43 protein-coding genes and 3 pseudogenes (1 of these 46 running past the window's edge) are annotated in these 57,671 nt (G+C 44.6%); 16 read left to right on the forward strand and 30 right to left on the reverse strand.

The genetic code is table 11. The annotated features are described in order from the left end of the window. The first annotated feature begins 349 nt into the window (after positions 1-349). Positions 350-1,617 (forward strand): annotated as a pseudogene (locus tag QUB56_RS15180) (IS701 family transposase). Between the two features lie 409 nt (positions 1,618-2,026). Here QUB56_RS15180 and QUB56_RS15185 read toward each other — a convergent pair. Beyond that, positions 2,027-3,080 (reverse strand): IS630 family transposase gene (locus tag QUB56_RS15185; RefSeq protein WP_332956156.1). Its coding sequence is split into 2 segments (ribosomal slippage): positions 2,027-2,686 and positions 2,688-3,080, totalling 1,053 coding nucleotides; the frame shifts between segments, so codons are not numbered across the junction. Positions 3,081-3,662: 582 nt separating this feature from the next. After that, positions 3,663-4,780, reverse strand: a pseudogene (locus tag QUB56_RS15195) (IS630 family transposase). Positions 4,781-6,240: 1,460 nt separating this feature from the next. Between QUB56_RS15195 and QUB56_RS15200 the strand changes: the two are divergent. Beyond that, positions 6,241-7,077, forward strand: a complete 837-nt coding sequence (locus tag QUB56_RS15200; protein WP_332956159.1) for a metallophosphoesterase — start codon at positions 6,241-6,243, stop codon at positions 7,075-7,077. A 249-nt stretch (positions 7,078-7,326) separates the two neighbouring features. Here QUB56_RS15200 and rppA read toward each other — a convergent pair whose 3' ends face one another. From rppA to QUB56_RS15215, 3 genes are read right to left on the reverse strand one after another with little or no spacing between them, the layout of a single operon-like run. Then, positions 7,327-8,013: a two-component system response regulator RppA gene (gene rppA, locus QUB56_RS15205; protein WP_332956161.1), complete on the reverse strand. Its 687-nt coding sequence runs from the start codon at positions 8,011-8,013 to the stop codon at positions 7,327-7,329. 52 nt (positions 8,014-8,065) lie between these two features. After that, positions 8,066-8,716, reverse strand: coding sequence for a glutathione S-transferase family protein (locus tag QUB56_RS15210; RefSeq protein ID WP_332956162.1), 651 nt, complete (start codon positions 8,714-8,716; stop codon positions 8,066-8,068). Positions 8,717-8,761: 45 nt separating this feature from the next. Further along, the gene (locus tag QUB56_RS15215; RefSeq protein WP_332956164.1) at positions 8,762-8,935 is read right to left on the reverse strand and encodes a hypothetical protein; all 174 of its coding nucleotides are present in this window, start codon (positions 8,933-8,935) and stop codon (positions 8,762-8,764) included. 391 nt (positions 8,936-9,326) lie between these two features. Between QUB56_RS15215 and hisG the strand changes: the two genes are divergently transcribed. Further along, positions 9,327-9,971, forward strand: a complete 645-nt coding sequence (hisG, locus tag QUB56_RS15220) for an ATP phosphoribosyltransferase (protein WP_332956167.1) — start codon at positions 9,327-9,329, stop codon at positions 9,969-9,971. A 443-nt stretch (positions 9,972-10,414) separates the two neighbouring features. Here hisG and QUB56_RS15225 read toward each other — a convergent pair whose 3' ends face one another. The 4 genes from QUB56_RS15225 to QUB56_RS15240 form a co-directional block, all read right to left on the reverse strand. Beyond that, complete coding sequence (locus QUB56_RS15225; RefSeq protein WP_332956168.1) at positions 10,415-11,881, reverse strand: response regulator; 1,467 nt, start codon at positions 11,879-11,881, stop codon at positions 10,415-10,417. A gap of 220 nt (positions 11,882-12,101) precedes the next feature. Then, complete coding sequence (locus tag QUB56_RS15230; RefSeq protein ID WP_332956170.1) at positions 12,102-14,315, reverse strand: ATP-binding protein; 2,214 nt, start codon at positions 14,313-14,315, stop codon at positions 12,102-12,104. A gap of 2,238 nt (positions 14,316-16,553) precedes the next feature. Continuing rightward, positions 16,554-17,267: a DUF1997 domain-containing protein gene (locus QUB56_RS15235; RefSeq protein WP_332956172.1), complete on the reverse strand. Its 714-nt coding sequence runs from the start codon at positions 17,265-17,267 to the stop codon at positions 16,554-16,556. A 39-nt stretch (positions 17,268-17,306) separates the two neighbouring features. After that, the gene (locus tag QUB56_RS15240; RefSeq protein ID WP_332956174.1) at positions 17,307-18,581 is read right to left on the reverse strand and encodes a transposase; all 1,275 of its coding nucleotides are present in this window, start codon (positions 18,579-18,581) and stop codon (positions 17,307-17,309) included. Between the two features lie 256 nt (positions 18,582-18,837). On the opposite strand from QUB56_RS15240, the gene QUB56_RS15245 reads away from it, so the two are divergent. Next, entirely contained in the window at positions 18,838-19,497 is a 660-nt protein-coding gene (locus QUB56_RS15245) for an NAD(P)H-binding protein (RefSeq protein ID WP_332956227.1), read from the forward strand. Between the two features lie 158 nt (positions 19,498-19,655). Further along, entirely contained in the window at positions 19,656-20,942 is a 1,287-nt protein-coding gene (locus QUB56_RS15250) for a glycoside hydrolase family protein (protein ID WP_332956175.1), read from the forward strand. A 204-nt stretch (positions 20,943-21,146) separates the two neighbouring features. Here QUB56_RS15250 and QUB56_RS15255 read toward each other — a convergent pair whose 3' ends face one another. Together QUB56_RS15255 and QUB56_RS15260 are read right to left on the reverse strand one after the other, a co-directional pair. Further along, the gene (locus QUB56_RS15255; RefSeq protein ID WP_332956176.1) at positions 21,147-21,569 is read right to left on the reverse strand and encodes a hypothetical protein; all 423 of its coding nucleotides are present in this window, start codon (positions 21,567-21,569) and stop codon (positions 21,147-21,149) included. A 36-nt stretch (positions 21,570-21,605) separates the two neighbouring features. Further along, positions 21,606-22,799, reverse strand: coding sequence for an RNA-guided endonuclease TnpB family protein (locus QUB56_RS15260; protein ID WP_332956177.1), 1,194 nt, complete (start codon positions 22,797-22,799; stop codon positions 21,606-21,608). A gap of 344 nt (positions 22,800-23,143) precedes the next feature. Here QUB56_RS15260 and QUB56_RS15265 point away from each other — a divergent pair, with 344 nt between their 5' ends. Both QUB56_RS15265 and QUB56_RS15270 read left to right on the forward strand, forming a co-directional pair. Further along, the gene (locus QUB56_RS15265) at positions 23,144-24,337 is read left to right on the forward strand and encodes a hypothetical protein (protein WP_332956178.1); all 1,194 of its coding nucleotides are present in this window, start codon (positions 23,144-23,146) and stop codon (positions 24,335-24,337) included. Between the two features lie 177 nt (positions 24,338-24,514). Next, on the forward strand, positions 24,515-24,715 hold the full coding sequence (locus QUB56_RS15270) for a hypothetical protein (protein ID WP_332956179.1): 201 nt from the start codon (positions 24,515-24,517) through the stop codon (positions 24,713-24,715). A 332-nt stretch (positions 24,716-25,047) separates the two neighbouring features. Here QUB56_RS15270 and QUB56_RS15275 read toward each other — a convergent pair whose 3' ends face one another. Further along, the gene (locus tag QUB56_RS15275; RefSeq protein WP_332956180.1) at positions 25,048-25,296 is read right to left on the reverse strand and encodes a hypothetical protein; all 249 of its coding nucleotides are present in this window, start codon (positions 25,294-25,296) and stop codon (positions 25,048-25,050) included. 160 nt (positions 25,297-25,456) lie between these two features. Next, on the reverse strand, positions 25,457-25,801 hold the full coding sequence (locus tag QUB56_RS15280) for a Dethiobiotin synthetase (RefSeq protein WP_332956181.1): 345 nt from the start codon (positions 25,799-25,801) through the stop codon (positions 25,457-25,459). A gap of 252 nt (positions 25,802-26,053) precedes the next feature. On the opposite strand from QUB56_RS15280, the gene QUB56_RS15285 reads away from it, so the two are divergent. After that, a complete protein-coding gene (locus QUB56_RS15285; protein WP_332956182.1) occupies positions 26,054-27,562 on the forward strand; it encodes an SGNH/GDSL hydrolase family protein in 1,509 nt (502 codons plus the stop codon). A 252-nt stretch (positions 27,563-27,814) separates the two neighbouring features. Here QUB56_RS15285 and QUB56_RS15290 read toward each other — a convergent pair whose 3' ends face one another. The 8 genes and pseudogenes from QUB56_RS15290 to QUB56_RS15325 form a co-directional block, all read right to left on the reverse strand. Then, a complete protein-coding gene (locus tag QUB56_RS15290; RefSeq protein ID WP_332956183.1) occupies positions 27,815-28,609 on the reverse strand; it encodes an MlaE family lipid ABC transporter permease subunit in 795 nt (264 codons plus the stop codon). 232 nt (positions 28,610-28,841) lie between these two features. Continuing rightward, positions 28,842-29,075, reverse strand: coding sequence for a hypothetical protein (locus QUB56_RS15295; protein WP_332956184.1), 234 nt, complete (start codon positions 29,073-29,075; stop codon positions 28,842-28,844). 8 nt (positions 29,076-29,083) lie between these two features. Continuing rightward, entirely contained in the window at positions 29,084-29,512 is a 429-nt protein-coding gene (locus QUB56_RS15300) for a patatin-like phospholipase family protein (RefSeq protein ID WP_332956186.1), read from the reverse strand. Between the two features lie 132 nt (positions 29,513-29,644). Beyond that, entirely contained in the window at positions 29,645-29,854 is a 210-nt protein-coding gene (locus QUB56_RS15305; protein WP_332956228.1) for a patatin-like phospholipase family protein, read from the reverse strand. A 96-nt stretch (positions 29,855-29,950) separates the two neighbouring features. Then, positions 29,951-30,586: a methylthioribulose 1-phosphate dehydratase gene (gene mtnB, locus QUB56_RS15310; RefSeq protein ID WP_332956187.1), complete on the reverse strand. Its 636-nt coding sequence runs from the start codon at positions 30,584-30,586 to the stop codon at positions 29,951-29,953. A gap of 166 nt (positions 30,587-30,752) precedes the next feature. After that, a pseudogene (locus QUB56_RS15315) lies at positions 30,753-31,888 on the reverse strand (RNA-guided endonuclease InsQ/TnpB family protein). 141 nt (positions 31,889-32,029) lie between these two features. After that, a complete protein-coding gene (locus tag QUB56_RS15320; RefSeq protein WP_332956230.1) occupies positions 32,030-32,698 on the reverse strand; it encodes an HAD-IB family phosphatase in 669 nt (222 codons plus the stop codon). Positions 32,699-32,822: 124 nt separating this feature from the next. Then, a complete protein-coding gene (locus QUB56_RS15325; protein ID WP_445243354.1) occupies positions 32,823-33,668 on the reverse strand; it encodes a Crp/Fnr family transcriptional regulator in 846 nt (281 codons plus the stop codon). A 359-nt stretch (positions 33,669-34,027) separates the two neighbouring features. Between QUB56_RS15325 and QUB56_RS15330 the strand changes: the two genes are divergently transcribed. Together QUB56_RS15330 and QUB56_RS15335 are read left to right on the forward strand one after the other, a co-directional pair. Next, entirely contained in the window at positions 34,028-34,879 is an 852-nt protein-coding gene (locus QUB56_RS15330; RefSeq protein WP_332956188.1) for a DALR anticodon-binding domain-containing protein, read from the forward strand. Between the two features lie 677 nt (positions 34,880-35,556). After that, entirely contained in the window at positions 35,557-36,795 is a 1,239-nt protein-coding gene (locus QUB56_RS15335) for a clostripain-related cysteine peptidase (RefSeq protein WP_332956191.1), read from the forward strand. 720 nt (positions 36,796-37,515) lie between these two features. On the opposite strand, the gene QUB56_RS15340 is transcribed toward QUB56_RS15335, so the two are convergent. The 3 genes from QUB56_RS15340 to QUB56_RS15350 form a co-directional block, all read right to left on the reverse strand. Continuing rightward, on the reverse strand, positions 37,516-38,676 hold the full coding sequence (locus QUB56_RS15340) for an ATP-binding protein (protein WP_332956194.1): 1,161 nt from the start codon (positions 38,674-38,676) through the stop codon (positions 37,516-37,518). After that, entirely contained in the window at positions 38,673-39,044 is a 372-nt protein-coding gene (locus tag QUB56_RS15345; protein ID WP_332956195.1) for a response regulator, read from the reverse strand. Before QUB56_RS15345 ends, QUB56_RS15340 begins: the two co-directional genes overlap by 4 nt. Before the next feature lie 437 nt (positions 39,045-39,481). Further along, positions 39,482-40,945 carry an ATPase domain-containing protein gene (locus QUB56_RS15350; protein ID WP_332956197.1) on the reverse strand — a complete coding sequence of 488 codons (1,464 nt, stop codon included), beginning with the start codon at positions 40,943-40,945 and terminating at the stop codon, positions 39,482-39,484. A 97-nt stretch (positions 40,946-41,042) separates the two neighbouring features. Between QUB56_RS15350 and QUB56_RS15355 the strand changes: the two genes are divergently transcribed. The 4 genes from QUB56_RS15355 to QUB56_RS15370 all read left to right on the forward strand — a co-directional run bounded on the left by QUB56_RS15355 (position 41,043) and on the right by QUB56_RS15370 (position 46,029). After that, on the forward strand, positions 41,043-42,386 hold the full coding sequence (locus QUB56_RS15355) for an FAD-binding oxidoreductase (RefSeq protein ID WP_332956198.1): 1,344 nt from the start codon (positions 41,043-41,045) through the stop codon (positions 42,384-42,386). Positions 42,387-42,755: 369 nt separating this feature from the next. After that, positions 42,756-44,165 (forward strand): heterodisulfide reductase-related iron-sulfur binding cluster, encoded by a 1,410-nt coding sequence (locus QUB56_RS15360; RefSeq protein ID WP_332956199.1) that lies wholly within the window; start codon positions 42,756-42,758, stop codon positions 44,163-44,165. A 237-nt stretch (positions 44,166-44,402) separates the two neighbouring features. Next, positions 44,403-45,185, forward strand: a complete 783-nt coding sequence (locus QUB56_RS15365; protein WP_332956200.1) for a Uma2 family endonuclease — start codon at positions 44,403-44,405, stop codon at positions 45,183-45,185. 127 nt (positions 45,186-45,312) lie between these two features. Beyond that, positions 45,313-46,029 (forward strand): Uma2 family endonuclease, encoded by a 717-nt coding sequence (locus tag QUB56_RS15370; RefSeq protein WP_332956202.1) that lies wholly within the window; start codon positions 45,313-45,315, stop codon positions 46,027-46,029. Positions 46,030-46,218: 189 nt separating this feature from the next. On the opposite strand, the gene QUB56_RS15375 is transcribed toward QUB56_RS15370, so the two are convergent. Then, on the reverse strand, positions 46,219-48,450 hold the full coding sequence (locus QUB56_RS15375; RefSeq protein WP_332956204.1) for a WD40 domain-containing protein: 2,232 nt from the start codon (positions 48,448-48,450) through the stop codon (positions 46,219-46,221). Positions 48,451-48,469: 19 nt separating this feature from the next. After that, a complete protein-coding gene (locus QUB56_RS15380; protein WP_332956205.1) occupies positions 48,470-48,697 on the reverse strand; it encodes a hypothetical protein in 228 nt (75 codons plus the stop codon). Positions 48,698-49,152: 455 nt separating this feature from the next. On the opposite strand from QUB56_RS15380, the gene QUB56_RS15385 reads away from it, so the two are divergent. Further along, positions 49,153-49,668 (forward strand): phycobiliprotein lyase, encoded by a 516-nt coding sequence (locus QUB56_RS15385; RefSeq protein ID WP_332956206.1) that lies wholly within the window; start codon positions 49,153-49,155, stop codon positions 49,666-49,668. A 25-nt stretch (positions 49,669-49,693) separates the two neighbouring features. Here the strand turns inward: QUB56_RS15385 and QUB56_RS15390 are convergent, their stop codons facing one another. The 4 genes from QUB56_RS15390 to QUB56_RS15405 all read right to left on the reverse strand — a co-directional run bounded on the left by QUB56_RS15390 (position 49,694) and on the right by QUB56_RS15405 (position 55,536). After that, positions 49,694-50,380, reverse strand: coding sequence for a hypothetical protein (locus tag QUB56_RS15390; RefSeq protein ID WP_332956207.1), 687 nt, complete (start codon positions 50,378-50,380; stop codon positions 49,694-49,696). A gap of 155 nt (positions 50,381-50,535) precedes the next feature. After that, on the reverse strand, positions 50,536-53,064 hold the full coding sequence (locus tag QUB56_RS15395; RefSeq protein ID WP_332956208.1) for a DUF3769 domain-containing protein: 2,529 nt from the start codon (positions 53,062-53,064) through the stop codon (positions 50,536-50,538). Positions 53,065-53,355: 291 nt separating this feature from the next. Then, positions 53,356-53,472 (reverse strand): photosystem II reaction center protein I, encoded by a 117-nt coding sequence (locus QUB56_RS15400; protein ID WP_039887172.1) that lies wholly within the window; start codon positions 53,470-53,472, stop codon positions 53,356-53,358. Positions 53,473-53,550: 78 nt separating this feature from the next. Continuing rightward, on the reverse strand, positions 53,551-55,536 hold the full coding sequence (locus QUB56_RS15405) for a hypothetical protein (protein WP_332956209.1): 1,986 nt from the start codon (positions 55,534-55,536) through the stop codon (positions 53,551-53,553). 185 nt (positions 55,537-55,721) lie between these two features. Between QUB56_RS15405 and QUB56_RS15410 the strand changes: the two genes are divergently transcribed. After that, positions 55,722-57,671 carry the 5' portion of an alpha-mannosidase gene (locus QUB56_RS15410; protein WP_332956210.1) on the forward strand. The gene runs 1,617 nt beyond the window's last position, so only the first 1,950 of its 3,567 coding nucleotides appear in the window; it begins with the start codon at positions 55,722-55,724; its stop codon lies off the right edge, out of view.

A 57,671-nucleotide genomic window follows, 5' to 3' on the forward strand; every position in this document is an offset into this window, starting at 1 on the left:
GCTTTCATTTTTAATAATGTATGAAGTTTGGTACAAGTAAACGTGTTGTGAGGCAAGCATCGCGTGCTGTCAAAAAATCCTATTATGTGCGGTATCGCTTTCGCGTGGCTTTACTGAACCATTTAATTATAGTTCTTTTGAGCTGCTCTTCTCTGTTTAACCCTCACGAGTGAGTGTCAGTAACATGATACCTCATCTTTCTGAGAAAGGCTATATTTACTTCTTTTTAAAGTGTCAAATAATTTATTTTTTTCTTTAGTCTTTAGTGCTAACGGGACTTAAACAAAAAAAACGAGCTAAATAAGCTATAATGCTTGCATAGCAAGAATATAACGTTAAATAATGAGCGATGAAAGAGACCACCCCCGTCGCCATGCCCCCCTGCTTTGACCGATGGTGTCAAAGATTTGACAATATTTTTGGTCATATTGCCCAAAAACGGGAGTTTAGGAACTATTGAGGCGGATTATTGGGCGAAAGTGACCGAAAAAACCTTTCCCAGATGGCAGCAAACAGCGTCGGAGTGACTTACCACAAGTTACACCATTTTTTAAAGGAGGCACCGGGAGTCAGCAATGGAACTGAATCAACGCCGTCTAGAGGTAATGAATCAGTGCAGGCAAACCAAGATTAATCGAGGCTAAAGCCTGATCGTTGATGATTCAGGACACCGAAAAAGTGGTAATTTTACAGAAGTAGTGGGACGACAATATATTGGAGAAATTGGAAAAACAGAGAATGGGGTAGTTGCAGTTACTAGCCATCTATATGATGGCATCAAAAGTTTACCCTTAGATAGAAAATTATATCAAAAAGCCGACTCATTACCCAAAGGAAACGCTGACCCAGAATTTAAAAAGAAACCCGAAATAGCCAGAGACTTAATAGACCAAAGTTTAGCCAGAGGATATCAACCAGCGATAGTGCTAATTGATGCCGGGTAGGGAAATAATACAAGTTTTTTACAAGAAGTAGAGAAAAGAAAATTAAAATACATCGGAGGGATTGCCAAGAACCGTAAAGTAATAATTCAAAAAGTCGGCGATGAAAAAGAGGAAATTAGAGTAGATAATTTGGCTTCATCCTTGCCCTCTGATGCTTTCAGTAGAATTCAGCTATCCGTAGAAAAACCGAAAACAGTCTGGGTAGCAACAAGAGAAATTGAGTTGTCAAAGTTGACAGGCAAAAAAGTAATCGCGAGCGTCATGAATGCAGATACTTTCGAGCAAGCTAGTGATATTGATTATTTGATCGCTAATGTTGACTTATCTACAGCGACAGCGGAGTGGATAGTAAATACCTCTGCAAAAAGAAATTGGATTGAAGTTTTCTATCGGGAAGCAAAGGGATGGTTAGGGCTAAAAGAATATCAAGGAGCGAGATAAACGCAGCCTAAAAAGGCATTTGATTTTGGTGTTTTGTGCTTACAGTTTCATCCTCTGGCATACCTTAACCTGCGGATTAAGACGTAGGTGGGCAAATAAACCTTTAAACACCTTTACAGAAGCGCTGGAAGCGTTTAGGACAGCGATATCTTTTCGGTTTGTCAAATGGCTGAACGAAAATTGGGACGTATTCTCTGCTTACAAAGCTAGTTTAGGCTTTGTTTGGGCTTGAAATTTGTTTAAGTCCCGCTAATGCTGCTTGTTTATGAGCAATTATCACCTGATTCAATTCCTCATAAAGCATTTTTGTAACCTGAAATCTGCCTACTGTAACATTAGCATTCGGACAATTTTACTAATGGCTTATAATTTCCCATCCTATCTATACTTACTTATTTTATTCGATCTCATACTTTTTACCCCCCCTTTAAGCATCACTTTCTCTATCTATGACTGCTTTTTTTATGCAACTAACCCTATTGATCTATGTGTTTCTAGGTCGAATAAGACCACAATAAATTTTCCTGTTTCTTTCACTAAACTAATTTCATCTCTGACTAACTTACTTAAGTTTTATACATGGATAGGCAAGATTCTCTTAAGTAGGTCGGCGGGAAAATTCATAAGTATGTAACAAAATATTAAGTAGGGTGACTGGACTTGAATTTAATACGTTGTGTAGGGTAATTTCCTCTTTTTCCTCTAACTTCTACTCCATAAATTACGGCGTAGGCGAGTTCTAACTCATCATCAAACATTTGTCCGGCTAATTCATCTTCTTTAATGTGTTGCCACTCTAATTCAAGTGGGTTCATTTCGGAACAATATTTAGGCAAGAAAAAAATATATAAACCCTGACCTTCCCACTTTGACCACAACTGTTTAACCTCCTGACATCGGTGTATTAGACCGTTGTCTTGTACTATAATTCCAATCCGTTTCATTTGAGCCGCTTCTTCTGCTTCTTTCTCCATCATCTGAATATAAGCTTTTCGATCAACACCTCCAATTACCAAACCATATACAAAGCTACTTAAAGGTTCAAAAAGCCCCACAATACTTAATCTACAACCTCGCTTTTTAGTTTGTTGTATCCGTTTTTGCTCACCTTTTTTGTAATAGGTATAACTAGCTTTACTCCACGCACAAAATCCTGATTCATCTAAATATTTTAAGTCAATTTCTCCGGCTGCCGCTGCTAATTCCAGCATATATAGGTCTGATTCCTTTATTTCTCGTTCTTTCGAGTCTTGTTTTCCTTTATGACTGGGACTAGCTCTTTTCCAAATGATGCCCTTTTTTTAGTACCCGTCTTAGTCGGTCGGGACTTAATTTAATCGACCCCTCTTTTTCTAATTTATCAGCTAATTGAAAACTGTTATATGTACGTGGTTCTTTTTTTAAGCATTCTTCCAAAAACTCTATATCCTCTTCTTTCCATTTTGCTTTTACCCCTCGACCTGGTTTTTCCCAAAGGCTTTCTCTACCAAATTCTTCCCATTTATGTAAGACTGCTCTCACTGTTTGTGAAGCCCAGTTAAAGTGAGTAGCTATTTTATCAACATACCAGCCATGTGCATTTAACCTGATTACTTCTGCTCGATCTTTGACTTTTTGGGGTACCTTCGCACTTCTCAGATTAAATAGGGTTTTGTCTTGCTTTTGAGTCAGAAATACTCTTAATCGAGCGCCCATATATTAGTTACCCCACTATAGCTATACCTTTATTTATTTATCTTAACATAGTTGTGTTTTTTCTCGCCGACCTACTTAGTTACATATTTTACCATTGACCAACTACATCTTCTGTTAATTTATTATTTTTATTCCCGTTATTAATATCACTATGGCTAACTTGTTTAGTAATACTTTCGGCATATCTAGGGGTAAAGCTTTTCTTTTTTTCTACAAAATTTCAGGTTTCACTAAAAGGTTTTTGGCAATTTTCACACGGGAATCGGCGCCGATTTACTTTGAGAATTACTTCTTGGTCACGCTAAGGTAAATCTCTCACCATAATTCCTTGATTTTGATGAAGACGATGGCTGGCTTGACCACATCGTGGGCAAACTGCTGTTTTATTCTCCGATTTCACCGCGAAAATTAATGTTTCGCCTGTCTGTTTTTTATTTTATACTATGACCCCCCAGTAAATTTATATATTTGTCATTAACCTCTTTAGAGCTTATTCCTTTAAAACCTTTTTTTGAGCCTTTGACTAACATTTGAGCAGCGGTAAGTACGGAAGAGCCGCGAAACCTTCCTCCAACTAAGCTACTACGCAGCTAAACCGGATAAAATAGCATTGCCTTTATTTTTGATTTTTCTATCCCATTTAATAACCATTTCTCCTTCATTTAATAATCTATTTAACAATTCCGACAATTCTTCTACTGACTTAAACAGGCGATGTGCTATATATTCTTTCGCTGAATGCCCGACCAATTCAATCAAATTATAATCCGGGCTGTAAGCTGGCAAAAATTCTAAAATAATATAAGGTATTTCGGCTGATATTTTACTCAAAATGTCTTTCTTTTTATGAAAACTAGCATTATCTAGAATAATTACAATCTTAATTCCAGATTCGGCAAAATCTTCAGCTTGATTACCCAGTTCTCTCCATTCTTGAAGTAGCGAATTATTTAAGGCATTAATTTGCTCATAAAACGTATCAGAGTCTCCTTTTTTTATTACAAAATTTAACCTTTCTTTGTCATGATATCTCCACCCATTCATGAGATTTACTCTGCCTCTTATCCTTTGATCTGTGATCTTCTTTCGACGACCTTTTTTACCCCAAGTTTTTCTTCTTATCACTAGTAAACTAAATCCACTCTCACGCCCTTTACCATACCTGTAAAAGCTCTGGTGTTTGTTTAGTTATTCTTAAATACTCCGATAGCTTCTGTTTAAATGCTTCTCTTTCAATTGGATTTTGTTGATACTCTAAACTATATTTAGCCCAAATATAAACGTATTTTTTTTAGGTAGTATCCTGGATATTTGGAACTCAATTTAATTCCTGTGACTTTTTCTAAATATGTTGCTAATCGGGCTGCCGTCCATCTCCCAAATTCATATCCATATTCTTCCGGAGCTTTTTCGATTGTATTTATCAATATTTGTTCATACCCTGGAGTGACTTTGCGAAATTTTGCTGGGCTTCTTTTATCTAAAAAACTCTCCAAATTATCTGGGTCGCCATGAACTGACCAATAAGCTACTGTTGTGTAAGCAATCTCCATAAATTCACTAACTTCTCGATAAGTTTTTCCGTCATTTATTAGCAAGAAAATTAGAACCTTTTCCCTCACGTAATTATCGTCAGACTCTTTTATTAGTTTAATGAGTTTCTGTTTTTGATTTTGAGATAGATGGTTTTTGGCTGGCATACATTATAACTAACGATCGCTTATTTTATATTTATATTATACAATCTAGCTGCGTATCAGCTTAATCTCTCGATTTTCACGCTCTCCCCAGAGATAACTACAAATATCGTCTCCTTGAAGATGACACTCATCTCAAGCATACACAGCCAGCTTTGCCGGCTCTATAGCTGTTTGAAATACCTTTAATATTTGGCCAATTTTTTCATTATTTTTTTTGATGTCCTCTGTAGGTTTTTGCAGATTTCATCTATTTACTTTTTCTCAATTTAAGTGACTAGAGCGCCAAAATTTATAATAATTATTTCTAGACTAAATATAATCTCATAGGTTTCTATTAGATGTCTTTCCAATTCCGATATATTCCTTCTTGCTCGCGGATAAAGCCCGACCATTTTTTCGCTTTTTGTTGATCTGTTAAGTAGGTGTTTGACCCTTTATATCCTAATTTTAGGCCCGCTAATTCTCGCTGTTTATACTTTTTTCAGTTTGATAAATAAAACTTTTTGATACGGTTAATCTCTGTTTAATTCCTTGATAGTTCACCCCTAATAATCTTAATCTAACGGCTTCTCCTCTCTTCCCTTCTCTCACATCTCTATCGTTATCAACAAAATCTTGTAACTCAGCAAGCTTTCTTTGAGTTCCTGATTTTATTCAATTGACATCTCTTTATCTGGAAAACTAGGACTTTTATTTTCAGTCTATCATCCTTCCTTAAATTGTACAACTTATTTAGACGTGCTATAGTGCGATCGCCACTCTAGCGAACTGAGCGTTAGTTGGTAGTTATCAAACCATCGGAGCAAATCCTGTCGAAACTTTATTGAAGAGACGATAAAATTGAGTTGAGAACTCTAAAAATAAACAACTCTCAATACTTAATAAAGTAACCCAAAGAGACTCACACCCATGTCACAGGCTTATTTAGCAAGCTAAGCAGCATTTTAATGGTCTCTAAAGAAATAATCAAACAATGAGTGGGGTGGGTAAGCGAGCCCGCCCGCAATATGGAATTTAAATACACAACAGCTTATCTAATAAGTTGTTTTTAAGCTCTGAGCCAAATATTAACCTTATTTTTAATTCTGTTCTCGCTTTAACAATCAACTATCCTTCATTTAAAAGCTGATGTAATAAATACTCTGGCTCTTCAATTGATTTAAACATTGCCTTAGCAATATATTTTTTCATCGAAGGTCATGCACATTCAATTAAGTTATAGTCGCAGACTCTATTCGGCGAGTAATTTTCCAGAAAAATTGAGCAGGTGGATTTAATGGGTTTGAGGTAATTTTTTTTTACTTTTGGGTTCCACGACTTTAGCCATTAGTAATTAGTCAGCAATTAATAGTTATTAGTCAGATGACCGCATAAAAAGGGAAGAATATCTAATTTTGCAGTCTTGCCTGTTTATTTGCTAAGGTAGAGGTGGCGCTCTGTCATCAATAAACGTTAGATCTATGCACAGGTTATTAACTGGGAAACTGCGAGTAGAGTATTTAACTATACCGATCGCCAATCTTCCAGCAAATCTATCCGGTACTAAAATTGTACAGCTTACTGACTTTCACTATGACGGGGTGCGACTGTCGGAATGGTTGCTAGAAGAGGCGATTGCTGCGGCCAATGAAGCCGAACCAGACCTGATTTTTTTAACTGGCGACTTTATTACCTACGATCCCGCACCTATTTACGGTTTAGTGCAGCGATTGAAAAGCTTGCAAAGTCGGGCGGGAATTTACGCGGTTTTGGGCAATCACGACCACTATTTGCCAGGGGCAAAGAGAGAGGTTGCTAATGCTTTAAATAGCGTAGGGATTCGGGTTTTGTACAACGAAGCAATCTATCCTTTGGGGTCGCAATTGGCTTTAGTTGGGTTCGCAGATTTTTGGTCTGGCGATTTTGCGCCTAAACCTGTAATGGCATCAATAAATCCCGCTATTCCTCGGATTGTATTGTCTCACAATCCTGATACTGCTGAAAAGCTGCAAAATTGGCGGATTGATTTGCAGTTGTCTGGACACACTCACGGCGGTCAAATCGTTATTCCCGGTATCGGGCCTTTGTACGCTTGGGTCAGAAAAATTGGCTATTTCATTCCTAAACCAATCCGAAAGTTCATTCCTTTTGTGTCGGGTGGCAATCGAGTACTTACTCACTGGGAATGGGCTAGCGGTTTGCATTCGGTTGGGAGTAATTTGCTGTACGTGAATCGCGGTTTGGGAACTTATGAACCCGGGAGGCTATTTTGTCCGCCGGAGGTTACAGTAATTAGTTTGGTTTGTCAACATCCGTAAGGGCTGGTTTACGGCGTCAACTTTCCCGGAAACAGATAATATTTGTACAAAACTAGCCCGGGTTTTTCCGAAAGTAAATAAAGTTATATAGCCGTTCTCAAGCGTGGTGAGGTATGCCCGTGGGCCCTATGCCCACGGAGGCCTATGCGGACGGCCAGATAGTACCTCATCTTACTGAGAAAGGCTATATATGCCGAAGGTGAGGTCTGCATGGCTACCTAAAAGTGTTTTGGGCAATTCCTATTATTATTAGCTGGCTTGTCCAAAGCGATAGCCTCTGCCGTAGACAGTGTGAATTAGCACAGACTCGCCCGGGGCTTCTATTTTGCGCCGCAGCAGGCGAATTTGAGCTGCTAATACATTGCTGCTGGGTTTTTCTGCTTCACTCCACAAATATTGGTGGATTTGTTCGTGTGTTAGCAATTGACCGGGATGGCGCATTAAGTATTCTAATAACTGACATTCTTTTTCGGATAAGTCAATTGTGCGATCGCTCCGATAAGCTAATTGATTGTCGTAGTCTAGCTGTAAATCTGCCACTTGTAGCCGCCCGACAGCAACCTCAGCATCAAAAGTAGGAGGCCGCCGCAGCAATGCGCGGACTCTGGCTAGCAGTTCTCGCAGTTCAAAAGGTTTGACTAAATAGTCGTCTGCACCGGCGTCGAGTCCTTGTACTCGATCGTCTAGGGTATCTTTGGCGGTGAGAAATAGGACTGGCGTATTCCGTCCTTGCGATCGCAACTTCTGGCAAATTGCCAGTCCCGTTTGTCTCGGCAGCATCCAGTCCAAAATCAGCAAATCGTAATTGCCCTGCATTGCTAAATTACTGCCACTTGCTCCGTCAAATGCCACATCAACTGTATAACCTTCGCGGGTTAAAACTCGACTCAAAGGGTCAGTCAACTCAACTTCATCATCAACTAAAAGAATCCGCATCCTGATTTCAAATTTGAGATTTGAGATTTTAAGTTAAGTAAACTGATTTTTACTACATTTTCAAATGTGCAATACTTTCCGATTCGCTGCAAGCTGCTGCTACCCATTCCTGGATTGCAGGTAGTGCCAAAATTGCATCAGCATAAGCTTTTGTTTCTGAATCTAATTTGACTTCGTAGGTGACAAAACGCATGATAACGGGGGCAAACATAGCGTCAACAACTGTGAATTTTCCGAACAGCATATTGCCGCCTGTTCCGAATTTTTGGCGGCATTCGCGCCAAATGGCAAAGATGCGATCGATCTCTGCTTCTACAGCGGGAGTTATTCCTTCTCCCGGATAGCGGTTGCGGCAGTCCATCGGCATATTTTCGCGCAAATTTTGGAACCCCGCGTGCATTTCGGCACATATCGAACGGGCGATCGCCCGTTCTGCTACATCGGCCGGCCACAAATCATTAGCAAAGCGTTCTGCAACGTATTCGCAAATTGCTAAAGATTCCCACACTTTCAGCTCGCCGTCGATTAAAACTGGCACTTTTCCCGAGGGAGAATAGCGCCGAATTTCCTCATAGGTTGTCGGGCAGTATAAGGGGATTCTCACCTCGGCAAATTCTAGTCCAGCTTGTTTCATCGCCAGCCAAGGACGCAGGGACCAAGAGGAATAATTTTTGTTGCCGATTACCAGAGTCAATTTGGTCATATTTTAGCTGTCAGCTATTGGCAATCGCCGGTTAAATTTTAAGTTTTAGAGTTGAATACACAAAGGCGTGACACACCTCGGGCGATCCTCTTCGAGGGCTTCGCTAACGCGCGATCGCGCAGTTCTGTGCGCCAACCTCTGCAAGCATTTTACATTAACACCCTCCCAGCGTTCCGCCTTTTTCTGGAAACTTCGATCGCGGGGCTTGATGGAACACACTTGATTTCATATGGGATAAGAAGCCTCTGTCCCTGGCGATTCTGGCGTGGTTAGCAGTAGGTACGGCTACTGTATAGTTTATTTCCTCGACCTCTACACCACCCCCTGAGAGGATTTCATCTACTGTAAGTTTTTTTAGGGAATCCGGAGCTACACTGTGAAAATTTACGTCAACTTCTTGAGTATCAAACTCTTGATTGTTTTCTCTACTGACCGCCCCTTAAAAAAGTGACTAAATATAATATATACCCAAACAAACAATCGAGCAATACCAAAAATTTATTTTCCGCTATGAACTCTATGTGTTATTCTGAGTTTGGTAAAAGCTGTTTCTGCTTGTGCCGACCTCGCCCCCTTCCCAAACTGAGCAATTTACCCTCTAAAATTTGACATGATTACTGTGGCACTTCCCAAAGGCGGACTGTTAGGAGATAGCATTCGGCTGTTTAAATCGGTTGGATTAGACTTCAGTGCTTTTCTCGATTCCTCTAACCGACAACTTCAAATTTATGACCCTACCGGAACTGCTAAAGCTTTGCTAGTAAGGACGCACGACGTGCCGGTTTATGTGGAATACGGTCAAGCAGATTTGGGGATTGCTGGTTATGATGTTTTGCGGGAAAAAACTCCGAAAGTTGCCAATTTAATAGATTTAAAATTTGGCAAGTGTCGGCTGTCTGTGGCCGTGAAGGAATCTAGTTCTTATCGACGAACGGTGGATTTGCCTCCTCACGGTAGAGTTGCTTCTAAGTTCGTACACTGTGCAAGGGAATATTTTCACAATTTGAATTTGCCGGTGGAAATTGTGCCGCTTTACGGTTCTGTGGAGTTGGGGCCGATTACGGGTATGTCGGAGGCAATTGTGGATTTGGTTTCGACGGGCAAAACTTTGCGGGAAAATGGTTTGGTGGAAATTGATGTTTTGTTTGAAAGTTCGGCTTATTTAATCGGTCATCCTTTGAGTTACCGTTTGAATGCGGGGGGGGTTAATGAGTTGATCGGGAAGTTGAGAGAGCAAGTTTTGACGACTGTTTGATGGTCTAACATTAGAGTTTTATCATAAAACTAATTTAAAAAAGTCTTGCTACAACCCTCAATCTGATACCAATTATTAAAAGTACCCCTACAGATGCTCGCGTACTTTTCAGAATTGGTATTGATTCGTAGCCAGGACTTTAGCCGTTATTTGCGCTCAAAAAGAGGAGTGATATCAATTCCGGTTGCACAGGAATTATTGTTGACTGTTGACTGATGACTGTTGACTGTTGAAGGAGAGGTCGAAAAACTGAATGATAGTTGAGTATTGAATGTTGATGAGATTTTACAATTCCTCAGCTAGCGGAGTTGAAATGAAGTGCTCGCTACGAAGGGGATTACTTTAGCTTAGCTTTTATTTGCGCTCTCTTGAGAGGACTGGAGTCCTCACTACGAACCGATAGGATGGATCAAACTGAATTACTCACTACGAACAAGTTCTATTTAGCTCATTTCAGGGCGGCTACTTGTAGGTATCAAACCTAGTTTTTCCTGGCAGCGATTTATATAAAAACTGACGACTGTATCAGCAGGGTTTTGTTCGATTAGTTGCTGAAAATATCCCAAGGCGGCGACATATCTTTCGGATTGCCATCCTTGAATTCCTTTGTCAAATAAAACCTGGGTAAGCAGTTTTACCTTGGAGTCGGGACTGGAGGCGCTCCAGATTTCGTAGATTTCAATAGCTTGCTGCTTGCCGCGCGGGGTTACTCGATCGATCCAGCGATAGTAATAATTGTTGCTTGGCAAATCGCTGTCTGCTGCCGTCGCCCCAGAATTAGAAATAATAGTCTCCTGTGTTCCCACTTCCAAATCGCACTTTAATAATAGACTTTCTTTTGAGTTTGAGTTCGGACTTATGCCATTTAGAAATTCTCTCGCATGAACGAGCGCATTTTCGCTAACAATAATTTGGCAGCCGTATATTTTAGTTAAATTTTCTAACCTAGAAGCTGTATTGACTACATCGCCGATGACTGTAGAGTCCATGCGGCGATCGGAACCCAAAGTGCCGATCATGCCGATACCTGTGTTAATTCCAGTACCGATATTGAGTGGATTTTCTAAATTGTATTTTTGGCGGCTGGCATTAAATTTCTGCAAACTTTCTTGCATTGCTACTGCGGCTTCGATCGCATCCATAGCGTGAGAATTCGGCTTGTCAAATACTGACATGATTGCATCGCCTAGGTATTTGTCAATAAACCCGCCGTGGGACGTTATGCAATCGTTCATTTTAGTAAAAAAAGCGTTCAACCATTCAAAAGTCTCGCGAGCTTCTTGAGATTCTGCGATCGCAGTAAACCCGCGAATGTCGCAAAATAAAATAGTCAGCTCTTCTTCTGTGACATTGCCCAACTGAATAGATTCTATTCCTTGCGGCGCAATTCGTCCGAGAAGTTGCTCCGGCACAAATAGCTGAAATTTTTCTGAAAGATATTCGTTTGCCTCCCAAGCGGCGGCAATTTGGCGCTTGCTTTGCTCTTTCACTTGCTGGTTGAATTGGGAAGATACAGCTTGCGATCGCATTTGACTCAACTGCAAAATATTTTCAACTTTCGCCAGCAGCAAGCGACTGTTAAAAGGCTTTGTCAAATAATCATCTGCCATCATTTCTAACCCTCTGAGGCGAGAGGTATCGTCATCGAGGGCAGTCAAAAAAATTACCGGTACAGTTTGCAATGCCGTATCCTTCCGCAGGATCTCGCACACATCAAAACCGTTCATCTCCGGCATCATAATATCCAGTAAAATTAAATCAGGTCGAGATGCGCGGGCGAGGGAGAGCGCTTCAGCGCCAGATTGCGCCGATACTGTGGCGTATCCTTTCAGCTGCAATAACTCTTCAAGTAAAGTCAGATTAGCTGGCTCGTCATCAACCAACATGATGCAGGGCGACTTGTTTGACATGGAATATATATATTGAATTTAGCTCGGGACTTGCGCCTGGGGGACCTGGAAAACTGGTTAATTCCTATATTTCTCGTTACTAAACTCGATATTTTTCGTAGGAACCGGGTTTCTGAGGCAAGTGTGCGCAAGTCCTATAGATATTTATCTAGTATTGAGTTTAACCTTTCTTGTTATCAATTCTCATAAATGGCTGTGCTGGAACTGCAAATAATAATTGTTAGGTAAGAAAAGAACGGACAGTAGCGATCGTCAAATTCAAATCCAGCGGCTTGCTCAAATAAGCAGAAGCGCCCGCTTCCAAACATCGCTCGCAGTCACCGGGCATCGCCATCGCCGTCACCGCAATCATCGGTACCGAATCCCAGACAGGATCTGCTTTAATTCGGCGCATCAACTCAAAACCGTCAACATCCGGCAACTGAATGTCCATCAAAATCAAATCCGGCACCAACTCTGGGGCAGTAGAGGCGGCGAGAATACGATCGACCATAGCCGAACCATCCGCGAGTATCTCTACCCCGTACCCCTCCAATTCCATCACCTCAGAAATTAACATTTGGTTAAAAGGCTGGTCTTCGACAACCAAAACCCGCTTGCTGCCAATTGGTAAAGCAATGGCACAAGCAGGGATTAACTTGGAATCCAAGGCACAAGAAGCAAAGTTTCCCAACTGTTGACGCATCTCCGTCAAAGGCAGCCAAACGCGGAAAAGACTTCCCCGATCGCAAACCGATTGAAAAGAAACAGTTCCCCCGTGCAATTCTGCCAGACGCTTAGTCAAAGCCAAACCCAAACCTGTACCTTCGTGCCGCCTAGTCAGGGAAGAATCCACCTGTTGAAAAGGTCGAAATAGCAAGTGCCAGCGGTCTTGAGGAATGCCGATGCCGGAGTCTTTCACCTCAAAACAAAAATAAGGAGTGTTGGGATTTACAGGAGAACAATCCGGCCGGTAGTCGCCCTTTATTTCACTGCCGTAGACGAGACGCCCGCTGAGTTTTACTTGTCCCTGTTCTGGGGTAAATTTGATGGCATTGGAAAGTAAATTAATTACAATTTGTCGCACTCGCCGTTCGTCGAGCAAAACTTTAGTAATGCGGTAGTCTAGTTCTAAAGACAAAGCTATCCGCTTTTTGTCTGCCCGTGGCTGCATCATTTTCAGACAGTCTGTCGCCAGATCGTGAACGCGAACCGGCTGTAAATTGAGTTCTACTTTCCCCGCTTCAATTTTAGAAAGGTCTAGAATATCGTTGATTAGCTGCAACAAGTGCTGGCCGCTTTTTTCTATCAGTTCTACATAGTTGATTTGTCGATCGCTCAACTGTCCTGCCGTTTGCCGCAGCAGCAAGTCAGAAAAGCCGAGAATACTGTTGAGAGGCGTCCGCAATTCGTGGGACATCGAGGCTAAAAACTCGGATTTCAACTGAGAAGAATACTCTAATTCTTCGTTAACTTGGCGCAGGTTCTCTTGTGTCTGAGCCCGCTCGATCGCCGCCCCCAGAGTCCGGCAAGCAGCCTCCAGCACTTCTTTGTGGAGGGGGGCTTGCAGTTTTTTGACGTTGCGGGACTCCAGCGTCAGCACTCCGATGATCGTGCCGTTGGTAGCTGCGATCGGAAAAATCCCCAGTTGTCCGATTCCCGGATGCCGAAATTCCGGCACGGCATTGGGATTTTGGGGATAATCCTCGATAAACAAAGGTTTACCTGTTTTCACCACTTCCCACAGCAAACCCATGCCGTAGGGAATGCCTTTGTCGAGGAATTCTTGCATTCCTGCGGTTACGGGTTCCCCGTAAGTAGCCAGAAATTGACTAGAAATTTGGTTGCAAATTGCCCTCGCTTGCCGGTCGTTTCCTTTGCCGTTAATCACCTTGACATCTCCGAAAGCTGCATTCATTGCCTCTACCAGATAGGTGAGGGCAAACTGACCTATTTCTTGCAAACTGTCAGAGTTTTGCAGGCGTTCGGTTAAACCTAAAAGAAATCTCAGCCGCCTGACTTCTGCGTTCAAGCTAGCTTGGGAGTTTTGGTATACCGTAACGTCTCGAAAGGTAAACAGCCGTCCGCCACTCTTGGTAATCGTGGCGCACACTTCCAAACAAACCGCATTGGATTGCTCGAAATAAAATGATAAACTTTCATCCTCAGATGTTTCCAGTGCTTGCTGAAACTCTTGCCACTGCTGAACGGACAAGTAACCCCGATCGACAATTTCCGCAAACACCAAGTGGCACTTCGGCTTTGTTGCCAGCCATTCTGGGGACAGTCCCCAGGTTTGGGCCAATTTGTTGTTAAACAAAACTAAGCAGTCATACGAGTCGAACAGAGCGATCGCATTGTCCACTTGATTGAGAATCAGTTCTTGGTCTGGGCTCAACTGCTGCCAGTCTATCTCCATTTTCTTTGTGTCTGTAGCTCTTAGTTTTGTTGTCATAACTTTCTACGGATATGGCAAGAGTTCTTTGATAACTCTTTACTTACTGTTACATAATTTTACGTTCTTGGGCAGTGAGGGCGATCGATCGGCCTTGTGATCTGAGACACTTGCTGGTTTTGGAGGGCGATCGGAGCGGGTTTTAGAGTTACATCAGCTACCCTGCTTGATTATAAGGCAATAAGGGGGGAAAGCCTCATGTAGAGAAGGATAATCTTTTAATAAGAATGCTGTCGAAGTTAATGGCATCCGATTTGAAATAATTATGCCCGAAATAGTGTTCGTTCTGCCCATAGCAAAAGCTAAACTAGGTAATAATACATCTGTACACTTAGGTCTTCGGATTACCCACCATACGTCAAACCCCTATTGTTTTAGCTTTTAGAGACCCTTGATTCCATAAACTATAGCAGACGGTAAAAATATTAATGGCGGTCACCAGCCTGACCTCTATTTACCCCCAGAGAAATCAAATTTTCATCTAACTAAGCCGGGAAAGTCTGTGACGTTTTCTCAGCCCGCTCATTTTTCTTGACCGCGAAAATATCCCCCTCGAAGAAAGGACGACAGAAATTTAGTATTATCGCTACCTTTTACCAGCTCTATATTTTTTATATTTCAGCTAATTAACCTAGGAAATTATTCTATTCTGTTCAATTATGAAATCACTAATAAAAAAGTCAAATACTATCATAATTTGATGGATGAGGAATGGTTTAATGCCATGTGGACAGGGCAAGTATTTACCCCTTATGTAGATGTTTACCTAGTGGATGCACAAAGTTAAATTGAATTTGATTAAGTATTTGCACTTGATAATATCCGTGTTTCGACTGCATCATGCAAAAAGTGCGATCGACTACAATTACATCAGGTCAAAAGTGCGATAGACCTTACACATCACATAAAAAGCGCGATCGACCTTTCGGCTTGTATCACACATTTAAGTAAAAATACTTACATAAAACACTTAGACTCAGTTGAGCAAGATTAGAGACGAAATTGTATTTTGTGCCGCTGTCGAATCACCAATTTTCTAGTCGATCGCATAGGATTTATAATCCTAGCCAACAATCACTTTTGAAAATTGTGTGAAGTTAAAAGAGTCTCTTGTAAAAAATCTGTAAACTTAACTTCACTCTACCTACATATAAATACCCGCTTGAGCATAAAGAAAGCGATTTAATGTCAACCTCAAAAACTTCAAGAAATACACTCAGACTGTACTAAAATAATTTTGATAGCCTGTGCGTAATCGAAATTTATTCTAGCCGTTAATTCAGGTAAATAAAAAATTACAAAGCTTAACAATGCTGTCTATTTTGTTCAGCGAGCTTTTCACTAGATACATTTGTGGCATCGCTATCAATCTATTCATTAATTATCAGGCACATCAGGAGGACTTATGAACTACTGGAACCTTACGGTGAAAAACATTAGTTCAACAGACGTGATTGCCGACAACCATCAAAGCTAGCTAGCAATCAGTTTTGTATCAGTTGCTATCAAACAATTGACCCAATTCCCCCCTGGGAGCTGAAGTCGGAGTTTGTGGCAGCGACTAAAAAAGAAATGGTCTCTCAACATCACCTATCAGAGCGTTTAAAACTGCAATTATCCTACGGTTATCCGCCTGGTAGATAGCGGAATATACCTGAAAATTATTGGTCAAATCCTTCGTCTTATTGATCGAGTTTTGGGCAGGCTCGGAATGATTGCCAGCCTTTTAACTGGCAAAAACAGACTATAAAACAAGTCATGTTTAGCCGTTCCCCGATGTGGGAACTCTCAGCGCGAGGTATCAAAAAACGCCCGCTATTTGGATGGTAATTTGACGGTTTTGGCATTGCCTATCCCTACATCAGAAATCCTCAAGTAACTCCTAGAAAAGTTGAGAGAGGGCGGACACGCACCATTCACCTGCCCTACCCTAAATCGGTTTGTTGGTGCTTCACTTACTTGAAAAAGTGCTGTATTATTGTTAGGTTACGGTTAGTAAAAATTAGGGGTTTGCGAGTTTGCCTTGCTGGGGGCTTAGTAGACCTCTTGCATAAGTCATTGCTTGATACAAAAACCGCAGATGTAAGGCAGATAAACACAGATTAACGCAGATAATTGAGGGAATTGAAAGCGATTTTTGTAAGAGGTATAGTCCGGGGAAGGCGGAAAGAAAGCTGGTAAAATAGGGTAGGGTGCGCACTGCGCACCCTACAAATCTGAGTTGGGGTGCAAGTCTTGTTAATGTTTATTAGGATTTTTTGGAAAAGGAATGCCCAAACTTTCGTGAAAAACAAGCTGAGTTTTATAAGTCAAGCGCCGGTTAACTTGTTTGATAATTTTTTCCAAAAGCGCATTGCCGGTTTTTTCTATCAAAGGCTGAGACATCGATCGAATAAACTTGGGAAAGCAAACTCCCACAGCCAAATCTAGCTTCCACGTAGCACTGGTAATCGCAGGCGGCAGCTTAGCACGTTCCGCACTCGGCCAATCGGCGGCAAACTCCACAGAGCGGATCTCCACTAGCTTCATTGCCGATCGAAAATCTACTTCATACCCGGGCGAGGTATAATTCGGAACCGGAATAGTTTTAATCCAATAGCAGCCTTCAGCGTCAGGCGGCAGCAACTCTAAACCAATTCTCGCTTCAACGCGGTAGCCAAAAGCCCCAAAACGGCCGATTAATAAATCATAGCCGTTTTCGCCGATCGGCTCGGCCTTCATCGGCGAAGCGCAATGGCAAAACCAATTCTTGTGGTTGTTCAAATGCTTCGCCACCGTCTCCGCATCGGCGTACATCTCCATGCTGTCTTCAAAATGCGTGTGAAACCAAATCGGCTCAACTTCCTCTCCTGCATCCGCGCTTTGACTTTGGGGCTGTTGGAAACTCCCATCTGGGTAGTAATTTTCCTCAGAAGCTTCAACAGTTTGATATTCAGCGGGATCCTGCTTCATCGTCTGCTCTCCTGTTATAGCTAGTAAAAGTATAGTCATTTATCGCATGACATGGGAGGCATTAAGTCCCTCCCCTTTCGCTTGTACTTTGAGCGGATTGACCCGCCTCGGCTGAACTACGCAGCTCCCTATCCCATTACTAAACGCATTTGGGATTGCTTTTCTCAGAATATTGTAAGCACCGTTAACATCGGAATTGATTAATTGACCGACCGATGTTTTGTACAATCCTCTCTTGATTCGCTTGCCACTAAATATGACATCATTGCCAGTCTGTCCATAAACAGGGATTGGGTCTAAATTGAGAAAACTTGATTGAGAAGTATAAGATTCTTCTTGCTGTAGCACCTTAACCCCAACTAATTGAGCTTTGTATTCCAACATCTCAATTAGTCGAGCATGAGGAACGTTGACAAAGTTTTGATTAGTTTGCTTCCCTAAGTTGCTCTCGTTTTTCCATTGTACATTTTTGCCAATTACTAGCGTCTCAATTTGTTTGGCGACAAGAAGATCAACGATCTTGCGACTGGTATGGTGCAAATAGTTATCGACTTTTTGATTGCGACAACGAGTTAAACGCTGAATGCGGGATGAGGTCTTGCGACCTCTTTTCAACTGAGATTGTAACTGTGCTTTACGTTTGTTGTAGAACTGATTAATTGATTTCAATGGTCGCCCGTTAATCAGGAGAGGGGTAAAACCTGGCTGATTTGAAGTTAACGCCACTAAATTATTCAGTCCTAAATCAATACTAGCTACGAAGTTTTTTGGGTTTTCATCAAGGGTGGACTCCGGTTCATTATAGATTACCTCGATTACATAAGAATCGCATTTAGGAACCAGTCTAACTTGGCAAACCCGCTCGGGTTTTACCTTAGTTTTTATTGAGATTTCCGTACCCGAAAGCTTGATGATTCCTTTTTTCAATTGCTTGCTACTAACAGCCTGAATCGTATAGACGAGGATATTCCGTCCTTTGATTTTATCTTTGTACTTCGGTAGTTTTGGGCTAGCAGTGAATTTAGTGGGCTGCGTTTTGTAAGCTTTTACCGCCTCAAAAAAAGATTTCCAATTTTTGTCCAATATCATCAATACTTGTTGACTAACCTTGGCTGGCAAGTCTTTGTATGCTTGATGAGACTTCATCAAACCGTTCATTTCGTTGTAATTAATGTAACCCCATCCATAGATAAAACTCTGACGAATTACGTAATTAGCAGCATTGTAGAGATTTTTGGATTGAAAAGCTAATTTATCAATCTCAACGAAACGGTGTTCCGTAGATTTAATGATGTGCCTCTCTGCTAGTTGCATTCAGACTCTCCATTTTTTAACGAGCGCAATAATTCTTTCAGTTGAGCCTCCTGACTATAGGATACTACCATTGTTTATTGATGCTTAGAATCTTAATGAAGTTTTATAATACCTTGCTTTCATAGTTTTCGTTTTCTGTTTCTAGATTATACTACAGGATTGAGAGGGCAAGCGACAACAATTCACAGAAAGTAAAGCCCAGGATTTCCCAAGTAAAGCCGTCCTAAAAGGACGGGGTTTCAAACCCATTTTTATGATGAAAGCATTTGTAGCAGGAGCCACAGGCCAGACTGGCCGCCGAATTGTCGCAGAATTGGTCAAGCGAGGCATTCCCGTGCGCGCTTTAGTGCGAAATCTAGACACAGCTAGGCAAATTTTACCACCGGAGGTAGAGTTAGTGATTGGGGATGTATTAAATGCGACTTCTCTGGGCGATGCCCTCGGCGACAGTACGGTGTTGCTGTGCGCGACAGGGGCAGCCCCTGGTTTTGACCCGACAGCGCCTTACAAGGTGGATTTTGAGGGTACTAAAAATTTGGTGGATGCAGCTAAGGCTAAGGGAATTGAGCATTTTGTACTCGTGACTTCTCTGTGCGTCTCTAACTTTTTTCACCCGCTGAATTTGTTCTGGCTGATTCTGGTTTGGAAAAAGCAAGCCGAGGAGTATTTGCAAAAAAGTGGCTTGATTTATACCATTGTCCGTCCCGGCGGACTCAAAAATGAGGATAATTCAGATGCGATCGTCATGAGGAGTGCGGACACACTGTTTGACAGCAGCATTTCCCGCACTAAGGTAGCCCAAGTGTGCGTGGAAGCGCTGTTTCTGCCGAATTCTCGCAACAAGGTTGTGGAAATTGTCGCTAAGTCGGAGGCTCCGCAAAAGAGTTTTGAGGAGTTGTTTGCTGCTGTAATTTGATTGAATTAGACTAGCTTGGGTTCGGTGCGTCAGACAAAAAACACTTTGATGTGGGTCAAAGATTGGGGCTGACGCACCCTATACCAATTTTCCGATCGCCACATCTGGCAAAATCTTAATAGTTTTACTATTCGCCGTTGAAATTTCCCTTTCTCAGCATGAAAACTCTCAAGTGGCCAGCTTGGTTCCCCTATCCGATTTCGTGGTTAAGGGCATTTGCTCTCGCTCAGAGTTTTAGTTTTGTCCTTCGCAGGGGCATTCCTTTTGTCAGCGACGATATCGGCTTTCTGACTCTACTGCTGGCGGCTTGGCTGATTCAGTTGCCTGTGTTTTTTATTTGTCACTTTTTAGCCGTCAAAATCTTAAATCCCTTACTAATTATGGTGCTGGGCGGCTTTGGCGTTGCGCGCAAGTTCCAGGGCCGGCACACTGGTGTTCGATCGCACTTGCGAGAAGGATTGAATGCTTTAGTAGTGCTTTTTTTTGCATTTAATCTGTCGCTGCTGGTGCAAATGGCTATTTTTTATTGGCCGGCGCGAGCGCTCAATCCGGCTCAGTTACTAACAGGAATATCTACTCTGACAAATGTTGCGATTGCTGGTGAATTCGATTTCTGGCTCATCAAATTGGCAGGGGCTTTATCGAGTTTAACGCTGTTAGCCGCGCCGCTATATCAATACGATTTTCGGGTGCGCCGGATGCGGGCGGCTCGGAAATTAGCCGAAATTGCCGAAATGGAAATGAGTTGGCTAGAAGCTGAGAAAGTGGCCCGTCGAAAAAGGGGTTTGCTGAGGCGATCGGAAATTCAAATCCTCGGATTTCTACTTTTAATCGGGGCTGTGATTGGTGGCGGTGTTTTTTTGGTTGCCCGTTTGCCTGCAAATCAGCAGTTGTTGCAGTCGGTAAGCGGGGTGAGAAAAGTGCCGCCGCTGGCTATGAAAACCGGCGATCCTTACCTTCGAGCTCTGATGCGTACTATTTCTGCTAGCGAGTCGAATGTTTCTCGGCCTTATCACGTTGTTTACGGTGGCAAATATATATTAGATTTGAGCCGCCATCCTGACTGGTGCGTGAAAATTGTTAATGGCCCGAATCGGGGCAAGTGTACTACCGCAGCGGGCAGGTATCAATTTCTGACTACCACTTGGAAGGAGAAGGCTAAGCGCTATCGGGCTCGTCCAGCTAATTTTTTATTCTGGGAAGATTACAGTTTTGAACCCGAAGATCAGGATGCTGTGGTTTATGCTTGGTTGAGCGATCGCAAGTTTTGGAAAGCTGATATTCCTCAGATGTTGCGGCAGGAAAGATTAACTGAAGTATTGCGGATGCTTTCGGGAACTTGGACGAGTTTGGGATATGGAATTGAGAACAATTCTATGAGTTCTAGTTTGCCGAAAGTCTACCGGGAAATGCTACGGGAAGAATTGGCCAATGCTCGTTCTTAGGAAGTTAACTGTTGGCTGTTGACGGTTGACTGATGACTAATGACCAAGAATTTTAAAGGTGGTACAAGCCCCCGGATTTATCCGTGGAATCAATCCCAAATCTAAAATCTAAAATCCTCAAGGCCCCGCATTTATCCGTGGGGTCAATCTAAAATCTAAAATCTCAAATCTCAAATCGATTGGCTGTTGACTGTTGGCTGATGACTACTTCAATTTTGGTAAAAATGCGGGCAAACATTTGTACAATTCTAATCCCGGCCCAACTTGCAGCGGATAAAGCTTGTCGAAATTAATCGGGTTTCCCGGTGCTAATTTCCACTGGGTTTGCTTTGCTGTTTTTGGGGAAATTTCGCTCGCTACAGTGATGTTAATAATGTTGTTGTGCTGGGGGATTCCCCGGAAGCAGTAACTTTTTCCCGTGCGTTTGTCGAAATCGCTGCCGGTGATGTATCTATCTCGTTTACGAAATTGGATTTCTCGAAAAGGTCGATCGAGCGCTGCTGAGTCTCGGTAGCGGTAGTCTCCGTCGGGCAAGCTTTGGACAGTCGGTCTGATTTGAGCTATAACTGTTGGTGCTGCAAGAGTTAGGAGAGTGAATTTTAAAATTGGCAGTTTGCAGTCAAACATGGGCCGGGTAGGGGTAACTTAATGAACTACCCCACCCTATAGAGGGATGGGGTTTCCAACTTCACAGGGAACTGCATCTAACAAAACCGAAGTCTTGCCCGCTTGTCTTACATTCCCTCCATTGGCTGTAGACCTAGTTCCTAAGTCCAATATCCGCAAGGCTTCATTTCTGATGTTGATAGCTGCATTGACATCGCGATCGTGATGTGTATTGCACTGACTGCAAGTCCAATCTCTAATATCTAATGACAAGCTATCAACTCGATTGAGGCAAACGCTACAAGTTTTAGAAGAAGCAAAAAACCTATCTACTTCAATATAAGTTTTGCCTGACCACTCAGACTTATACTTGAGCATCGTACAAAATTGACCCCAACCACAATCTGATATTGCTTTCGCTAAGTTGTGATTGCGTACCATACCTTTCACATTCAGATTTTCTACGGCAATAACTTGGTTTTCGTTGACTATCTTGCGGGATAGTTTGTGTAAAAAATCTTCTCGAACTCGTCTAATTTTTGAATGGACTTTGGATACCTTACTTTTTGCTTTATATCTATTTTTACTACTCTTCTGTTTTCGAGCTAGACTTTGTTGTTTCTTTTTAAGATTGCGAGCATATTTTGTTGTATGACGCGGATTATCAAATTTACTACCATTGCTAGTAATGCAAAAATGAGTCAAACCTAAATCAATACCTATTGCTTTTCCTTCAGTAGAAAGTTGAGCAAGCTCTCTATCATCATCTACTAAAACCGAAGCATAATATTTGCCATCCGGGTTAAGTGAAACGGTAACAGTTTTGATTTGTCCGTCCAACTTTCTATCCTGTTTGCAATAAATTAAGCCTACTTTTCCAGGTATTTTGAGATAATCTCCATCAATTTTGACGTTAGATGGGTAACTAATCGACTGTTTACCATGCTTAGATTTGAATCTGGGGAAACCTGTTCGTTTTTCAAAAAAGTTTTTGTAAGCTGTTGATAAGTTCAGTGCGACATATTGTAAGCATTGAGAGTAGGCATCAGTTAGCCAAGAATACTCTTTCTTGAGACTTGGCAATAAACCTTGAATAGCTCCTCTAGACAAACCTTTCCCTGTTGTGAGATATGTTTCTTGGCACAAGTTCAAAGAATAATTCCAAAACCAGCGGCAACAGCCAAAAGCTTTGGCTAAAGCTATTTGCTGCTCATTGGTTGGATATATCCTAAACTTGTATGCTTTGTACATTATCTGATTTACACAATAGTGATAATATTATAGCACAAACTAAAAAAATAATGTTGCTTCGCGGTTGGTTTTTTTGGTCGCTATCCATCCCCACCCTGTAGACGGATGGGGAATTCCGCGACATTTAGATTAAAAATAGTAATAATATAGCTGAGATTTTTTTAAAGTGTAGATAAACAATAGTCCGGACTGTTTTTAGTTCCTAGTCTGAAACCCTCGATTTTCCGTTGGTAGTTCGAGATCCTTGGAGTCTTGAAACCCTTATTCTACGGTTGGCAATCAAAAACTGTCCGAAGTATTGGATAAAGTGATGGAAGCACAAAGCATAAAATATTGTCAAAAACATGAAACAATCTCAATCTCAGTCTTTAATTCTGTGGCGACAAGTAGGTGGCGTGGCGGCTTTGCAGGCAGCAATCACCCTGACTTGGATGCTTTACCGATTGTATTTACCTCAACTTTTAGCTGGATTTGGTTTTGCAGGATTCGACAGGGGTATCACAATTTTAGAGGATTCTTTGGCAATTACGATCGAACCTTTGGCTGGCTGGCTGTCGGACAAGCAGCGTCACTGGATGGGAACTCGTTTTCCGCTAATTGTTGTCGGCACTATTCTGTCGTCTGTGCTATTTATTGCGATTCCGGCTATTTTTATTTTCGGCAATCCAGTTTCGCCCCTGCGCTGGATGTTGCTTGTGGTAATTGTAGCTTGGTCGATCGCCATGGGGATGTTTCGATCGCCCGCAGTGTCGCTGTTGGGCCAATATGCAACTCAAACGCAGTTGCCCCAAGCCATGAGTTTGTTGGTGTTTGTAGGGGGATTGGCTGCGGCGGCAAGACCTCTTGCGGGAGATTTTATTCTGAATTTGGGGCCCGCTTTTGCTTTTGCTATTGGTTCGTTTGTATTGTTGGGTGCGGTGGCTTTTTTGCGAGCGGTTAATCCTGATGCTGCCCTGTCGGAATTGCCACCGGAGAGTGCAATTTCCGAGAGAGTTTCTATTACAGCGCTGGGCTTAGTTGCGGTGACGGGAATGGCTGTTGCTTGGGGAAGTCGGGCGATGGGGGAACGGATTTTGCCCCATGTTTTCCAAACTCAAATCGCGGGGGTTGATAGTAAGTTGTTAATGGCTGGATTTAGCTTGGCTTTGGCTTTTGCTTCTTTGCTTGCTGGGGTAATTGCGGTGCGCTGGGGAAACCAGCGGACGCTGTTGGGTGGATTGGTAGCAACAGCGGTTTTGCTGTTGGTAATGGTTTTTAGTCAGGGCTTTGTGATGGTGGCGGCGACTGTTTTGGCTGTGATTTTTACCAACAGTTTGATTATCACCGCTGTGGTTCCTTTTGCTTTGTCTCTGGTTCCTGGGCCCCGGGGAGGATTGGGGGTAGGGTGTTATTTTGGTGGTTTTTCCCTGGGGATGGCTTTGTATTCTCTGGTGTTTGTGGCACCAAAGGTGGTTCCTGCTGTGACAACGGCGATTGTAGGGGCGATCGCCTTTTTGCTTGCTGGTGTTTGTGTCGTCGCGGGCGATCGGCTTAAATAAACCTGCCGTGTAAAAAATTAATAAGAGTGGTTATGCAGTTTAAGTTGATCCCTGACTATCGTGAATAATTATTTCAGGGTTTCATCTCTCTTACCGCTCCAAGTCATAATAGAAATATTGAGCCAGCCCTGAAATAATTTACGGGCGCATATCTAGGAATTAATTGAGGATACTGCTATGTTTGGCCTGACGGGAGAAACACAAAATTTAGGACGGGTTGAAACCGGAAATTCCCAACGGCGAGACTCTATCACCTCTGGATCCAAAAGTATCCGCATTGTCCGATCGCGAGTTTACAAAGATGAGGCTTTGGTGTCGGCCGCGCTGGTGGGACTGCCAGCTCTTTTGGCATCCCTCGAAAGCTTTCGCGAGCAGTAAAACTTGCCTTTTCTATTGCTATATAGCCTTTCTCACTAACATGAGGTACTATCTGACCCACGGGCATTGCGCAAACAGGGCATAACTCACCACGCTTGAGAACCGCTATTATATATAGCGCGTTGAGGTTTGTGATAGTGACTGCCAACCAAGCAGGGGCTGTGTTGATTGGACCTACAATCCTCCTCGATTTGAGTAGAGTTTTGCTGTACTGCGATCGAAGGTCACGCAGAAACCTGGTTGTTTAGACAAAAACATTTTTACAGCTCTTTGTTCTGGTATAAAAACCGGGTTTCTTGGGTTTTTCGCCGTAACTCCTGTGTTAACAAAATTTATTTGTGAGTGTCATCGAGTGCGATCGATGCCTCTACCTCTTGGGAGGAACGGCTTAACATAGACTCGTGCAGGTGTTCACTGTGCTGCCGTTCTTGAGCCATTAATTCTCTGGCTTTTTCTTCAGTAATCCCCTCGCTAGGTGTTTCTAGATCGTGGGAGGAACGGTTGAGCATAGAGTCTTGCAAGTGTTCGCTATGCTGCCTTTCTCGTGCAATTAGTTGTCTAGCTTTTTCTTCTGCGTTCATGAGTAGTTCTCCAATTGCTTGTTGGAATCGATTCTTATATTAAGATGCCACAATTCGAGGGTAAATGTAGCAAAATTTACAGAAATTTTTACAAAAATTTGTATAATTAAAAGTTGAGTCTGCTGGCGGTGGGTATAGGGAGCGGTGGTTGCCGAGCTAATTATTGCCAGACACCGGAAAAGATATTCTTGACTGCGATCGCAATTCGATTTAAGTCTTCCTTCAGCAGGGGCGGCCAAGAAACTCCTTTGCTCCGTCCTGCTTCAAATTGCTGCACACCTTCTACTGACAGTAAATGCAGTGCCGAGATTAATTGTCTATCGAGCATTGGAGATTCTTGCAGCCCTTCAAACAATATTTTTAAAGCCAATAAAATCGATGTCACCTGTCCGGGTACCGGAGGCTGACCTTGTTTGAGACGCATCAGGAAGGCGTCGGGATTTTTCTTGGTTTCCAGGGCGGTTCCTTGGTCGATCAGAAAACTGCGGGCTGTTCTGTAATCCATTTGACGTGCGATCGATCGGAGTGCAATTAATTAGCTGGCATTATATCAGTTTTTGTCGCGCTCAATCTGGTAATATATTTCGATACAGGCGAAACTACAGCTACTCGTGAGGTGCGCCAGCCCCGTACCCGAAAGCTCATCGTGAGGTCGCATTGTCCTATACCGTACAGCTACTCGCGAGGTGCGCATTGTGCACCCGAAAACTACTCTTGGTAGTTATGGGTAGGTTTGACAGAATGGAAAAATAAAACCATGGCAAAAAAGCAAGGAAATAGCCGAAAATCAAAGATATATCGCTACTTATGGCTGCTTTTTTTGTGTCTGAGCTTCCTGTTACTTCCGGGTATCAAAAAAATAGTTGCCTCTACGCCATTTCCCCCGCCCGCTCCTATTCCAAATAATGCTACTTTTGGAGATAGGATTCAAAGAACGATGCGGCTACTTGCGACTAGCACTCCAACAGAACGCCACCAAGTGCGTATCCTATTTTACGGTCAATCCATCACTCTGCAAGAGTGGTCGCAAGATGTAGCGAAGGATTTGAAACAGCGATTTCCCAATGCAGATTTGATTTGGGAAAATCGGGCGCTAGGAGGATTTACAGCCCCGATTTTAATCCGTCCCAGCGAACACGATTTGTATCCTTTTTATCCCGACTTGCTAATTTTTCACGTCTACGGAGGCGGTGAAGATTACGAAGCCATAATTGCCAATGTCCGCCGCCGCACTACTAGCGAAATACTCTTGCATTCAGACCACATCGAGTGGCTGCCGACAGGCAACAGCGACGATCCAGAACAACTCAAAAGATACGAATGGCACAACAATCATTCTACTAAATGGCTGCCTGAGTTGGCCGATAAATACGGCTGCGAAATCGCAGAAATTCGCGAACCTTGGCGCAGGTATTTGAAAGACAATCGCTTGCAACCAAAACAGCTATTGAGCGACAACATTCACCTCAACGATTGGGGAAATTTTCTCCTAGCTGCTCTCATAAAACCGCACCTGCGATACAAGCCAAATTCTCCTCAACCGCCGCAGGATTTAGTAAAAACCTATACAGTAGGCCGCGATGTTAAGTGGCAAGATGGCAAGTTGGTTTTAGAATTTGAAGGAAATAGAATAGATGCGATCGCCGATAAAACCTTCAACGGCAAGGCAATTTCTGCTAGAATTGCGATCGACGGCAAAAAACCCTCAGAATTTCCTGAACTTTACAGCATCACCAGACCTAGCGTTACTCTGGGCGTCCCTTGGCCGGCAATTATCCAAATATCCAGTCAAAAACCGCTCATCCTCGAAGATTGGAAAGCCGTGATTACTGAGATTAACAGCGACGCCAGCAAGTTTAAATTTGACGTTGTAGGTTCTAAAACAGGTTACGACGGCAGCGGTACAAACGACAAATTGTTTGTCTCAAACTCGGGCCGCGTCGTGATTGAACCGAAAAACTGGTGGCTGAAAAATTCTTATGAATACTCGAAAACGCCGACGCCAAAAGGATTTGAGATTTCCTGGCAGGTGCGGCCGATGTTTGTTGATTCATACGTTGCGCCCAAGATTGCAGATTCAAGTCGCGAATACCCTACAACATTGGCTCAGAATTTGAGCAACTCCAAACACACTCTCGAAATCATTCCCGAAACAGATGGGAAAGTTCCAATCCAGGCAATTCGAGTGTATCGCCCTCCTTTCTCTAATCTAACATCTAAAGTTGAGAGTTTTAAACCGCAGATATCAGCGGATGAACACGGATGAACGCTGATGCAATTTTATCAGCGTTTATTTGCGATCCGTGGCGGCGCCGGGGTTGATGATTGTTCAAATCCTTAATATTTAAGCATCTTGACGAATCATATCAATTCCGGTTATATCGGCATGATTAAACCACAGAGGGCACAGAGGAAACAGAGAAAGAGAAGAGAGAGATTATAATTCCGATGTCAACGGATTTAATATAACTCCTGACTCCTGCTATAATTGCCAAGATTATCAACTTCTCATAGTCCCCTACTGGTGAAACATCAACAGGGATATAAACAAATCCGCCACAAAAATAAACACCCACGAAGTCACAACCGCCGCCGTTGCAGCTTGACCTACTCCTTTCCCTCCACCCGCCGTCGTCAAGCCCCAACCGCAACCGACAAGGGCAATTATCAACCCAAAAATAAAACTCTTAATCACTACAGTTACTAAATCCCAAGGCCCCAAAACAGTCCGCACGGATTCTAAAAATACTGACGGTTCCAACTCATAAAAATTAACCGCTACAAACAGCCCGCCCAAAATCCCCACCGCTACCGAAAAAATTGTTAAAATCGGCAGCATGATGCAACAAGCTATCACCCTCGGCACTACTAAATAATCAACAGGATTTGTTCTCAACATATACAGGGCGTCTATTTGTTCCGTTACCTGCATTTCTCCTATCTCGGCGGCAAAGGCCGAACCTACTTGTCCCGCCACCACGCCCGCCGTTAAAAGTGGTGCTAATTCGCCGCAAAATGCCACAGCAAAAGTACCTCCCACCGCCCCAACCGCCCCAAAGCGCACCAATTCTCGCGCCGATTGAAAGGTAAAAATCATGCCGCCACACAAGGCTATTAGCAGCACGGATCGCAAAGAATCCAGGCCTACTGTTACTAAATGTTCCATGATTTTGCGGCGGTCAATTTTGCCTTGAAGTATGCGCAACAGCACTTGGCCGCCGAGGAACAGGGTCACTAAAAACCGCTGAAACCACCTGTTATTGAAGGTTTCATCTAAAGGTCGATCGTGCTTTTCTTGGTATTTTTTAACCAATGACTGATGGCTCGCGATTAATTGCAAACAGGGCGAAGCACTGCCACATAGAGTTTTTAGGCAATCCTAAAGCAATTATTGCACGAGTTGTCAACATATATTTTCAGCCAGCCTGCCCTGCGGTTGGTGCGCTATACTATTTTAGATTTGAGATTGGCACTGATTGATTCTGTGGTAATCATCACTCGTTTCCCAATCTAAAATCTAAAATCTAAAATCTAAAATCCTAGGACTACTCGGCAAGTAACAAGTCGATAAACTTATCCAACTGTTCGTTATACTTGGAGGCTTGCTCATTGCCAATTCTCTGCAGTTCCGATATCTTCTCTTCCGAGGCATCATCAACCGGCAGCGGTTTTTCGTGGCTCAAATCGGGAATAATTCTCAAATATTGATTTGGTCTTTCAATCGCATCATAAATTTGGATTATTTGATAATTTACAGTTTCAGCAACTCCCGTCATCATGATACTAATTAAATGCTCAACCCACTCAATTTGACCCCAATTTTTCGCTTCTTCCTAGGGAAATTTTTTCTGAGCTTCTCTTCCAGGGATAAAATTACCATATCTTTGGCTGTCGGTTCTCTCTCGTTGCGAGCGTTAGGAATTCTGAATTTATTTCTAACTTCGGCATAGGCACAAAGTGCCGGATTGTTTGCGAATACTCCCCCGTCAATTAAGGCGTAGGACTCGTTTGTCAAAGAGTAGACTTTAGCAACCTCAAAATAGGAGGGAGCTGCCGATGTGGCTCTGGCGATATCTTTAATAAAATAGTCTTCTGCTGGATATTTTTGAGCATCTATTCGATCGAAAAAGTGAGCTTTTCTCCTTTCGATGTCGTAACTGGAAATTAAACACGGTTTCAGCAGTTCACTGAGTTTGCAATCTTTAAACTTTTCCAAAAATAATTGTTATAAGCGCTGGCTGGGATATATCTGATCTATCAAACCGTCTATCGAACTGAGCTTTTGCCAAAATGAACTCTTAAAAACGTCGCGGCCGCTGTTAATCAAAAAATTAACAGCGTCTTGGGCTTACCACCGAGGCCTGCTGGGATTTTGGGCATCGGGACACAAATAGATGCAAGTTAAAATTCCTCCCGCACTTGTGCCCGCGATTAAATCAAAATAGTCAGCTATTCTCGCATCTGGGTTGCCGCTTTTTTGTTGCGGCTTTGACTCAATTCTAACTACAACTTGCCCGGCGATAATCCCTCTAATTCCGCCTCCATATAGAGAGAAAATCCTGGTATATTTAGCCCTAACTGTTGCCTCTTCTGAATGTTTGCTCGTTGTATAATCTCACATCTGCAAGCCTCAGAATTCATGCACGGCTCAATGTCAACTCTTCCATGGAGAATCTAAATTTAATTGGCGGGCTGCGATCGTATAGCGAAAAATGTATTCTACAATTTCTACGTAATTGTAGGCGGCGGCTGGCGAGTCTCCCCAGACTGTGATGCCGTGATCGCGAATTAACAAAGCGGGTACAGAGGGCGCTGAAACGGCAAAGAATTCGCAAATTTCCTTGGCTATTTTAGGCACTTCCAAATAATTGGGAAAGAGGGGGATCGAAACCTGTGGCTTTTCCTCCCACACCCCCAAACCTTTGAGCATTTCGATCGCGGGTAAAGGCACTGCATCTCCTGCTGTTAGCCGAGAAACTAAATTTGCCTCGATCGAGTGAACGTGATAGCAAGCTTTAGCGTCTGGAAAACAATTGTAAACGGCTAAATGAATGCTGGTTTCGGCCGAAGGGCGGCTGTCGGCAACAGGTTGCTCGATCGGGGCGCCATCTGAGCTGATTCTGATAAAATCTTGTTCTGTTAACTGCCCTTTCGCGCGGCCACTAGCAGTAATCCAAAAACTCCCATCTGGTAAGCGGGCTGAAAGATTGCCAGCAGTCCCAACCATCCAACCGCGATCGTAAAAATGTTTGGCCGCTGCAATTAAATCCGATCTCAAATCGCCACTCATTCTTTAAAAATCCTCAGCTTTCGATCTACCTTTTAGGTTGATAGGAATTGCGCTGGCCTATCTAAACAACTTGACACTCCTGGGCCTAAAGGCGTGAGGATTCTTAGTTCAAAGACTGGACTTAAATTAAGAACGTTGCCGCACCTAACCCAGAGATCCAGTCTCCCTAAGCGTTTACGATCTCTAGGATCGAAGTTCCGACGTGCCCCGTCGTACCTATCCCGCGATTCAGGATATTAATTGCGGCATTACGATCTCTATCCATCTCGCATCCACATTTACAAATATGGGTTCGCGTGGATAGAGATTTTTTAACGACTTCCCCACAATTACTGCATTCTTGACTGGTGTAAGCAGGGTTCACCGCAATGGTAATCCGACCAAACACTTTTCCAAAATATTCTAAGAACACTCTGAACTGGTGCCAAGAAGCATCGCTAATTGATTTTGCCAAGCAGTGATTTTTAACCATGTTGGACACCCTCAAATCTTCATAGACTACTACATCGTTTGATGTGATTACGCACCTTGCTAACTTGATAGCATGGTGCAATACGATTGCCTACTTATTTTGAGGTGTCGCTTACCTAAAATCACTCTAGCTTTGCGGCGATTTGAACTCCCTTTTGTTTTCCGACTTACTAAGCGTTGAGCACGTTTTAACTGCACTTCACCCTTACGCAGAAATCTAGGATTAGGAATCATTTCGCCATTTGAATCGGTGTAAAACTCCTTTAGCCCTACATCTAATCCGATAGTTTTCCCTGTTGATGGGGCTAACTCAATTCTGTCTACTTGAATGCAAAATTGAGTGTAATATCCATCTGCTCTTTTAACCAGTCTCACCCGTTTAATCTTCTCTGGCTGATAGAAATTTAGGTCACGAGTGCCTTTTAACTTTAATCTGCCAATCCCGCATTTATCGGTAAAGGTGATTGACTTTCTATCTGCTGAGAGTTTCCAAGAATTGGTCTTGTACTCCACAGAACGGCAGTCTTTTTGGAACTGTGGGAAACCAACTTTTTTCCCTTTAATCCCTTTTTTGACGTTTTCATAGAATCGAGAAATACTAGCCCACGCTCTTTCTGCACTTGCTTGCCGAGCCATTGCGCCTAACTTGTTTGCAAAGTCAAATTCTTTAGCCCAAATCGCACAGTACTTAGAAAGATCGAACCAAGATTTAGCCCCACCATTCATCCACAAGCGAATAGACTTGTTGCGAATGAATTGACAAATTCTAATCGCTTCATCCGCTTGAAATTGGTTCGGTTTTGCATAAATCTTAAATTCTAGAGTTAGCATCTTTTTTTCTCCTGTTATTCCTATGATAACATATCCATCATAGGAATAGCTCAATTAATAAAAGTCCCCCTAGAAGGGGGAGGCTCTAACCCCGAATTTTTGGTATAGTCGGATTTTTCTGGCGCAATTCCTAGTTTAGTTTCAATTCCATTTCTGGGACAAACTTTCCAAGACATCAAAAAAATTATCCCATTTAGTATAAGGCTTTTGCTGTTCGTCTAGATACTCGGCAAGCCGATCGCGCGCAAACACCGACGAAGCCTGCAAAGCCATGTTAAAATCCGTCAGCGAATCTCCGATCGCCACCTGTTCATCAGCCGGGTGCTGGCCCATCACCCGCACCTTAGACACCAATTCCGTATCTCCTTCCAACTCAGAATTGACTTGCAAGCGAGGGCCGCTAGCGTCCACATCCACAGCATAAATAACGCTCGCCCGGTTTACCAAATCGCCCATTACCGTCTCTACCATGACCCGAAGACCGCCGGAAACGATCGCAAAATCCACCTTTTGCTCGTCCAAAAAATCGAGCAATTCCACCAATCCCGGCCGCATCAGCTTTCCCCTAGAAAATTCCACAATTTCCCCATAACATTCCGAGGGAATAGACTCTAGTAACTGCCGCACTCCCGATCGCAAACTCAGCCTTCTAGCGTACATTTCAGGCATCAGTTGAGACGACAGTTCCGGTGCGAAATGCTTGAGCATTGCCACAAAAGTTTCTTCAACGGTTATCGTGCCGTCAAAGTCGCAGAATACCACCCGTTTCTGATTGTTCGGGGTTGTAGATTTTTGCTGGTCATCGGTCATTGTCAGTCGCACCTTTTGAGAACGGGAAAAGTTTACACAATTCATCGTACACTGTCGAGCAACTGAGCGCGACGACCAAAAACTAATAGCTACACCCTGTTTGTAGGCAATCCCCTGCCGGATGTTATGCAGATTCTTGGAGAGAATCTTCGAGGGAATCTTCCAGAGAATCATCGAGAGAATCATCGAGAGAATCTTCGAGAGAATCTTCGAGAGAATCTTCGAGGAATGGTTGTACCTCCTGCTTTTGGTTTTTTGTCTTTTGGGGGTTAGACTTAGCCGGCAAACAGATTAAATTATCATCTTCAGTATTAATCAAACCTTTCGATCGCAACTTACCCATCAGCCGCGTCACCGTCACCCGCGTCGAGCCGATGGCGCTACCAATTTGAGCGTGAGTCAAGGCCCAAGGCAGCCGGTAGCCCCGAACCACATCCGGTTCTGCCTCACCTCCGTAAGGTTCGCCGAACTCTTCGATCAACAAAGTGAGAAATCCCAGCAGTCGGTCGATCGTCCGGCGCTGTCCCAACGTGCTCAGCCACAGAAGTTTCCGCTGGTGTTGATAGCGAAACGCATCCAAAATTTCCCTGCGGAAGTGAGGCCAATTATCTAAGTCGTGCCAGTACATCCACACTACGTGAGTTTGATCGGCGTGGGCGTAAGCTTGGAGAGTAAACGGAGACTGAGCAACCAGTTCAAAGGGCTGACCGGCGCCGACGAAGCCCAAAAAAGCTTCTTCTGTAGTTTGGTCAGCGGATTTCGCCTTCGCCGCCACAGTGCTAACTTGAGCGCTACCTACGAGTCGCACAGAACCTTTCTGGACTAAATACAGCAGTCCGGGTCTTGCGGGAATCCGCTCATCTTTGCTAAAAGTCCGGCACCGGTAGTGTTCCTGGGCCCAGTCGATAATTCGCTGCCAAGTGATAAACGGTCGATCGATAGTCTCTAGAGGTGTGGAAGTTGATTGCATAGGTGAGGCTCTGGGATATATTTAATCAGTGAGAAAAACAACTTCTGCCAGCAGTGCGATCCCAAGTGAGACCACCAACCCCCGATCGAGCTTGCACGCTCCTTAAATGTGCTGACTTTTCTGAGTTTTACCCAAACATTCAATGTAGCAAAAAATACATCCAAATGGTAGAGTTCAGCAAAAAATTTGTCGTAAATTTATTTGTATTTAGCAACAAAATCGCTATCAAGCAGATTAATGCGATGTAGCGGCGCCCGGGCGAGCAAATCGACCATCTCTGACATCAGCCGTTTAACGTACAAGAACAGTCGCCCGCGCGGTAACACTCGACCGTCGCCGTTACGGTAGGAGTCGCGCCTATGAATACAGCAAATATATCGCAGTGCCCGGAAGTTACACTGAAGTGTTTCTTGCTTTCAAGGTTCCCCAGCGCGATCGCCCAGCAAGGGACACTAGGGGAAATTCCGTTAAATCGGAGTAAAGATAGTGCGCGGGTGCTGTATGTGTCTGCGATCGCCCTGAAATTGGCTAAAACTTGGCAGCAGACACCGCAGACAATCGCGGCTACCGTTGCCGAAACTCTCGAACCGCTGTGCTACCCAGATTTCGCCGTTAAAGTCGCACCGGCGGGAATTATTGAGTTCGAGTTGACTGATGCAGGTTTAGCCCTCTGGTTGCAGCGTTTAGCTCAAACGAACCTCCCACTTCCAGAATCTCGAATATTATCTCCTGTTGTGTCAGCCGATCGGCTATTTCCGATTCAGTACAGCCATGCGCGCTGCTGTTCCCTGCTGCGAATGGCCCACCGCGATCGCATAATTTCGATCGCGCAGCCCGATGTCGCTACAGCGCCGCCAATTTGGTTCCTGGCCCATCCAAATCCTCTTCCTTGGATTGACGAGGGCGATCGGCTGCGGTTAGTGCATCGTGCTGAACGCAATTTAATTTCGCAACTGTTAACAGTCCTCGACAATTTATATCCTATTTCTGAGGTAAAAAACCGCGAAAAACCTGTCAATTATTTCAAATTAGCCAATAGTTTGAGCGAAGCATTTCAGATTTTTTACAGCCAGTGCCGAATTTGGGGAGAAGTTAAAATAGAACAGCCAAAACTCGCCCAAGCCCGAATGGGTTTAATATTAGCAACTCAATCTTTGCTGCGATTTCTACTCGAAAATTTCTTAAACGCTATTGCTCCTTTAGAACTTTGATTTAATCCTCAGTTCTTTTTCTTGACTCTGCTCCTGCAGATACAAGTTTGTGTAGCAGCGAATTCCCTTCGTCTCTTTGTCATACCACTTTAAAAAATCCAACTTTAGGTCAACTCCAAAACCAGCTTTAGTCATTTCCACATCTCACATCTCACATCTCACATCTAATATGGCATTATTTGAGGCAATATCACCAATTAAGGAGCTATAAAATTCAGTAACAACTAAAAATAGAGCCATATTTTTCTGTAATTATATTATAGTTAAATGAAGAGCTAGACACATATTTACTCTCCGAGTATTGAAGGTGATTATCTAAATTATTGAGATAGTAAGAGCGATTTTTTGTTATTTTGTTTTCAGGACTGCATAGCCTTAACAGAAGTATATTGGAGCTTACCTAGTAATAAGATATAAAAATGCCAGACACCAGCCCTATATAACTTCTTTTTTAAATATAGGGGTTCTCAAGCGTGGTGAGGTATAGGGGCAAGTCCTATGCCCCATGCCCCATGCCCCATGCCCCATGCCCCATGCCCCATGCCCCATGCCCACGGAGGCCTATGCCCTATGAGCACCTCATGTTACGGAGAAAGACTATAGCTGCACATTCACCACAAAAAAGACCCAAACAAGTATTAGATTAAAATAACCACGTTCAATGAAGGAGTAAGCTCGTGAAAAGAAGAGAAACGCTTCAATACTTAGCTTTAAGTAGTGCTTCATTTTTCACTTCAATAGATATGGATAAAAAGTTAGTAAACGGTAACTGGATCGCGGGAAATAAGCCTAGGAATAACTATGATTATATACTTTTATACTGGATGCCTTATGACAACGATTTATCAAGCTTTGGTCAACCCATTATTGAGATGTTAAGCAAAGGTGTGCAGAGTGACAAAGTTTTGGTATTAGTACAATCAGATATGAGTAATGCAAAGCACCTCTCGAGAAATATTATTACTAAAGGAAACATTAATGTCCAATACTTAGAAACAGCAGACAGCAGTAGTGAAAACGTCCTGAATGACTATTTGAGTTGGGCTTTATCACAATTTCAGGCAAAAAATTGGGTCATTATATTTTTAGGTCACGGTGGAAGTCTAATGAAAATTAGTCCCGATCACAATCCCAACTACAGCTCGATCTCAAGCTCAGAACCTAAATGGATGGAGCTTCCAAGAATAAGTGAAGTTCTATCTAAGTTTAATCAAGCTGTTAATGGTAGATTAGAACTACTGTTTTTTCAAAACTGTAATCGGGGAAATATTGAAGTACACTATACATTTCAAAATATCGCTAAATATACTCTGTCCTCTCAATTAATACTGGCAGCGCCAAATTACTATTATGAGTCATTGCTAAACCACCTGAGCTATTATCCAAATCTTGACGGAGGTCAAATAGCTAAAAAGATTATGGATTTTGAACCTTCGGATATGTATCATAGTTTGACACTAACTAAAAATCATTACTTTCACCAGCTATCAGAGAAACTTAATCCGGTGATAGATTCAATCTTAAAAGCCAACACTGAGGCGGTTAAAATTCAGATTAATTCAGCTTTATTCCCCAAAAAATTCAACTCGGAAAAATCTTTTATAGAAATTTATCGTTATGGTGGGGAAGCCTTCGTTGACTTAGCTAACTTTATACTAGAAATCACGAGACTTTCAGGGGCAGATGTAACAGCTTGCAATCGATTTTTGAATTTTTATAAAAATTTTTTGATTGAGAGAGTGCAACAAAATGGTAAATTACTTAGCCCCAGAATTCGAGGCAGGTATCAAAAATTTTCAGGCCTGGGTTTATTTTTACCTAGAACTCGGCAAGAACTGGAAACTTATAGTTATCTGAAAATTTTTTCTGACTTAAAGCTTGTAAAGCTTTTTGAGGTAGTGGTTTTCGATCCTTAGAAAAACAGAGTATAACCCGCTCTACTTAATTTAAGAAAAAAATTGAACAAATTTCGTGAGTGGAAGGACAAAACTCCACAACCACTTAAAGGTTAACTGAACCCTATTAACTTAGGAATGAGAATTAAATAACTTCCACAATAATAATTAAAATTGTAAGTTATTTAATTCGCGATCCTTATGGGGGGCAACCAGGGGGGATTGCCCGACAAAATGCGCTTGTTTAGAGGCTTTACAGCCAGGACTTTTGGTTTCTTTTCTGTTTTTTTCAGAAATATAAAGTCTGGCAACTTGGGATAAGTTTTGTATGGTATGTAATTATTTTTGGGTGCGTTCAACATTTTTTATGATGTCGCTCGAGCTTTGAGGAACAATCGCCAATTCTCCCCCTCGTCGCTCTTGGAACAACGATGCTCAATTTCATCAGTTGACAAGTGGCGGTTAATGGCTGTTCAAATTCTTGCGCTGTAAAATAGCGAGAGTTTTATTCAGTTTTTTTGAGGATACATCTCATATCATGTCCGGTGGAGCGACCGCAATTTTTGTAGGGGCCCGCGAGCCAAAAATACCTGCCCACAATCTGCCATCTCAAAAACCCGCCCCGACCGGGATATTATGGTTAATCGATCGGACATGATATCACGGTCACACTACCACGTATAGCCTCACCCGGGCGTCAAATTCATCGATGAATATCCCAAGATAATGCCTGCATCGAGTTTAAGGCGTTGCAGGCGAGATGTGATTTTTTTCAGGTTTTGCGATCGGCAGCGTTACGGTAAATGTACTGCCGACGCCTTCTTCACTGATCAAAGTAATTTCGCCACCGTGCAAGTCCACGCATTTTTTAACAATGCTCAGCCCCAGTCCAGTACCGGGAATTCGACCGACATTTTTAGCCCGGTAAAATGAATCAAACAGCCGTGCTTGGTCTGCTACAGGTATGCCAATTCCTGTATCCTGTACAGAAAAGATAGCCTCGGTTTCAGTAACTTTTAATTCAAAGATTACTTCGGTATTTGGGGGAGAATACTTAATAGCATTTGACAGCAAATTGCTCAGAATGCGCCGCAGCAAGCTTACCTCCAAAGACACCATCGGCGATTGACTGTGATTCACAAAAATCAGCGTCACCGGATCGCTTGGAGGTTTCAACTTCAGGCTGCTCTGAAATTCCCCTACCAACTCATTACAAAACTTTGCTAAGTCTAGCTGTGCCAAACAAAACCCGGCTTCTCCTGACTCAACACGGCCCAGCAGCAGAACATCGTCTAATAACTGATCGATGCCTTTGGCGGCTGCTTCAGTTTTGTCTAGCAGTTCTTGTTTTTTCTCATCTGTTAATGTCAACTTGTACTTGGTAAGAAGTTGTGTAGTGCCGATGATGAAATTCAAAGGATTGCGAACGTCATGGGCAATCATGTACAGCAAAGATGTTTTCATATCGTTGAGCTCTTGGGCTGTTTGCAGAGTGCGATCGAGTTGGTCGTGAGACAATTTCAGAGTTAAAGACAACTGGCGCGATCGCAGCAAAATCTCCACCCGCGCTTGCAATTCTATCTTCTCGATCGGAGCGATAATCAAATCGTCAATACTTTGCCAAATAAATTGCGTTGCCATCCCTACATCCGAGCGGGTTGTAATCAAAAGAAAAGGCAAGCATACCGGGTGTTCTGCCTGTTTTTGGGCAGCAACCCATTGCCAGTGGCGCTTCAGGGCAAGACCGTCAATTATCGCCAGGTCAAAAGATTGATTAAATGGTAAAAAATCTTCACTATTTTCTGTAGATTTTGGCAGCAATACCTCATAGTAAACCGCTAGCCATTCTAATAACAGGCGACGATTTTCTTTCTGTTCGACAAGCAATAAAATTTGACTCACGCAGGTTCTCCTAGCAAGCTGTGAACAATTCCCAGCAAATCTCTAACGATCAAAGGTTTTACTAACATATTCCGAGCACCGTGGCAGAGGCTTTCGTGCTGAATGGCAGCGCTTTGTTTGGGCGAGAGTATCAGAAAAGGGATTTGGTGATTTCGCAGTTTTTCGCAGCACTCCCAAATCCGGCGGTCGAAACCAGAAATATCTACTAAAGCCATACCGATCTTAGCAGGCTGACTGATAGCTTGTGCCACATCTTCAAAGCTATAAGCCGCGATCATCTCGTATCCTTCTTTGTTAAGAAATTGTGCTAATAGTTCCAAGTTTCGCTGATTGCGGTCTACGGCTAAAATTATTGAGTTTCCAGTCATTTATTAGCTTCCTCTGAATACGGGTTATACGATTTTAGATTTTAGATTTTAGATTTTAGATTTTAGAATGGGGAGTGACTGATTATATATGGGTTGGGAGGTTGCCTAAAGTGGGATTCTTTTTTTTATTTGGTATTAGCTTACGTTTCGGCGAGCTATTACATCGGTTTTCAGTTGAGTGAAGTACAGATGCTCGGGCACAGGACACGGCCCTGTGCCTCTACTGTATTTCATATAATTGAAAACTGCTATAAAAGTCTAAAAATACACAATTTTACCAATATATTTAAGTTGTCCAGGACTTAGGCTAGTGGTGAGCGCGGTCCGCGCACTAATGCTAGTGGTGAGGTGCGCGCACCGCGCACCCTACTGATCGGTAGATTCACGACTGCCTTCATTAGCTGCAATTTCCCAAAAACAGCACGACACAACCGGATTCAATCTTCATCGGGTTCCCCCTCAATCCACACCGGCGCCGAACTCAAAATGCCGCGCAGCCCCCGTATCGGTTTGCTGACTTTGATGCCGTAGCGAGTAATCTCGAGTTCTCGCAGAGTTCTCTCAAAATTGCTGACTCGTTTTTTAATTACTCCGATCGCCTTGCGGATTTCTGTCCTATTCTGCAATTGGCGTTCCAGATAGCGTATAAACAGAAGATTATCCGCCAAATAGCTAATCCCGATCTCGGTCAGCCGAAAATCTCCGCTAATGCTTTCTACCTCATTAATCAAGATAACGGTGACTCCCATATTCTTCAGATACTTGCACAAAGCGTGCAAATTGTTCACCAAATCTTGCCCCTGCATCGAAAGCTGATAGCCAGAAATACTGTCAAGCATCACAATCCGGGTCTTTTCCTGCTCCACCTCCTGGCGTACCATACAGGCAAACTGATCCGGCGAGTACAGCAAAGGTTCCACAGGTATCACCGAAAGACTTCCTTGCCCAATCATCGCCCCAACCGGGATGTTAACTGATTCGCAGCGCTGCAGCAGAGTAGAAGTTGACTCCTCAAAAATGTAAACTACCGATCGCTCCCCCCTTCCTGCCGCTTCCTTCATAAACTGAATCCCCACCGTGGTTTTACCCACGCCGCTAGGCCCGCTAATCACCGTCACAGTCCCCCGTTCCACTCCCCCGTGCAGCAGTTCGTCGATTTCTGGAACCCCAGCAGAAATCACTTCAGCAACAAAATCCTGCTGGAAGTTGTCCGGAAGCAGTCGCGGAAATACCTCCATACCAGCCTCAGTCAGGCGCAGCGAATGGCGGCCGCTGCGGAAGTTGGACCCTCGCAGCTTGGTGACAGACAGGGTGCGTCCTTCAGGGCGCAATTCCAAGTAAATTACTCCGTCGCTGATGAATTGCAAATCGTCATCGGGAGCACTTGAAGTGCCTTCTGAGGTGAACACCACCGTCGCCCCCCCTTCCACCAAAAACCGCAGAAAAGACAAAACTTGCTTGCGAAACTGAAACTCATCTGCTGCTAAGTAGCGAAATTGAGTGATCGCGTCCAAAAACACCCGTTGTGGCTTGACAGCTTGGACTCGCTCGATAATCTTTTGTGTAGTCGGTTCTCGCTCCACCTCCGAGGGCGAGAAAATGTCATAAGTCTGAACTTCTGTAAAAAATTCTGAGGATGGGCTCAAATCGAGGAACGCCATCGCTTCCATATCAAAACCGAGAGTTGCGGCATTGGCGCGCAATTGCGCTTCCGGTTCTCCTAAAGTAATAAACAGGGGCGTTTCTCCCAGAGCCACACCTGCTGCCAAAAAGTGAAAGCCCAGTGTAGTCTTGCCAGTACCCGGGCCGCCGCGCACCAGATAAGAGCGTTGAGAAATTAAGCCGCCGCCAATCACTTCGTTGAGACCGGTAATTCCCACAGAAAGTCGATTTTGAGACATTTGTTTGTTCATGTTTTGAATATCGGGCCCGTATTAATATTTAATGGTTTTAGGCTGTGTTTTGATAATTTTTTTTACCGGGCGTCTGATAACCTTCATGAAATCTTTTTCTACCGAAAATTACGTTAGCACACAAGAATTAGAAAGTATTGTCGGCACTGCTGGCATCTGTCTGCAACAGCACACAGAGGTATTTTGGCAAGAACGAGTAGAAAAAGCAGTTGCCCCGGGCACGAAAATAGATTGTACCGTTTACCCAAATACTCAGGAAGAACTGGCGGCGGTGATTGCTTGGGCTGGGCAAAATCGCTGTGCTCTCTTGCCTTGTGGCAGTGGCAGCAAACTCGATTGGGGGGGTTTAGTTAAATTAGACCCCGCCAACCCCCCTGGGGCAGGGGGGCTCGTGGCGGCGAGCACCGCGCGTCTGAACCGGCTTGTAGAACACGCTGTGGGCGATTTAACCGTGACTGCGGAAGCCGGAATGAAGTTTGCCGATTTGCAGCTTCTTTTAGCCGCAGCAGGTCAATTTTTGCCGATCGATCCGGCGTATCCGCAACAGGCAACTTTGGGCGGCATTGTCGCTACTGCTGATGCGGGTTCCTTGCGGCATCGCTATCGCGGGGTTCGCGATTTGCTGCTGGGAATGACCTTTGTGCGATCGGACGGTAAAATTGCCGTAGCCGGAGGTCGAGTTGTTAAAAATGTCGCCGGTTACGACTTGATGAAACTGTTTACTGGTGCTTACGGCACATTGGGCGTCATAAGTCAAGTAACTTTCCGAGTTTATCCCCTACCTGAATCGTCGGGAACCGTAGTGCTGACAGGGGAAGTTAATGCTTTGTCCCAAACGGCTCAAATCTTATTATCCTCTGCTTTGACACCAAGTGCGATCGATTTGCTCTCACCGCAGTTAGTCGCAAAATTAGGCTTAGGAAAGGGCACGGGATTAATCGTCAGATTTCAAAGTATCGCCCCAAGTGTTAAACAACAATCAGCCCGCTTACTGGAAGTTGGCGAAAAGTTGGGTTTGCAAGGCACTAGCTGCTGCGAGAATGAGGACCGTCAGTTATGGCAAAGATTGCCAGAAACAATGTGGGATTCTGGCACAAAGTCGGCAATTATTTGCAAAATAGGAATCCGACCGTCGGAAGCTGTAAGCGCAATTAACGACTTGCCCGTACAGGACGCTTTGATTCATGCAGGCAGCGGTTTGGGGGTTTTGCGGTTTGAGAGTGCGACGGCGGACACGTTGTTGCAGGTACGCAGAGGCTGCGAAGCTAAAGGCGGTTTTCTGACTGTTTTAGCAGCCCCGGCTGACATTAAGCAACAGTTAGATGTTTGGGGCTATAATGGAAGTGCGATCGATTTAATGCGCCGGATAAAACAGCAGTTTGACCCGGAAAATCTTTTGAGTCCCCATCGTTTTATAAGCGGTATTTAGTTTAAAGTTTATAGTCAGGAGTTGGGTCTTTCTTGCAATCCCGGTCTAAATCATTTGTTAACTAGATTTGTTTTATAATGAACCGCAAAGGCGCGTTAGCGAAGCGGCGCGTTAGCGCTAGACCGCGAAGAAAGAGAAATGAAGAGAAGTTTTTGTTTGCTTGATGGATTTAGGCTGGCTAAGCATAGCAACCGCGCCTGACTGTTAGGAAGTTTTTTTCTTAATTGCTGAAATATAAGCAATCGATTGCTTCTGACTTCTTTGCTAGATAACTAAATCCTTTTTTCTTCTTCCTTCTTCCTGACATCCGTTACATCCGTTACAGAATCCTTTGCCGAACTTCCCTCTTCCCTCTTCTTTCTGCCATATATGCAAACTTCAGAAAAATCTCAAGTTCCCAGCGACGATTTAAAACCTGCTAAAGAAAGCAATTTCTTAGCACAAAATCCCCACTTACAAACCCTGGAAATCCCGGGTTTCGACGCTACCAATCCGCCGGATCCGAAATTAATCGATACTTGCGTACACTGCGGATTTTGCTTGTCAACTTGTCCGAGTTATCGCGTACTCGGCAAAGAAATGGATTCGCCCAGAGGCCGCATTTATTTAATGGATGCAATTAATGAAGGCGACGCACCTTTAAACGCAGCAACCTCGCAGCATTTCGATACTTGTTTGGGCTGTTTGGCCTGCGTTACAACTTGTCCGTCTGGAGTTCAATACGATAAATTAATTTCCGCAACTCGCCACCAAGTGGCCAGAAATCAGGAACGCACTTTTTCTGACAAGGTAATTCGTACTCTGATTTTTAATCTCTTCCCTTATCCCCACAGATTGCGGCCTTTGCTTGTACCGCTGTTTATTTATCAAAAATTAGGACTGCCAAAACTTGTCCGCCAAACAGGTTTGCTGAAAAAAGTATTTCCCCGCTTGGCGGCGATGGAATCAATTTTGCCGAAGGTAACAGTTGATTCTTTCCGGGATAACTTACCAGAGGTAATTCCGGCAATAGGTGAAAAACGCTATCGAGTTGGCGTGATTTTAGGCTGCGTGCAGCGGCTGTTATTTTCGCCAGTTAATGAGGCTACTGTGCGTGTTTTGACGGCTAACGGTTGCGAGGTTGTGGTTCCTAAAAGTCAGGGATGCTGTGCTGCTTTGCCGGAACACCAAGGCCAAGCCCAACAGGCGAAAGCTTTGGCGAGGCAAATGATTGATAGCTTTGAAAATACGGGTGTTGATTTTGTGATTATCAACGCTGCTGGGTGCGGTCATACTTTGAAAGAATACGGTCATATTTTAGCAGATGACCCGCAATATCGGGAGAAAGCTGAGAAATTTGCTGCTAATGTTAAGGACGTGCAAGAGTTTTTGGCAAGTGCGGGAATTACGGCAAAACTCAATCCTTTGATTGATGGAGATTTGACAATTGTTTATCAGGATGCTTGTCATTTGTTGCACGGGCAAAAGATTAGTTTGCAGCCGCGTCAGTTGCTGCAACAAATCCCTGGGGTGAAGTTAAAAGAACCGATTGATGCGGCTTTGTGCTGCGGGAGTGCGGGGGTTTACAATATGCTTCAGCCGGAGGTGGCTGATGAATTGGGTGTGCAAAAGGTGGAGAATTTGCTGAATACTGGGGCGGAGTTGATTGCTTCTTCTAATCCGGGTTGTTCTTTGCAAATTAAGAAGCATTTGGAGTTGCAGGGTAAGGATGTTACTTTAATGCACCCGATCGAGCTTTTGGATTATTCGATTCGCGGGGTGAAGTTGCAGAGGAAGTAGTTTTGTAGGGCGGGCGGTGTCTGCCCTATTTTCGCTGCTGAGTGAGATTTTTTTTTAATGAACCGCAGAGGGCGCAGAGGGCGCAGAGTTGGAGAAGAGAGAGGCTAAGGAGAAAGAGGAATAGGCTTTTGTATTGAGAAGTCGTGAAGCGTAGCTATCCCGCTCTTAATCGCACTTCTGACTACTTCCCCAACTGCTAAAATTAAATTCAACAGTCTTTCACCGCGGACAACTGTTATGGTAAATCAAATCCCATCCCCTACTCTGCAAGAAGTTATTTACCCCGACAGCGACGGCAAACCAATAGCCAATAATACTGACCAATTTCGCTGGATTATTGTCATCGAACAAAATTTAGAATGGATGTATGCTAATGACGAGAATGTATTCGTAGCTGGTGATTTGTTTTGGTATCCAATCGAGGGAAGACCGAATATTGTTAACGCGCCCGATATGATGGTTGCGTTCGGCAGGCCGAAAGGGAGACGCGGTTCTTACCAGCAGTGGAATGAGTCAGGAATTGCGCCGCAAGTTGTGTTTGAAATTCTCTCTCCTGGCAACACGCAGGATGAAATGGACAAGAAATTGCTATTTTACGATCGCCACGGAGTTGAAGAATATTACATTTACAATCCTAGCAACAACCAACTCAGAGGGTGGCTGCGGGCAGAAGACGGGTTAGATGCGATCGCATTAATGGAAAATTGGGCGAGTCCTCGATTGGGAATTCGCTTTGATTTATCGGGTTCTCAATTGCAAATTTATCGACCGGATGGAACGAGGTTTTTTTCCTACGTTGAGATTTGTCAACTGTTAGAGGAAGAACGCCAGCGGGCCGAACTTGCAGAAACCGCTTTAGCAGAAGAACGCCAGCGGGCCGAACTTGCAGAAACTGCTTTAGCAGAAGAACGTCAGCGGGCCGAACTTGCAGAAACTGTTTTAGAAGAGGAACGCCGCCGAGGGCAGATTTTGGTGGAACGGTTGCGGGAAATGGGAATTAACCCAGACGAATTAACTTAGAAATTGGGGTGTTTTCGGTTGAATGAAAAAGCAGGCGCGGCGTAGCTATCCCGCAGAGAATCGCACTTTTTACGTTTCCGAAACAGCTAAAATTAAATTCAACAGTCCCTAACCCCGGACAACAGTTATGGTAACTCAACTCAAATCCCCTCAAAAACCTGATGTAATTTACCCCGACAGCGACGGTCTACCCATGGCAGACAATACTAAACAATTTCGCTGGATACTCATCATCCAACAAAATTTAGCGTGGCTTTTTGCCGATGACCCAAATGTATTTGTCGCGGGCGATTTGCTGTGGTATCCCGTCGAAGGAGATAACAAGATTCGCGTTGGTCCGGATGTGATGGTAATCTTCGGCAGACCCAAAGGAGATAGGGGCTCTTACAAGCAGTGGGAAGAAGAAAATATCGCGCCGCAAGTGGTGTTTGAAATTCTTTCTCCCGGTAACAGGCTAACAGAAATGAATAAAAAACAGGTATTTTACGATCGCCACGGGGTGGAGGAATATTACCTGTACGACCCGGACCGCAACGATTTCAGCGGTTGGATGCGTTCACAGGGGCGTTTGGACGTAATTGATGCGATGGAAAATTGGGTCAGCCCCCGACTGGGAATTCGCTTTGATTTGTCGGGTGAAGAGTTGCAAATTTATCGCCCTGACGGCGAACCGTTTGCAAGTTATGAGGAGGTTTCTCGCAGGTTGGAACAAGCCGAACAGCGGGCCCAACAAGCCGAACAGCGGGTCGAAGAAGCCGAACAGCGGGCCCAACAAGCCGAACAGCGGGCTGCTGTGCTCGCAGAAAGACTGCGAGCGATGGGAATTGACCCGGAACAATTGTAAACTAGACGGGGAAAACAGCGATCGCCCGATCGCTCTACATCAGTCTTGGACGCACTCCGGCTTCAGAAACCCGATTTTTGCAGGCGTTTAATTCCTTGTAGCCTGCAACCGGGTAAACAACGCGGTTTCTTGAGAAGCGGCGCGCACCCTACATAACTGAACTAATGACCAATGACTAATCACTAATGACTATTCCCCCTCTTCTAACCTCAAAAAATGCACCTGTCCCGAAGCTTCCCCCGCCACAATTGTCACCCCATCCGGTGCAATAGCGCAAGCTTTCAACGCACTATCTCCCCTGAAACTAGCAACTACTTTTCGACTCAACAAATCCCAAACTTTGAGAGTATTGTCATCGGAAACAGAAATCACCCTATTTCCCACAGTCGCCACAGATGTTACCGTATCGCCATGACCTGCCAAAGTAAAAACTTCTTTTCTACTTGACAAATTCCAAACTTTCAGAGTGTTTTCCCGCCCGCCGGAAATCGCCCATTTGCCATCCGCCGTAACTGCCACAGCATTCACAAAACTCTCATGACCTTTGAGGGTAAAAAGTAGATTTTTGGCGCCTAAATTCCAGAGATTTGCCAAAATATTCTTTTCTTGAGCCAAACTCCAAACTTTCAGAGTTTTGTCCGCGGAAGCCGAAATAATCCGCTTGCTGTCGGGAGTAACTGTCACAGCTTTTATCCCGTCCTCATGACCTGAAAAAGTAAAAAGTTCCTCTCCTGTTTCTAAACTCCAAATTTTAATATTTGTGTCTGCCGAACCCGAAATCGCCATTGTTCCGTCCGCAGTCACTGCCACCGAATTTACCCAGTCCGTATGACCAGTGAAAGTAAAGATTTCCTTTCCGGTTTCTAGATTCCAAACTTTCACAGTGTTGTCGCCTGCACCCGAAATTAATCGCTGGCTATTCGCTGTTGTTGCGATCGCTTTTACCCCTTCTTGATGTCCCTCAATAGTAAAAATTTCCTGTCCGTTTTTGAGATTCCAGACTTTAATGCTGTTGTCAGCAGAACCGGAAATCGCTTTACTACCGTCCGCCGTCACTGCTACAGCATTTACCCAGTCATCGTGACCTGCAAATGATAAATTTTCTTTGCCTATTTCTAAGCGCCAAATTTTGAGAGTTTTGTCAGAGGAACCAGAAACTATCCGCTGGCCGTCCGGGGTAACAGCCACAGCATTCACTGGGGCGATGTGATTGGTAAAAGTGAAAAGTTCTTCTTTTGTTTCCAGATTCCAAACTTTCAGCGTTTTGTCGCCTGCCGCCGAAATTACTCGTTTGCCGTCGGGACTGACTGCCACAGCTTGAACGAAACTGCCGTGTTTTCCTAAAGTGAAAAGTTGCTTTCTTTCTGACAAACTCCAGGCTTGAACAGTTCCGTCGTAACTGCCGGAAATTATTTCTTCGCCGTCGGGAGTAACTGCTACACTTTTTACCCAGTCTGCATGACCGGTGAGAGTAAAAAGTTCTTTTCCCGTTTCTAGGTTCCAGACTTTAATGCTATTGTCACCTGACCCGGAAATCAACCGCTTGCTATCAGGAGTTACTGCTACGGACTGGACAAAACTGGTATGACTTTTGAAGTTAAAAATTACTGCCCCTGTTGACAAATCCCAAACTTTTATGCTGCCATCCCAAGAACCAGAAATTACTCGCTTGCCGTCGGGAGTTACTGCTACTGCTTCTACCGCAAAAGTCTCGCCTGCAAATGTCAATATTTCTGTTCCTGTTTCTAAATCCCAAATTTTAATAGTATTGTCCCAAGAACCGGAAATTATTTTGGTGCCGTCGGGTGTGACAGCTACAGCATTGACGTAGGTAAGATGACCTGTGAGAGTTGAAAGTTCTTCTCCTTTTTCTAAATGCCAAACTTTGAGAGTGTGGTCGGAGGACGCAGAAATTGCCCGCTTGCCGTCGGGGGTGATTGCTACAGCTTGTACCCAATCTGTATGTCCGGTGATGGTGCGCAGCAATCTCCCGCCTGGAGGAGTAAAGCTGGGCGTTAGCGGTAGCAGCCAGGGGGTTTTTGGGTGTTTTGCTTGTGCTAGCAGTGCTTGAATTTCTGGACTTTCAAAGCACATTAAGCGGGCAATTAGTTGGGTGGCTAGTTGGGTTTTGTCTTTGGCTAGTATGTGGGCAGACAGCCGAATTGCTTCTTGAATTAATTTGAGTGGGTCGGCTTTTTGGCCTGAGGTAATAATATCCGGATTTGTTGCTAAATCGTAATCTTCTATTAGCGCCTGTACTCCCGATGCTGACAGCTTGGCTTCAATAAAATTGTAATCTGTTAGTAAGCTGTATAATTTCTCTGAGTCTGAAGTCGCTGCTAGCTGATGGGGCCCGATTCCCAGGCAGTCCGTCTGTTCTGGGCGCTGCATTTTATCCAGCCCTTGTGTAAACTCGCTCATAAATTTACGGATGTCTTTTTTAAATGTATGCGATCGCTAGCTCTACCCTGCCGGAAACCCGATCGAGAATTTTTTCTCTTGACTTAGCATGACATATTTGAATGCTATCTGCTACGGGTTCCTGCCCTCGGTTTGGTGATTGTTCGATGAATTGGTGGTTTTTGAGTCTGAGTCTGCGAAAGAGAATTTTCCAGGAGTGCGATGACAATAAATCGCCGCCAATATAATTCAACTCAGCAACGCCCAATTTACCGATTGAGCGACAAAAGCTGAGATATATCGTTGTTTTTCTTAACCTAGCCCGTAGCTAGGGTAATGATTGTCGAGAGATAAACACAGTCAAGGTAAAAATTTTCAGGTATCGTAATTTTATTTGATGTGGAAGACTTTTTTAACGAAACACGATTCTGGATGCTCTAATTTTCTGTCAATTCCGTCGCATCCGCGATGCAGATATCCCAAGGCGTGCGGTTTCTTACCTCAACCTTATCTGCAATCTGCTTCACCCAAAGCTCTCAGAAAGCTTTGCAGGGGCGCCCCCTTCCTCTAAAATATAGAAAAGGACTTGCACTCTTAAACCGGGTTTCTAGACAAAATCATTGGTTTGACCGCTAGGTACGTAGGAAGAAACCGGGTTTCTGACTCCATAGCGCGCAAGTCACGATCGCAAATAAAGCAATATTGACTTTAGAGACAAATTTCATGGATGTTATCGAGTTTTTCGAGTTAAGTGCAGGCAAATGGTTTTCCCAGCGCACCGTACACAATCTCAATTCAGGGGAATTGCAGGCAGGTAAATCTGACCTCAACATAGAAATACTGACCTCGGGCGATGCAGCGGTCGTCAAACTTTGCCAAGAACACTCGATTGACCCGGCCTCAACTGGGCTAAAGGGCGTTCGGATTACTTGGGAAGGTATTCCCGATCGCAACCAAGCTAAACAAATCGGTTCTACAATACTCGCGGTCTTACCTAATCCCGACAATCCAAGCGTTGGCAAAGTGTTTCAAGACAAGGGTAACACTCGCTACGTGATGGGCGACGACGTGCTGACATTAATTACAGAATCAGACACCCTCCATGCGGAAGAAAGGCTGTGGTATCTCATGCCCAACCTGCGGCTGCGGACTAGCGTTGTTAAGCAAGCTAACGGTACGGAACAAGCCTCTTTTTGTTCGGAAATTCGGATGGGAGGAAGTGCCAAAAATGAAAACTGACAAATAACTATCTAGTTCCCCAAGTTTATACCTTATTTCTGCTTTCTCCCTTCTTTCTTCGGCCTTCTCGGGCAATGGCTTTTAACTTGGTGTGAAAATCTGTATGTTTGACAACTGGGAATGATATAGCCACAGGTTTGTCCGCTAATTTGCGATCGGCTTCGGCTCGATCGGCTTCGGCTCGATCGGCCAGGGCGGTAACAGCCAAATCTTCATAAACTACAACTTCTGTATTTTCTTTTGTGGCATCATCGGCTGCAGGCAATTTTTCTGTTTCCTCGGCCTCTTTGTTCGGGACTTCTGCCTGAAGCGCCCGATCAAGTTGCGCCTCTGACGGCGCCAGCAAATCTAACTCGGCTATACCGGCTTGTGATTCCGGGTTCGATAAAAGTATATCCTCCTGCGGCACTCGATCGCCACTGTTCAAGGTTAAATTTTGAGGAAAATTGTTGCAGACCAAGCGTTCAAACTCGCGATTGAAATGATAGAGAGGTTCACCTATCCGGTGCCACATACTCAATAGCTGTCCCACAGAAACAGCCTTGTAGCGCCCTTGATAAAGTGCTTCAACCACTGCTAAACGCAGCCAATAGCCGGGATACTTGGTCAGCCATTCACCCGCCAATTTCTCGGCTTTTTTGCCACCTAGGTCAAAACCGTAGTGAACCAGCAGAGCCGCTGCTTGTGCAGATATTGCCGTCACTTCTGTCATTTGTTGTCTGTTGACTGTTGACTGTTATCTGTTGTCTGTTGACTGTTGACTGTTGACTGTTGTCTGTTGACTGTTGTCTTTGGTTCCAATTACCCAATTACCAATTACCAATTCCCTGCGCGGGCCAATGACCAATGCCGAATTAGCCAATTGAATTAATCGGATAAACGCACGCCTCCTTCTACAGTTCGCACGTCCCCGGAAAAAGGTTGGGGAGTGCCATTCCAGTTGAAGTCGCTAATTCTAAAAGTCAGGCTGCCGACTTGACGTTCAGGATTAAAACGCAAAATAATTGCGTAGCTGCGGCGGCTGTATTCTAAAGTATAATTCGTACTGATTGCTTCCCCGCTTTCTAAATTAATAGCACTTTGAAATCCGACTCGAAAGCCTCCGTAAACTTGCTGGACAAGTCCAAAAGACAGGACTCTCAAATCTACTAAGCGATCGAATAAAAACGGAGATATACCGTCCCGCCCCACCTGGGTATAAGTCACGTTAAACCCAGTGTAATCGAGGAAAGGGCGGGAGAAATGACCGAACTGCCCTTGAATGCCGACGCTGGGGGCGATCGAATTTTGTCGGTCGCCGCTGCTGTAAGAAGTGCCAACTCCCCGGACTCCCAAGGCCAGTTGCACGAAAGGAACCACCGGCGTCCGCGTATACCTCAAACCCTGGGTGGGAGTCCGGGGCAGGGGTTCGCCCTGCCACAGGTTGAAGCCGCGGCTCAAGGCGACGCTGACTTGGGCACGGCCGAGATCGATGCGGTTGTTTTCCCGCACTGGTTCGAGCAAGTCTAGTCGATCGGTGTCAGCATTGATAAATTGATACCCAGCTTGGTAGCTGAGATTGATGCCAGTGCCAGAGAGTGGGATGACTGGGGAAGTGAGGATTGCCCCGAGGCTGCTCTGCACGGTTTGATAGCCCAAAGAACCGTTAAACAGCCGATCGCGGTAACTGTATTCTGCAGCCAGAGAGTGAGTGCCGATCGCCTGGCGCAGGCGCAAATTGCCCCGAAAGCTGTTTTCCGGCAAATTCGGGAAATCTTCCAAACTCAGAAAGATTGCCGAGCCATCGAGCCTGGTGCGCGGGCCCAGACTAGCCCCCAACCTCGCTTTCAGCCCGTAACTGTCGGGAGAAAACGGATTGCCGCCGTGCTTTTCCACAACCCGCTGAAGGTAAATTTGGGGTGTCAGAGTCAGCCGCACCGGCCCGTTTTGCAACACCTCAAAACCGCACTCGGCGAACAAACCGCCGCGGTCGCCCCCGTCGTAACCAAAGTTCAAACACGGGCCGTTCTGCTGCCTGCTGTCAAACACTTGCCTGCGGGGATACACGGGTATTTTGACCCGGTTGTCGAACACCAAGCGGGGTTTAGTTGTGACCAATTCCTCAGCCGTGGGCGAAATCCTTCTAATCGTCGCCCTCCGGGCCCTGTATTCAAATTCCGGGGGGGAAAACGGGTCGTTAGTAAGCCGAATGTTGGTTGCTACCCTCGCGCCGTCTGGCAGCAGTTCGATGCGTTCTGCTTCAAAGCGGACGCGGTTGACGGCGCCGACTACTTGGGGGGCTGTTAGCTGTCCGCCGCCGCCAATAGTCACTGTAGCAGCTCCGGGGGATTTGACTCCGCGCAGGGGCTGCTGGCTGGTAATTCGATCGCTCAGCGGCTGTTCGAGAATCGTCCCCGCACTGATATCCGTCGGCAGTGTGGGCGTCAATTCGCTACCTGCTGCGGGCAAGAAAATTTCGCCGCTTGCTTGTTCGACGGCGCCGGCGTTGAGGCCGAGATTGAACTCCATCTGCTGGCCGCGCACTACTTGTTGGCCGCGGGTATAGGCGACATTGCCGGATGCTACCACTTGGCGGGTGACTAAGTTGACGATCGCCCGATCGGCATCAATCACAGTTTGCCGGAACCGGACAACGACATTACCAACCGCCGTCACAATTTGCTGCTTGTCGTCGAATTCTTGGCTGTCGGCCTTAACTTCGATAGTATCGGCCGGACTCACTGGAAAAGGCACTGTCCGCCCAGAAGGCGGGGTGCGGACTCCCGGCGGCGCGGCTGGTTTAGGTTTCGGTGTCGGGGCAGGGGGGGTTGTGGGTGCGGGGGTGGTTCCTGGTGTGGGAATCTCGAACTCCTGTTGCCCGCTGGGTGCTGGTTCCGGCGGTTCGGGAACTGGAATATCCTGTGGTTCGGGAGAGTTATCTTCTAACTGCCGGCCTTGGGCCTGATACCAACTTTCCTGCTTTCCGACCAGATTTCTCTCTTGTTTTCTCTGCGCCTCTGCGGTTCGTTCCCGATTCCGAACGGCAATGGCATTTTCTACTGAACCCAACTGGTAAGTCGTAAACGAGGAATCTTGCTGAAGTGCTGTTGTTTCGGGTTCTCTGACAGGAACCCGACGCTGAAATCCCACCACTGCATCGCCGCTTTCTACGGACGCTAGGGGGTCGGCGATTTCTGGAGGCCGATCCGTGGCTGGGGTGGTGCCGAGGAGTGGGGCTGCGCGTTCTGCTTGGGCTGGTGCGGGTTCTGGCTGAACGATATCTGGGCTTGGTTCCGGTATTTCTGCGGGGTTGCTGCGGCTATCTCCATCGCCGGCCGCCACAGTGAGGGCCACTTTTTTTGGCTTGGCGATGTAGATGATGGCAGGGGGTTCTGGCGGCGGTACCGGATAGGGCATAGTTACAACAGGTAAGTCATCCGATTTTAGATTTTAGATTTTAGATTTTATAGGGTGCAAGTTATTGAAAATTTTGCATCTAAAAGGCAACTGTTTAGCAATTAATCTGACCTCTGAAATTTGCACTGGCTTTGGCGCGCCGGAATATGGCTGTTTCTGAACTTGCTTCCGCCACAAGATAACCTCGCGGATGGTGCGAGGTCAAGTTTTGTTCAACTAATTTTTGTGGGTTGGGGGGCTGGCTGGAGGGCTGCAGTGGCGTGCCCCCAGCCAGTGGCCGAGATAACTTGTTTATTCCATGTCTCTGCGGTTGGGGTTCCGAGCTGGGTCATTGGACAAAAATCCAAATATAAACAGGGAAACAAAAAATAAAACAACTACATTAACTACGATTTTGAGGGTTAGCACTGTGGGAATCTCCAAAGATGGCCTAATACTGAGCTGATTTGTTGCTGTTGCCGCAACTTTTTTATCATAAGCTAAAGATTAGTCAATTTTCTCTTTGTTGTTGAGGATTTTTGGCAAGTTGCTTTTTGCCCAATTCCAGAGTTGCTCCGCGATGTTTTCTAGCTGCAGCATGACTCGATCGAGCCATTCGAGCACTTGTTCTAGCGGGTGCTTAATGTATCCCATCGATTCTGCTTTTGTTTCTAAGCAGTCGCCCTCTGGTGGGACGCCTGGGCTCTGGTTTTTTGGCTGTCCGGCCGTGTATCTGCTGGTTGGCGCGGTGATTGCTGCTGGGGATTGGCTGTTTTTTGCGGTGGTCGGGTTGGTGTTTTTTGGCACTTGGGTTTCCGGCGCGCGCCGCTGACAGGTTGATTCTGCTGTGAGTGCAGAGCTATTTTTTTGAGTAAGTGCTGAATTTGGTGCTGGTTGGGGTTGACTTGAGCGCACTTTTGTGAGCAAGCTCTGTTTTAGCTGGGCGAGCAGGCGGTGAATTGCTTCGGGGTAAGGGGATATTGATACTGGGATCGATCGACCTTCTGCCACTTCTCCTAATTCTGCCCTTTCCTGTTTGACTTTTGGGCTCACTTGTGCTACATGGCTTTGAGCTGCTGCCTGAGGTTCGGAACTTCCATCGATTAAATGCCCGGGTGCTGCTTCCCCGAATAAGTCTTGCCAGTTCAGCCACGGTCGATCGACCTCTGGGCTTTTTTGGGTGTTTTCTTGTTGTCGCTGTTTCAAAGAATACTGAATAGCGACTGCTTTCTCCGTATTATCACTTGCTGCTGTTTCTTTGCCTAGGAGGTGGTCTACTGACGACCAAATAATTTCTTCGATGTTTCGAGCGTATTTTTCGAGGATGTCGCGGGCGGACAAATCTAACTTGGCTTCTGTGCCGGATGTATTAATTTTTACTCCGGTGGTTTCTGTTGTTGTGGCGGTTGTTTTTGCCGATGGCGGTAGGGTAAATTCTTCGAGGTTGACGGCGGCGCGATCGAGTAATGTAACAAAGGAGAGAGGATTGCTGATTCCACGATCGAACTTGCTGTTAAAATTAGTTTCTTGTTTTGGGGTATTCCGGTCGATCGAATTTGACGCCGCCAGCGACTCCTGTGCGGGTTTTGATGTGAATGACGCGCTGGCTTGTTCTGCTAGGATTGAATTGCGGTCGATCGCCTTTTTAACCGCGAGGATTGATTCTCCAAACTGATTTCTTTTGAGAGCAACCGGACTCGTCTGAACCCAAGCCATCAATTCCCAAAAACGACGCACCGGCGGCAACTGCGCTTTTTTTGCCGCCGACTCCAAACCGAGATTAAATTTTAATTCTTTTTGGGCAATTTCCCGCCGCCGGAGCCCGGAGTTGGCAATTTCCCAAGTTATGCGACCTTCTAGCATTTCCTGCTGTTCGGGTGTCAAAATATCTAATATCTGATTTTCTCTTCCTACCAATACTAAAGTGCGGGCTGGGATAAAACTCGCGATTCCCTGAACTTTCGCTTGGTCCCCAATTGCGGGCGTGGTGTTTAATTGAGTTTTAGCAAGCGGCTGTTCTAAAACTGAAGTAGTTATTTGATGCTTTGCGGTTTGTCCGCTAAGCTTGATTGCTGGATGTAAATTGTTAGCAGTATCTCCCCGATCGATTAACAGCGGGAAGCTGGCTAAAGTTTTCGCAGTTTGCGACGAGTTTAGTAACTTTTCTGCGAGGTGGAATATTTCGGCGATCGAACTTTCCTCAGAAGTTTCGCCCTGATACCAATTTTGTGGCAAATCGGGATTTTCGTCACCGCCAAATTCTTGTAGTTCCGGTAAATCTACTTTTTGACTTGATTCCCGCAACTGTCTGCCCAGCATTCGGGAACTTTGCACCAGCAAATAAACTGGATAAAGCAGAATTTGGGTAGCCGTGAGAGTTGCTTCTTTAATTTGACGCCAACTTCGATCGCAATTGTCAGCGACTTGGCGGGACTGTTTCGATATAAAATTTAATAGTCGGCTTTGGTATGGACCGTAGTAACCGTTCGACATAAGTTTAATTATTGAATTCAGATTTTTGATTCGCGCCGGAATTGCTAAATACTGCTGTAAAATCAAAGCGAGATCTTAATCTCCGCTTCAAACCCTCTGAAACCTTTATTTCTTCGCCGCGTCATAAGCCTCGGGGCCGTTCACTCGGATCTTTGATTCCTACACAAGTCCTATTTTAGCTAAAAATGAGCGCTTCTGTGTCACCTGCTAGCAACAATATTTCTGCCACTGTCGAAAAGTTGCGCCGCCTCAGTCAAGTGGAGGTTCAGTCTGGTTGGAGGTACTGCGATTCTGACTCTGCTGTCTCTTCAGTAAATATTTGTAACTGGCCTGTTGCCGAACTTAACGGCAAAGGACATATTGCTTGGCCGTCTGGGAAGCAAGTTTTGTATTTGGGCCAGCAATTTGTAATTCCTGACAATTTGCACGGCTATCCTGTGGTTGGTTTGCGGTTGCTGCTGGGCTTGACTTGGTGGGCAGAAGATGCTCAAATTTTTGTAGGCGGCAAGTTAGTGGGCCAGGGAGATTTATTTGATTGTGCCGCTCGAGTTTTGTTGAGTTCGTCGGCAAATCCCGGAGATGAATTTTTAGTAATTTTGCGGTTGGTAAGTCCGGGTCACGATAGCGGGGCTTTAGTGCGATCGATTTGTTTGTACGAAGCTGCTGACTCTTCTTGTTTCGATCCGGGTTTTGTGGCTGCCGAATTAGAGATTTTGCAGAATTCGCTGTTTGGTAATCGGGAAAATTTAAATTCCCAATACCTCCCAACTCAAAAAATAGGCGATCGCGCAATTTTTCTCAAGGGAGAAATGCTGAAATCTGAGATGGATTTGGCGCTTGGTTTGCTCGATTGGTCGGCGGTGGGCGATCGCGAAAAGTTCGACCGCTCGCTGTCTGTTTTGCGCCACAATTTACTGGGATATCTGCAGAGTTTTTCTGGGGATTTAGATGAGGGAACCGCAGAGGGCGCAGAGAACACAGAGGGAGGAAGAAGGGATGAGGTTTTTGAGGTGGGAGAAAATACCAATCCTACATCTATATATATAGGAGAACCTGGTGCTCAGGCATCTATATATACAGGTAAAATCTATTTGCTGGGTCACGCTCATTTAGACTTAGCTTGGCTGTGGCCTGTCCCGGAAACTTGGCAAGCGGCACAGCGAACTTTTGAGTCGGTATTGAAATTGCAATCGGAGTTTCCCGATTTGATTTTCTGCCATTCAACTCCGGCGCTTTATGCTTGGATGGAAGAACATCGGCCCGATTTATTTGCTGCGATTAAAAAACAGGTGGCGGCGGGTTGCTGGGAAGTTGTCGGCGGGATGTGGGTAGAACCGGATTTAAACTTGATTTCCGCTGAATCAATGGTGCGGCAAGTTTTTTACGGCCAGCGTTACGCAAAAGAAAAATTTGGGGAATTGATGCGGGTAGCTTGGCTACCGGATACTTTCGGTTTTGGGTGGCAATTACCTCAGATTTTGCGGCAAGGCGGAGTTGACTATTTTGTGACGCAAAAGTTGCGTTGGAACGATACAACGGAATTTCCCTACGGTGCATTTTGCTGGGAAGGGTTGGACGGTACTAAAATATTTAGCATGATGTCTTCTCCAATTGGTGAAGGTATAGAATCTGTAAAAATGGCAAGTCATGCTTTTGACTGGCAAGCTAAAACTAATTTGCAAGATGCTCTTTGGTTGCCTGGGGTTGGCGACCACGGCGGTGGCCCGACTCGTGATATGTTGGAGGTGGCGAAACGCTGGAAAATGTCGCCTTTTTTCCCAAGGTTGGAGTTTGCCAAAGCGGTTGATTATTTGTCTTTGATTGAGAGTCAGTTTTTGCCGGAAGTTGCGACAACTAAGCCAGAAAGCGATGTTTCAGAATCCCACAATCAGGAGAATTTTCCGGCGCTAGAATTTTCAAACTTGTCGGCAATGAAGGAGGCAAATCCTCCCGTCTCACAACTCAAAACTATTCCCCGCACTCTCCCCGTTTGGAAAGACGAACTTTATTTAGAATTCCACCGGGGTTGCTACACGACTCGCGCCGACCAAAAACGCCAAAACCGGCGCTGCGAAGAACTGCTCTACCAAGCGGAGTTGCTGTCTTCCCTGGCGGCGATTTGTACTGGTGCAGTT

The organism is Microcoleus sp. AR_TQ3_B6 (assembly GCF_036702785.1).
Taxonomy (GTDB): domain Bacteria; phylum Cyanobacteriota; class Cyanobacteriia; order Cyanobacteriales; family Microcoleaceae; genus Microcoleus.

Bases quoted from the DNA above. Each gene is read 5' to 3' on its own strand.
- QUB56_RS15200 (WP_332956159.1), top strand. From the start codon at position 6,241: ATGCACAGGTTATTAACTGGGAAACTGCGAGTAGAGTATTTAACTATA.
- rppA (WP_332956161.1), bottom strand. From the start codon at position 8,013: ATGCGGATTCTTTTAGTTGATGATGAAGTTGAGTTGACTGACCCTTTG.
- QUB56_RS15210 (WP_332956162.1), bottom strand. From the start codon at position 8,716: ATGACCAAATTGACTCTGGTAATCGGCAACAAAAATTATTCCTCTTGG.
- hisG (WP_332956167.1), top strand. From the start codon at position 9,327: ATGATTACTGTGGCACTTCCCAAAGGCGGACTGTTAGGAGATAGCATT.
- QUB56_RS15225 (WP_332956168.1), bottom strand. From the start codon at position 11,881: ATGTCAAACAAGTCGCCCTGCATCATGTTGGTTGATGACGAGCCAGCT.
- QUB56_RS15230 (WP_332956170.1), bottom strand. From the start codon at position 14,315: ATGACAACAAAACTAAGAGCTACAGACACAAAGAAAATGGAGATAGAC.
- QUB56_RS15235 (WP_332956172.1), bottom strand. From the start codon at position 17,267: ATGAAGCAGGATCCCGCTGAATATCAAACTGTTGAAGCTTCTGAGGAA.
- QUB56_RS15240 (WP_332956174.1), bottom strand. From the start codon at position 18,581: ATGCAACTAGCAGAGAGGCACATCATTAAATCTACGGAACACCGTTTC.
- QUB56_RS15245 (WP_332956227.1), top strand. From the start codon at position 18,838: ATGAAAGCATTTGTAGCAGGAGCCACAGGCCAGACTGGCCGCCGAATT.
- QUB56_RS15250 (WP_332956175.1), top strand. From the start codon at position 19,656: ATGAAAACTCTCAAGTGGCCAGCTTGGTTCCCCTATCCGATTTCGTGG.
- QUB56_RS15255 (WP_332956176.1), bottom strand. From the start codon at position 21,569: ATGTTTGACTGCAAACTGCCAATTTTAAAATTCACTCTCCTAACTCTT.
- QUB56_RS15260 (WP_332956177.1), bottom strand. From the start codon at position 22,799: ATGTACAAAGCATACAAGTTTAGGATATATCCAACCAATGAGCAGCAA.
- QUB56_RS15265 (WP_332956178.1), top strand. From the start codon at position 23,144: ATGAAACAATCTCAATCTCAGTCTTTAATTCTGTGGCGACAAGTAGGT.
- QUB56_RS15270 (WP_332956179.1), top strand. From the start codon at position 24,515: ATGTTTGGCCTGACGGGAGAAACACAAAATTTAGGACGGGTTGAAACC.
- QUB56_RS15275 (WP_332956180.1), bottom strand. From the start codon at position 25,296: ATGAACGCAGAAGAAAAAGCTAGACAACTAATTGCACGAGAAAGGCAG.
- QUB56_RS15280 (WP_332956181.1), bottom strand. From the start codon at position 25,801: ATGGATTACAGAACAGCCCGCAGTTTTCTGATCGACCAAGGAACCGCC.
- QUB56_RS15285 (WP_332956182.1), top strand. From the start codon at position 26,054: ATGGCAAAAAAGCAAGGAAATAGCCGAAAATCAAAGATATATCGCTAC.
- QUB56_RS15295 (WP_332956184.1), bottom strand. From the start codon at position 29,075: ATGATGACGGGAGTTGCTGAAACTGTAAATTATCAAATAATCCAAATT.
- mtnB (WP_332956187.1), bottom strand. From the start codon at position 30,586: ATGAGTGGCGATTTGAGATCGGATTTAATTGCAGCGGCCAAACATTTT.
- QUB56_RS15320 (WP_332956230.1), bottom strand. From the start codon at position 32,698: ATGACCGATGACCAGCAAAAATCTACAACCCCGAACAATCAGAAACGG.
- QUB56_RS15325 (WP_445243354.1), bottom strand. From the start codon at position 33,668: ATGCAATCAACTTCCACACCTCTAGAGACTATCGATCGACCGTTTATC.
- QUB56_RS15330 (WP_332956188.1), top strand. From the start codon at position 34,028: ATGAATACAGCAAATATATCGCAGTGCCCGGAAGTTACACTGAAGTGT.
- QUB56_RS15345 (WP_332956195.1), bottom strand. From the start codon at position 39,044: ATGACTGGAAACTCAATAATTTTAGCCGTAGACCGCAATCAGCGAAAC.
- QUB56_RS15350 (WP_332956197.1), bottom strand. From the start codon at position 40,945: ATGTCTCAAAATCGACTTTCTGTGGGAATTACCGGTCTCAACGAAGTG.
- QUB56_RS15355 (WP_332956198.1), top strand. From the start codon at position 41,043: ATGAAATCTTTTTCTACCGAAAATTACGTTAGCACACAAGAATTAGAA.
- QUB56_RS15360 (WP_332956199.1), top strand. From the start codon at position 42,756: ATGCAAACTTCAGAAAAATCTCAAGTTCCCAGCGACGATTTAAAACCT.
- QUB56_RS15365 (WP_332956200.1), top strand. From the start codon at position 44,403: ATGGTAAATCAAATCCCATCCCCTACTCTGCAAGAAGTTATTTACCCC.
- QUB56_RS15370 (WP_332956202.1), top strand. From the start codon at position 45,313: ATGGTAACTCAACTCAAATCCCCTCAAAAACCTGATGTAATTTACCCC.
- QUB56_RS15375 (WP_332956204.1), bottom strand. From the start codon at position 48,450: ATGAGCGAGTTTACACAAGGGCTGGATAAAATGCAGCGCCCAGAACAG.
- QUB56_RS15385 (WP_332956206.1), top strand. From the start codon at position 49,153: ATGGATGTTATCGAGTTTTTCGAGTTAAGTGCAGGCAAATGGTTTTCC.
- QUB56_RS15390 (WP_332956207.1), bottom strand. From the start codon at position 50,380: ATGACAGAAGTGACGGCAATATCTGCACAAGCAGCGGCTCTGCTGGTT.
- QUB56_RS15395 (WP_332956208.1), bottom strand. From the start codon at position 53,064: ATGCCCTATCCGGTACCGCCGCCAGAACCCCCTGCCATCATCTACATC.
- QUB56_RS15405 (WP_332956209.1), bottom strand. From the start codon at position 55,536: ATGTCGAACGGTTACTACGGTCCATACCAAAGCCGACTATTAAATTTT.